This is a genomic window from Microbacterium sp. NPDC055357, assembly GCF_053644835.1.
In genome coordinates this window covers 639442-695530 of the sequence record NZ_JBSHLZ010000001.1, presented here as the reverse complement: position 1 = coordinate 695530, position 56089 = coordinate 639442, and the positions used below count along the sequence as shown (strand labels likewise).

The 56089-nt window shown below is 69.6% G+C and carries 56 protein-coding genes (1 of these 56 cut by a window edge); 10 read left to right on the top strand and 46 right to left on the bottom strand.

From position 1 onward, the window contains the following. The 14 genes from miaA to ACWICD_RS02860 form a co-directional block, all read right to left on the bottom strand. On the bottom strand, positions 1-855 hold the 5' portion of the coding sequence (miaA, locus tag ACWICD_RS02925) for a tRNA (adenosine(37)-N6)-dimethylallyltransferase MiaA (RefSeq protein ID WP_454139212.1). 66 nt of this gene lie to the left of the window's left edge; 855 of the gene's 921 nt are visible here — the first part of the coding sequence; its start codon is at positions 853-855; its stop codon lies beyond the left edge, outside the window. A 143-nt stretch (positions 856-998) separates the two neighbouring features. Further along, a complete protein-coding gene (miaB, locus tag ACWICD_RS02920; protein WP_376131374.1) occupies positions 999-2546 on the bottom strand; it encodes a tRNA (N6-isopentenyl adenosine(37)-C2)-methylthiotransferase MiaB in 1548 nt (515 codons plus the stop codon). Between the two features lie 55 nt (positions 2547-2601). Continuing rightward, the gene (locus ACWICD_RS02915; RefSeq protein WP_454139211.1) at positions 2602-3297 is read right to left on the bottom strand and encodes a regulatory protein RecX; all 696 of its coding nucleotides are present in this window, start codon (positions 3295-3297) and stop codon (positions 2602-2604) included. Between the two features lie 105 nt (positions 3298-3402). Then, the gene (gene recA / locus ACWICD_RS02910; RefSeq protein WP_376130570.1) at positions 3403-4455 is read right to left on the bottom strand and encodes a recombinase RecA; all 1053 of its coding nucleotides are present in this window, start codon (positions 4453-4455) and stop codon (positions 3403-3405) included. A 241-nt stretch (positions 4456-4696) separates the two neighbouring features. Beyond that, the gene (locus ACWICD_RS02905; protein WP_454137018.1) at positions 4697-4921 is read right to left on the bottom strand and encodes a DUF3046 domain-containing protein; all 225 of its coding nucleotides are present in this window, start codon (positions 4919-4921) and stop codon (positions 4697-4699) included. Between the two features lie 21 nt (positions 4922-4942). Beyond that, positions 4943-5251, bottom strand: a complete 309-nt coding sequence (locus tag ACWICD_RS02900; RefSeq protein ID WP_376130564.1) for a helix-turn-helix domain-containing protein — start codon at positions 5249-5251, stop codon at positions 4943-4945. Positions 5252-5387: 136 nt separating this feature from the next. After that, positions 5388-5855 carry a CinA family protein gene (locus ACWICD_RS02895; protein ID WP_376130561.1) on the bottom strand — a complete coding sequence of 156 codons (468 nt, stop codon included), beginning with the start codon at positions 5853-5855 and terminating at the stop codon, positions 5388-5390. Further along, positions 5852-6418: a CDP-diacylglycerol--glycerol-3-phosphate 3-phosphatidyltransferase gene (gene pgsA, locus ACWICD_RS02890; RefSeq protein ID WP_454139210.1), complete on the bottom strand. Its 567-nt coding sequence runs from the start codon at positions 6416-6418 to the stop codon at positions 5852-5854. The genes ACWICD_RS02895 and pgsA overlap by 4 nt, the downstream gene beginning before the upstream one ends. A gap of 29 nt (positions 6419-6447) precedes the next feature. Continuing rightward, complete coding sequence (locus tag ACWICD_RS02885; protein WP_454139209.1) at positions 6448-9120, bottom strand: DNA translocase FtsK 4TM domain-containing protein; 2673 nt, start codon at positions 9118-9120, stop codon at positions 6448-6450. A 106-nt stretch (positions 9121-9226) separates the two neighbouring features. After that, the gene (locus ACWICD_RS02880; protein ID WP_454139208.1) at positions 9227-10903 is read right to left on the bottom strand and encodes a ribonuclease J; all 1677 of its coding nucleotides are present in this window, start codon (positions 10901-10903) and stop codon (positions 9227-9229) included. Between the two features lie 94 nt (positions 10904-10997). Beyond that, entirely contained in the window at positions 10998-11975 is a 978-nt protein-coding gene (gene dapA / locus ACWICD_RS02875) for a 4-hydroxy-tetrahydrodipicolinate synthase (RefSeq protein ID WP_376130550.1), read from the bottom strand. Between the two features lie 48 nt (positions 11976-12023). Then, complete coding sequence (locus ACWICD_RS02870) at positions 12024-12785, bottom strand: SDR family NAD(P)-dependent oxidoreductase (RefSeq protein ID WP_454139207.1); 762 nt, start codon at positions 12783-12785, stop codon at positions 12024-12026. A 9-nt stretch (positions 12786-12794) separates the two neighbouring features. Continuing rightward, positions 12795-13295 (bottom strand): dihydrofolate reductase, encoded by a 501-nt coding sequence (locus tag ACWICD_RS02865; RefSeq protein ID WP_454139206.1) that lies wholly within the window; start codon positions 13293-13295, stop codon positions 12795-12797. Further along, positions 13292-14101, bottom strand: a complete 810-nt coding sequence (locus ACWICD_RS02860) for a thymidylate synthase (RefSeq protein WP_454139205.1) — start codon at positions 14099-14101, stop codon at positions 13292-13294. Before ACWICD_RS02860 ends, ACWICD_RS02865 begins: the two co-directional genes overlap by 4 nt. Positions 14102-14226: 125 nt before the next feature. Here ACWICD_RS02860 and ACWICD_RS02855 point away from each other — a divergent pair, with 125 nt between their 5' ends. Both ACWICD_RS02855 and ACWICD_RS02850 read left to right on the top strand, forming a co-directional pair. Next, positions 14227-14652, top strand: a complete 426-nt coding sequence (locus ACWICD_RS02855; RefSeq protein WP_376130539.1) for an OsmC family peroxiredoxin — start codon at positions 14227-14229, stop codon at positions 14650-14652. Next, positions 14645-15565, top strand: coding sequence for a TIGR01777 family oxidoreductase (locus ACWICD_RS02850; RefSeq protein ID WP_376130536.1), 921 nt, complete (start codon positions 14645-14647; stop codon positions 15563-15565). Before ACWICD_RS02855 ends, ACWICD_RS02850 begins: the two co-directional genes overlap by 8 nt. On the opposite strand, the gene ACWICD_RS02845 is transcribed toward ACWICD_RS02850, so the two are convergent. The 5 genes from ACWICD_RS02845 to ACWICD_RS02825 form a co-directional block, all read right to left on the bottom strand. Continuing rightward, entirely contained in the window at positions 15566-16006 is a 441-nt protein-coding gene (locus ACWICD_RS02845; RefSeq protein WP_454139204.1) for a hypothetical protein, read from the bottom strand. Continuing rightward, entirely contained in the window at positions 16003-16743 is a 741-nt protein-coding gene (gene dapB / locus ACWICD_RS02840; protein WP_376130530.1) for a 4-hydroxy-tetrahydrodipicolinate reductase, read from the bottom strand. The genes ACWICD_RS02845 and dapB overlap by 4 nt, the downstream gene beginning before the upstream one ends. A 93-nt stretch (positions 16744-16836) precedes the next feature. Continuing rightward, positions 16837-17439 carry a histidine phosphatase family protein gene (locus tag ACWICD_RS02835; RefSeq protein ID WP_376130527.1) on the bottom strand — a complete coding sequence of 201 codons (603 nt, stop codon included), beginning with the start codon at positions 17437-17439 and terminating at the stop codon, positions 16837-16839. Between the two features lie 85 nt (positions 17440-17524). Then, complete coding sequence (locus ACWICD_RS02830) at positions 17525-18565, bottom strand: aldo/keto reductase (protein WP_454139203.1); 1041 nt, start codon at positions 18563-18565, stop codon at positions 17525-17527. Between the two features lie 234 nt (positions 18566-18799). Then, positions 18800-21058 carry a polyribonucleotide nucleotidyltransferase gene (locus ACWICD_RS02825; RefSeq protein WP_454139202.1) on the bottom strand — a complete coding sequence of 753 codons (2259 nt, stop codon included), beginning with the start codon at positions 21056-21058 and terminating at the stop codon, positions 18800-18802. A gap of 322 nt (positions 21059-21380) precedes the next feature. Here ACWICD_RS02825 and ACWICD_RS02820 point away from each other — a divergent pair, with 322 nt between their 5' ends. After that, positions 21381-21557: a DUF5302 domain-containing protein gene (locus tag ACWICD_RS02820; RefSeq protein ID WP_376130519.1), complete on the top strand. Its 177-nt coding sequence runs from the start codon at positions 21381-21383 to the stop codon at positions 21555-21557. Between the two features lie 12 nt (positions 21558-21569). Next, on the top strand, positions 21570-21704 hold the full coding sequence (locus ACWICD_RS02815) for a hypothetical protein (RefSeq protein WP_454139201.1): 135 nt from the start codon (positions 21570-21572) through the stop codon (positions 21702-21704). A 98-nt stretch (positions 21705-21802) separates the two neighbouring features. Here ACWICD_RS02815 and ACWICD_RS02810 read toward each other — a convergent pair whose 3' ends face one another. After that, complete coding sequence (locus ACWICD_RS02810; RefSeq protein WP_376130513.1) at positions 21803-22462, bottom strand: CE1759 family FMN reductase; 660 nt, start codon at positions 22460-22462, stop codon at positions 21803-21805. Position 22463: 1 nt separating this feature from the next. Beyond that, on the bottom strand, positions 22464-23696 hold the full coding sequence (locus ACWICD_RS02805) for an LLM class flavin-dependent oxidoreductase (protein ID WP_454139200.1): 1233 nt from the start codon (positions 23694-23696) through the stop codon (positions 22464-22466). Positions 23697-23851: 155 nt separating this feature from the next. Here ACWICD_RS02805 and ACWICD_RS02800 point away from each other — a divergent pair, with 155 nt between their 5' ends. Further along, positions 23852-25030, top strand: coding sequence for an acyltransferase family protein (locus tag ACWICD_RS02800; protein ID WP_376130507.1), 1179 nt, complete (start codon positions 23852-23854; stop codon positions 25028-25030). Here ACWICD_RS02800 and ACWICD_RS02795 read toward each other — a convergent pair. Then, complete coding sequence (locus ACWICD_RS02795) at positions 25018-25482, bottom strand: hypothetical protein (RefSeq protein WP_376130504.1); 465 nt, start codon at positions 25480-25482, stop codon at positions 25018-25020. The genes ACWICD_RS02800 and ACWICD_RS02795 overlap by 13 nt on opposite strands. A 74-nt stretch (positions 25483-25556) precedes the next feature. On the opposite strand from ACWICD_RS02795, the gene ACWICD_RS02790 reads away from it, so the two are divergent. Further along, on the top strand, positions 25557-26573 hold the full coding sequence (locus ACWICD_RS02790) for an isopenicillin N synthase family dioxygenase (protein WP_454139199.1): 1017 nt from the start codon (positions 25557-25559) through the stop codon (positions 26571-26573). 185 nt (positions 26574-26758) lie between these two features. Here ACWICD_RS02790 and rpsO read toward each other — a convergent pair whose 3' ends face one another. After that, positions 26759-27028, bottom strand: a complete 270-nt coding sequence (gene rpsO, locus ACWICD_RS02785; protein ID WP_376130499.1) for a 30S ribosomal protein S15 — start codon at positions 27026-27028, stop codon at positions 26759-26761. A gap of 221 nt (positions 27029-27249) precedes the next feature. Between rpsO and ACWICD_RS02780 the strand changes: the two genes are divergently transcribed. Further along, positions 27250-28191 carry a DMT family transporter gene (locus ACWICD_RS02780; RefSeq protein ID WP_454139198.1) on the top strand — a complete coding sequence of 314 codons (942 nt, stop codon included), beginning with the start codon at positions 27250-27252 and terminating at the stop codon, positions 28189-28191. Positions 28192-28254: 63 nt separating this feature from the next. Here ACWICD_RS02780 and ACWICD_RS02775 read toward each other — a convergent pair whose 3' ends face one another. From ACWICD_RS02775 to ACWICD_RS02765, 3 genes are all read right to left on the bottom strand, one after another. Continuing rightward, a complete protein-coding gene (locus tag ACWICD_RS02775) occupies positions 28255-28815 on the bottom strand; it encodes a YceI family protein (protein WP_376130493.1) in 561 nt (186 codons plus the stop codon). A 151-nt stretch (positions 28816-28966) separates the two neighbouring features. Continuing rightward, positions 28967-29335 (bottom strand): FKBP-type peptidyl-prolyl cis-trans isomerase, encoded by a 369-nt coding sequence (locus tag ACWICD_RS02770; protein WP_376130490.1) that lies wholly within the window; start codon positions 29333-29335, stop codon positions 28967-28969. A gap of 186 nt (positions 29336-29521) precedes the next feature. Further along, positions 29522-30733 (bottom strand): PrsW family intramembrane metalloprotease, encoded by a 1212-nt coding sequence (locus ACWICD_RS02765; protein WP_454139197.1) that lies wholly within the window; start codon positions 30731-30733, stop codon positions 29522-29524. 64 nt (positions 30734-30797) lie between these two features. On the opposite strand from ACWICD_RS02765, the gene ACWICD_RS02760 reads away from it, so the two are divergent. Then, positions 30798-31664, top strand: a complete 867-nt coding sequence (locus tag ACWICD_RS02760) for a fumarylacetoacetate hydrolase family protein (protein WP_376130484.1) — start codon at positions 30798-30800, stop codon at positions 31662-31664. A 47-nt stretch (positions 31665-31711) separates the two neighbouring features. On the opposite strand, the gene ACWICD_RS02755 is transcribed toward ACWICD_RS02760, so the two are convergent. From ACWICD_RS02755 to ACWICD_RS02735, 5 genes are all read right to left on the bottom strand, one after another. Continuing rightward, entirely contained in the window at positions 31712-32101 is a 390-nt protein-coding gene (locus ACWICD_RS02755; protein WP_454139196.1) for a DUF4190 domain-containing protein, read from the bottom strand. A 74-nt stretch (positions 32102-32175) separates the two neighbouring features. Beyond that, on the bottom strand, positions 32176-33648 hold the full coding sequence (locus tag ACWICD_RS02750) for an aspartate ammonia-lyase (RefSeq protein ID WP_376130730.1): 1473 nt from the start codon (positions 33646-33648) through the stop codon (positions 32176-32178). A 117-nt stretch (positions 33649-33765) separates the two neighbouring features. After that, on the bottom strand, positions 33766-34734 hold the full coding sequence (locus ACWICD_RS02745) for a phosphodiesterase (RefSeq protein WP_454139195.1): 969 nt from the start codon (positions 34732-34734) through the stop codon (positions 33766-33768). Positions 34735-34763: 29 nt separating this feature from the next. Then, positions 34764-35096 (bottom strand): peptidase, encoded by a 333-nt coding sequence (locus ACWICD_RS02740; protein ID WP_376130736.1) that lies wholly within the window; start codon positions 35094-35096, stop codon positions 34764-34766. Continuing rightward, positions 35093-36370 (bottom strand): inorganic phosphate transporter, encoded by a 1278-nt coding sequence (locus ACWICD_RS02735; protein ID WP_376130739.1) that lies wholly within the window; start codon positions 36368-36370, stop codon positions 35093-35095. The genes ACWICD_RS02740 and ACWICD_RS02735 overlap by 4 nt, the downstream gene beginning before the upstream one ends. A 157-nt stretch (positions 36371-36527) precedes the next feature. Here ACWICD_RS02735 and ACWICD_RS02730 point away from each other — a divergent pair, with 157 nt between their 5' ends. Then, the gene (locus tag ACWICD_RS02730; protein ID WP_454139194.1) at positions 36528-38642 is read left to right on the top strand and encodes a S9 family peptidase; all 2115 of its coding nucleotides are present in this window, start codon (positions 36528-36530) and stop codon (positions 38640-38642) included. A 222-nt stretch (positions 38643-38864) separates the two neighbouring features. Here the strand turns inward: ACWICD_RS02730 and ACWICD_RS02725 are convergent, their stop codons facing one another. The 7 genes from ACWICD_RS02725 to coaBC all read right to left on the bottom strand — a co-directional run bounded on the left by ACWICD_RS02725 (position 38865) and on the right by coaBC (position 47691). Next, the gene (locus tag ACWICD_RS02725) at positions 38865-39839 is read right to left on the bottom strand and encodes a hypothetical protein (RefSeq protein WP_376130745.1); all 975 of its coding nucleotides are present in this window, start codon (positions 39837-39839) and stop codon (positions 38865-38867) included. 412 nt (positions 39840-40251) lie between these two features. Then, a complete protein-coding gene (locus ACWICD_RS02720) occupies positions 40252-41280 on the bottom strand; it encodes an ATP-dependent 6-phosphofructokinase (RefSeq protein WP_376130748.1) in 1029 nt (342 codons plus the stop codon). Positions 41281-41378: 98 nt separating this feature from the next. After that, positions 41379-42437 (bottom strand): hypothetical protein, encoded by a 1059-nt coding sequence (locus ACWICD_RS02715; RefSeq protein ID WP_454139193.1) that lies wholly within the window; start codon positions 42435-42437, stop codon positions 41379-41381. A 24-nt stretch (positions 42438-42461) separates the two neighbouring features. Further along, complete coding sequence (locus tag ACWICD_RS02710; RefSeq protein ID WP_376130754.1) at positions 42462-44624, bottom strand: DEAD/DEAH box helicase; 2163 nt, start codon at positions 44622-44624, stop codon at positions 42462-42464. Between the two features lie 195 nt (positions 44625-44819). Next, entirely contained in the window at positions 44820-45461 is a 642-nt protein-coding gene (locus tag ACWICD_RS02705) for a hypothetical protein (RefSeq protein ID WP_454139192.1), read from the bottom strand. 34 nt (positions 45462-45495) lie between these two features. Then, complete coding sequence (locus ACWICD_RS02700) at positions 45496-46395, bottom strand: glycerophosphodiester phosphodiesterase (protein WP_376130760.1); 900 nt, start codon at positions 46393-46395, stop codon at positions 45496-45498. A 75-nt stretch (positions 46396-46470) separates the two neighbouring features. After that, positions 46471-47691 (bottom strand): bifunctional phosphopantothenoylcysteine decarboxylase/phosphopantothenate--cysteine ligase CoaBC, encoded by a 1221-nt coding sequence (coaBC, locus tag ACWICD_RS02695; protein WP_454139191.1) that lies wholly within the window; start codon positions 47689-47691, stop codon positions 46471-46473. Between the two features lie 44 nt (positions 47692-47735). Here coaBC and ACWICD_RS02690 point away from each other — a divergent pair, with 44 nt between their 5' ends. Beyond that, the gene (locus ACWICD_RS02690; protein ID WP_454139190.1) at positions 47736-48452 is read left to right on the top strand and encodes an NRDE family protein; all 717 of its coding nucleotides are present in this window, start codon (positions 47736-47738) and stop codon (positions 48450-48452) included. Between the two features lie 438 nt (positions 48453-48890). Here the strand turns inward: ACWICD_RS02690 and ACWICD_RS02685 are convergent, their stop codons facing one another. The 8 genes from ACWICD_RS02685 to truB form a co-directional block, all read right to left on the bottom strand. Further along, a complete protein-coding gene (locus ACWICD_RS02685) occupies positions 48891-49754 on the bottom strand; it encodes an aldehyde dehydrogenase family protein (protein WP_454139189.1) in 864 nt (287 codons plus the stop codon). Continuing rightward, the gene (locus tag ACWICD_RS02680) at positions 49751-51193 is read right to left on the bottom strand and encodes an aldehyde dehydrogenase family protein (RefSeq protein ID WP_376130772.1); all 1443 of its coding nucleotides are present in this window, start codon (positions 51191-51193) and stop codon (positions 49751-49753) included. The genes ACWICD_RS02685 and ACWICD_RS02680 overlap by 4 nt, the downstream gene beginning before the upstream one ends. Before the next feature lie 55 nt (positions 51194-51248). Continuing rightward, a complete protein-coding gene (deoC, locus tag ACWICD_RS02675) occupies positions 51249-52256 on the bottom strand; it encodes a deoxyribose-phosphate aldolase (RefSeq protein WP_376130775.1) in 1008 nt (335 codons plus the stop codon). 119 nt (positions 52257-52375) lie between these two features. Beyond that, on the bottom strand, positions 52376-53098 hold the full coding sequence (locus ACWICD_RS02670; RefSeq protein ID WP_454139188.1) for a hypothetical protein: 723 nt from the start codon (positions 53096-53098) through the stop codon (positions 52376-52378). After that, on the bottom strand, positions 53095-54054 hold the full coding sequence (locus tag ACWICD_RS02665) for a bifunctional riboflavin kinase/FAD synthetase (RefSeq protein WP_376130780.1): 960 nt from the start codon (positions 54052-54054) through the stop codon (positions 53095-53097). Before ACWICD_RS02665 ends, ACWICD_RS02670 begins: the two co-directional genes overlap by 4 nt. Beyond that, positions 54051-54488: a hypothetical protein gene (locus tag ACWICD_RS02660; RefSeq protein ID WP_376130783.1), complete on the bottom strand. Its 438-nt coding sequence runs from the start codon at positions 54486-54488 to the stop codon at positions 54051-54053. Before ACWICD_RS02660 ends, ACWICD_RS02665 begins: the two co-directional genes overlap by 4 nt. A 49-nt stretch (positions 54489-54537) precedes the next feature. Beyond that, on the bottom strand, positions 54538-54906 hold the full coding sequence (locus ACWICD_RS02655; RefSeq protein WP_376130786.1) for a hypothetical protein: 369 nt from the start codon (positions 54904-54906) through the stop codon (positions 54538-54540). After that, complete coding sequence (gene truB / locus ACWICD_RS02650) at positions 54903-55931, bottom strand: tRNA pseudouridine(55) synthase TruB (protein ID WP_454139187.1); 1029 nt, start codon at positions 55929-55931, stop codon at positions 54903-54905. Before truB ends, ACWICD_RS02655 begins: the two co-directional genes overlap by 4 nt. Positions 55932-56089 lie beyond the last annotated feature (158 nt).

Sequence of the window (56089 nt, the reverse complement as noted above, 5' to 3'; positions counted from 1 at the left end):
CCGGAACCACGAGACCTGGCGGCGGGCGTAGCGCCGCGTGAGCGCCTGCGTCTGCGCGATCGCCTCTTCGCGCGTCAGATCCCCGGCCAGCTCGGACAGCGCCTGCGCGTAACCGATCGCCCGACGGGCCGTGACGCCCTGCTCGAGGCCCTGGTCGCGCAGCATCCGCACCTCGTCGAGGAGTCCGTCGCGCCACATGCCCTCGACGCGGGCATCCAGACGTGCGACGAGCAGCTCACGCGGCACCCCGACGCCGATCACCCGCGTGTGCGGATGCCACAGCACGGGCGCGTCGGGAAGCGCGGCGCCGTGCGTGCGCTCCCCCTGCTCGAGCACCTCGAGGGCGCGCACGACGCGTCGGCCGTTGCGCGGGTCGACCTTCGCAGCGGTCGCGGGGTCGGCCTCGCGCAGCCGTGCGAACAGCACTCCCGGTCCGTGATCGTCGAGCTCGGCCTCGAGTCGGGCCCGCACGGCGGCATCGCGCGGCGGAAACCGGAAGTCGTACAGCACGCTGGAGACATACAGCCCCGAGCCGCCCACGAGGATCGCATCGGCCCCGCGTGCGTGGATCGCCGTGATCGCTGCGCGCGCGGCTTCCTGATACCAGGCCACCGCCGCTTCGTCGGTGACCTCGAGCACGTCGAGCAGATGATGCGGGATGCCGCGCCGCTCTGCCGCGGGCAGCTTGGCGGTTCCGACGTCCATCCCGCGGTAGAGCTGCATCGCGTCGGCGTTGACGATCTCGGCGGAACGGCCTTGCTCGGCGCGCTCCTCTGCCAGCGAGAGCGAGAGCGCCGTCTTTCCGGTTCCGGTCGCCCCGACGACAGCCCACAGCCGCGCGGTCGTTTCAGGCATTCGGGGTCGCTTCCGTCCCGCGCGCGCTCAGCGAACGTGCCCGCGCGCGGGGTACGGCCTGGCCGGGCGCCCGGCCACCGGCGGGGTGCGGGTGCCGGGCGCGAGAGCGAGCGTGCCGGGCCTGGGCGGGCGAACGCACGGTCCTACGCGGGTCGCAGGGTGGGCAGCCCGAGCGCGACGGGGCGCGGAGCTCCACCGGCACCCGCGGGGGCGGGCACGCCGCACGAGTCGGCCTGGGCGCGGTCCCACGCATCGCCCGAGCGGGTGCGCCGGATACGCAGGGGCGCGCCGTCGGGCGAGTCCGCGAGCAGGTGAAACGGGGCGGCGTGCGTCACGACGACCGAGACGACGTCGCCCGGACGCGGCGTCTCCGACCCGTCCGGAACCTCGAAGTGCACGAGCCGGTTGTCTTCGGCGCGGCCCGTGAGCCGGTGCGTCGCGGCGTCCTTCTTGCCCTCGCCCGTCGAGACGAGCACCTGGAGCTCACGACCCAGCTGCTTCTCGTTCTCTTCGTGCGAGATACGGTCCTGCAGCGCGGCGAGCCGCTCGTAACGCTCTTGGACGACGGCCTTGGGCACTTGGTCGGGCATGGTCGCTGCGGGCGTGCCCTCACGGATCGAGTACTGGAAGGTGAACGCGCTCGCGAAGCGCGCCTGCTCGACGACGCGCATCGTCTCTTCGAAGTCCTCGTCGGTCTCGCCGGGAAAGCCCACGATGATGTCGGTCGAGATCGCGGCGTCCGGAATCTTGGCGCGCACGCGGTCGAGGATGCCGAGGAACCGGGCACTGCGGTACGACCGACGCATCGCTTTGAGGATGCGGTCGCTGCCGGACTGCAGCGGCATGTGCAGCTGCGGCATGACGGCGGGCGTCTCGGCCATGGCGTCGATGACGTCGTCGGTGAAGGCGGCCGGGTGCGGGCTGGTGAACCGGATGCGCTCGAGGCCGGGGATCTCCCCCGCCGCGCGCAGCAGTTTGCCGAAGGCCTGACGGTCGCCGAACTCGACGCCGTACGAATTGACGTTCTGTCCCAGGAGGGTCACCTCCATCGCTCCGTCGTCGACGAGCAGTCGGATCTCACCCAGGATGTCGCCCGGGCGGCGGTCCTTCTCTTTGCCGCGCAGGCTCGGCACGATGCAGAACGTGCAGGTGTTGTTGCAGCCGACCGAGATCGACACCCAGCCGCTGTAGACGCTGTCGCGCTTGGTGGGCAGCGTCGACGGGAACACCTCGAGGGCCTCGAGGATCTCCAGCTCGGCCTCACCGTTGTGGCGTGCGCGCTCGAGCATGCCCGGCAGCGAACCCATGTTGTGCGTGCCGAAGACGACGTCGACCCACGGCGCCTTCTGCAGCACGGCGTCCTTGTCCATCTGCGCGAGACACCCGCCGACGGCGATCTGCATGCCCTCGTGCTTGTCCTTGCGGGACTTCAGGTGTCCCAGCGTGCCGTAGAGCTTGCCCGCGGCGTTGTCGCGCACGGCGCACGTGTTGATGACGATGACGTCGGCCTCGGCACCCGACTCGGCACGGACGTAGCCGGCGCTCTCGAGCGACCCCGAGAGCCGCTCGGAGTCGTGCACGTTCATCTGGCAGCCGAAGGTGCGCACTTCGTAGGTGCGGGCGCCGCCGTCGGCCGCGCGCGCGGCGTCGGACGGCGCGATGAGCGTCGGGGTGGTGGAGGGGGTCGTCATGATCCGCCCATTCTACGATCCGGCGCGGCGCGTGGCGCCGCCGGGACGCTCAGCGTCAGCGGAACCGCACGCCCGATGCCGAGCCGGTCTCATCGAGGGCCTGCTTCGCCGCGCTCAGCGCGGTGCTGCCGGAGTATCCCCTGCGCGCCAACTGCCCCATGAGCCGCCGCACGGCGGTGTCGCGATCGAGTGAGGCGAGGCTCCTGGCCTTGCCGCGGGCGAACTCGAGTGCGCGCTCGGCGTCGTCGTCGGGAAGCGAGGCGATCGCGACGTCGGCGATGTCGCGGGGAATGCCGCGCTTGGCAAGGGTCTGGGCGATGACGTGTCGTCCCTGCCCCTTGCGCTCGACAGCCGTGTACACGAGCTGATCAGCCAGCGCGGCATCGTCGAGGTAGCCGCGGCGAAGGAAAAGCTCCAGCAGGCGATCGACGGCGGCCGCATCGAGATCCTGCGCCACGACGACAGCGCGTGCTTCGCGCACCGACAGCGAGCGGGTGCGCAGCTTCTTGAGCAGCACCTTCTCTGCGGCGTCGGCCGCGGCCGACGCGTCGTCGCCCTCGTCATCGCCGCTGTCGTGCGGGTTCGGCTCGACCCACGTGGCATGCCACGCCGGCTCATCTGTCACCGTCTCGACCGAAGGCGGCGGCGCCGGCTGTTCCGGCGCCGCCCGCACCGTGTTCGGCCGTGCCGTGTCACGACCGAACAGCGGGATGACGGGGGCGAGCGCATCCCGCTCGCCCCCGTCACTCATCGCTCAGCCTGGTTGTCGACCGACGTCGAGGCATGGTTGCCGAGCTACGCCGAGGCATGGTTGCCGAGCTGCGCCGAGGCACGGTTGCCGAGCTTCGTCGAGGCATCAGGCCGGTCGCCGCGCGGCCAGTTCGTCAGCGGCCGCCGCATCGACGGATTTGGGCTGGCCGATGCCGAGCTTCGCCTTGATCTTCGATTCGATGTCGGCTGCCATGTCGGGGTTCTTGAGAAGGAAGTTGCGGGCGTTCTCTTTGCCCTGCCCCAGCTGCTCGCCGTCGTAGGTGTACCAGGCGCCGGACTTCTTGACGATGGCGTGCTCGACACCGAAGTCGATGAGGCTTCCTTCGCGCGAGATTCCGACGCCATAGAGGATGTCGAACTCCGCCTGCTTGAACGGCGGGGCCATCTTGTTCTTGACGACCTTGACGCGCGTGCGGTTTCCGACCGCATCGGTGCCGTCTTTCAGGGTCTCGATCCGGCGGATGTCGAGACGCACCGACGCGTAGAACTTGAGCGCCTTGCCGCCCGCGGTCGTCTCGGGCGAACCGAAGAAGACACCGATCTTCTCGCGCAGCTGGTTGATGAAGATCATCGTCGTGTTGGTCTGGTTGAGACCACCCGTCAGCTTGCGCAGGGCCTGCGACATGAGGCGCGCCTGCAGACCGACGTGCGAGTCGCCCATGTCGCCCTCGATCTCGGCCTTCGGCACGAGGGCGGCCACCGAGTCGATCACGACGAGGTCGATCGCACCGGATCGCACGAGCATGTCGGCGATCTCGAGCGCCTGCTCGCCCGTGTCGGGCTGCGACACGAGGAGGGCATCGATGTCGACGCCGAGCTTCTGCGCGTAATCGGGGTCGAGCGCATGCTCGGCATCGATGAACGCGGCGATTCCGCCCGCGCGCTGCGCGTTGGCGATCGCGTGCAGGGTGAGCGTCGTCTTTCCCGACGACTCCGGGCCGTAGATTTCGATGATGCGCCCACGGGGCAGACCGCCGATACCGAGCGCGACATCGAGCGCGATGGAGCCGGTCGAGACGACCTCGACGGGCGCGCGCTCGTCGCTGCCCAGGCGCATGACCGAGCCCTTCCCGAACTGTCGGTCGATCTGGGCGAGGGCCGATTCGAGGGCCTTCTCGCGGTCAGCGGGTGATGGCATGGCGTGCTCCTTGTGCTCTGTCCGTCTCCGGAGGTCCGTCGCCTGTAGGCTGCCGCGCCCCGAACCGGGAGGCTCGAGAACTGCGGCAAGGCGTGTGGTGTCGTTCGACGTGTTCCACGGTAGGCAGGGGCTCCGACATCGGCCGGGGCTCTCGGCGTTCCGTGGAAGACACGCCCTCGACACCCGCTGTGGAGGAGCCTACGTCGACATCGAACGAATCTTCGACGACACGCCGGTGCGCTCAGTGGCGCTTCGGCTCCAGCCGCCCCACGCCATGGCGCCGTTCGAGGGGAACGTCCATCTCGGCGCACAAGGCGAGCCAGATGTCCTTCGGCGGCACGCCGGCCGCGAGCGCATCAGTGCCGGTGCGCCCGCCCACTCCGCCGAGCGACAGGTCGGAGAGCAGCGACTCACCGCGCGCGCCGAACTCGTCGGCGACGGCGCGCAAGAACTCACTGCGTCGCACGAGCGCGGTCGATCCCGCGCGTCAGCGCAGCGAGAGCTCGGGGCCGACCTCGGCGACGAGATCGTCGGGAACGACGTCGGGGAAGCCGTGCAGTCCCTCGAGGACTGAGATGCGATCGCCGACCTCGCGCATGATGGTCGAGATGGGCACGTCCAGTGCCTCGGCGACCGAGGCGAGGATCTCGCTCGATGCTTCCTTCTGGCCTCGCTCGACCTCGCTGAGGTAGCCGAGCGCAACGCTCGCGCGACCGGCAACCTGACGGAGGGTGCGGCCCTTCTGCTGGCGGAAGTCACGCAGGACTTCGCCGATCTCTTGGCGAACCAGGATCATTTTCAGGCCCCCTCCCTTTCGCATTCCGTCCGATGTCCGGGTGGACAACGGTACAACATCGGCTGTTTCCAATCTAATCCCGCGGGCTGTGGAATGGGTGGGAATCGCCGTACAACGAAGAGCCTCGACGAGGCGGTCACAGCTCCTGCAGACAGGTCGCGAGCGCCTTGCGGACGGCTGCGGCGCGGATCTCCGCGCGGTCACCGGGCACGTGCGTCCGCACCGCCGTGCTGCCGGCCGGCGTGACGACCGAGATGCACACCGTGCCGACCGGCTGGCCGTCCTGCGGCTCGGGGCCGGCGACACCCGTGGTCGCGACGCCGACATCCGCGTCCAGCAGACGACGCGCCCCCTCGGCCATCTGCTGGGCGACGGCCGGATCCACGGCGCCGCGCGATGCCAGGAGGTCGCCGTCGACACCGAGCACATCCCGCTTGACGTCGGTCGCGTACGCGACGACGCCGCCGCGCATCGACGCCGACGCTCCCGGAACGTCGATCAGCGCCGACGCGACCAGCCCGCCCGTCAGCGACTCCGCCACGGCGATCGTCCAGCCGCGGGCGGCGAGCCGTCGCAGGATCGCAGGCGCAGCGGCATCCGTCATCGCCGTCGCGCGCGTGCGCCGCGCACTTCGGACACGATGTAGTCGATCCCGCTCGCGATCGTCAGCGCGACCGCGATCGCCATCGTGACGCCGTTGACCCAGAAGATCCACTCCCCCACGAGCGTCCACAGCGGCAGCAGCGCGAGCGAGAGCGCCACGGCTTGAGCGACCGTCTTCAGCTTGCCCATCCAGGCGGCCGCGAGCACGTGGTCGCTGACGACGGCGAAGCGATAGACCGTGATCCCGACCTCGCGCACGAGCACGACGATCGTGATCCACCACGGAAGCTCACCGAGGATCGACAGCCCGACGAACGCCAGTCCCGTGAGCACCTTGTCGGCGATGGGGTCGAGCAGCTTGCCGAGATCCGAGACGATGTCGTGCTTGCGTGCGAGATACCCGTCGATCCCGTCGGTCGCGATCGCGACGATGAACAGCGCGGCAGCCCACCACCGGAGTGCGCCGTCGGCGCCCCCGTCGGCCAGCAGCATCCACAGGAAGACCGGAGCGCACAGGATCCGCACGATCGTGATCGCGTTGGGCAGTTGCCTCGGGATCGCCATGCGCCGAGCCTACCGGCCGCGCCGCGAGGTCAATCGCGCCCCGTGAGTCCCCACGCGTCTTCGGAGCCCTCGTCACTCTCGACGACCTCGTAGCCGTCGAACTGGGTCTCTGCCGCGTCGGGCCCGTAAGGATCGGATGCCGCCGGTTCGGGCACGTCGTCACCGCGAAGCCGTGCGAGCACGCCCGGCAGCTGCTCGTTCGTGACGAGCACGTCGCGGGCCTTGGACCCCTCGGAGGGGCCGACGATCTCGCGCGATTCGAGCAGATCCATGAGTCGCCCGGCCTTCGCGAAGCCGACCCGCAGCTTGCGCTGCAGCATCGAGGTCGAGCCGAACTGCGTCGAGACGATGAGCTCGGCCGCCGCCAGGAGCAGCTCGAGGTCGTCGCCGATGTCGGCATCGATCTCTTTCTTCTCGACGACGGCCGCGACATCGGAGCGGTACTCGGGTCGCGCCTGGTTCGTGACGTGCTTGACGACCTTCTCGATCTCGGCTTCGCTCACCCACGCGCCCTGCACACGCAGAGCCTTCGACGTGCCCATCGGCAGGAAGAGCCCGTCGCCCTGCCCGATGAGCCGATCGGCACCGGGCTGGTCGAGGATGACGCGCGAATCCGTGACGCTCGTGACGGCGAAGGCGAGACGGGAGGGGACGTTCGCCTTGATGAGCCCCGTCACGACGTCGACCGAAGGCCGTTGCGTCGCGAGGACCAGGTGGATGCCGCTCGCTCGGGCGAGCTGCGTGATGCGGACGATCGAGTCCTCGACGTCGCGGGGAGCCACCATCATGAGGTCTGCGAGCTCGTCGACGACGACGAGCAGGTACGGGTACGGCTTGAGCACGCGCTCGCTGCCCGCGGGCAGCTGGATCTCGTCGGCGACGACCGCCTTGTTGAAGTCGTCGATGTGGCGGAAGCCGAACGACGCGAGGTCGTCGTAGCGCATGTCCATCTCTTTCACGACCCACTGCAGCGCCTCTGCGGCCTTCTTGGGGTTCGTGATGATCGGGGTGATGAGATGCGGTACACCGGCGTACGAGGTCAGCTCGACCCGCTTCGGGTCGATCAGCACCATGCGCACGTCGGTCGGCTTGGCGCACATGAGCAGACTCGTGATCATCGAGTTCACGAAGCTCGACTTGCCCGACCCGGTCGAGCCCGCGACCAGCAGGTGGGGCATCTTCGCGAGGTTCGCCACGACGTAACCGCCGCCGACGTCCTTTCCGACGCCGATCGTCATGGGGTGCGTCGATCGCACGGCGTTCTGCGAGCGCAGGACGTCGCCGAGCGTCACGATCTCGCGGTCGGCGTTGGGGATCTCGACGCCGATCGCGCTCTTGCCGGGGATCGGCGCGAGGATGCGCACCTCGTTCGAGGCGACCGCGTAGGCGATGTTGTTGGTGAGCGCCGTGATGCGCTCGACCTTGACGCCGGGACCGACCTCGATCTCGTACTGCGTGACCGTCGGCCCGCGGGAGAAACCCGTGACCTTGGCGTCGACGGAGAACTGCTCGAAGACGTTCGTGATGGCACGCACGACGGTGTCGTTGGCCTCGGACCGCGCCTTGTGCGGCGTTCCCGCCGCCAGCGCATCGACCGAGGGCAGCCGGTAGTCGGCCGAGGACTGCGGGCCGTCCGTGCCCACGCCGTCGAGTCCCGGCAGCATGCCGTCGTCGGCCTGGTCGTGCGTGTCGTCGTCGCGCAGGCCCGTGCCCGAGCGCTTCGCAGCCTTCGCCGCCGACAGCACGGCAGGGTCGATGACCTCGGTGAGGGCGTCGGTCGTCGGCACCGGCGGCGGCGGCGAGGGCGGTGCGATGGCCTGCTCGAACCCGCCCTGGGGCGATCCGACCGGCAGCAGCTCGGTGAGATCCTGCGACCCGAGCCCGTCTTCGGGGTCCTTCTCGCGACCGGTCTTGTTGCGACGCCACCACGGCAGTGCCGAATCTTCCCCGTCGCCCTCGGGGGTCTCGGTGAACTCGACGGCGGACTTGGGGGCACGCGGTTCGGCGCCGAACATCCAGGCGTAGAGCTCGCCCAGGCGGTGGCCGATCCGGTTCGGCGGCGTCTTGGTGATGATCAGGATGCTCAGCACGGCCAGCAGCGACAGCACGATGTACGCGCCGACGTCGGTCAGCAGCATCGCGACGGGCTCGCCGATCATCCAGCCGAACAGGCCTCCCGCTTCGCTGAGAGCGGGCAGTCCGGAGTTCGGCTGCGGGCGGCCTCCCGCGACGTGGCAGAAGCCCGCGACGGTCCATACGAGCAGGCCGAAGCCGATCCCGATGCGGCCGTTGTCATGGACGGAAGACGGGTGCCGGAAGAGCCAGCCGGCGAGCACGAGAAGCAGGACGGGCAGCACGAACGCCTCGCGGCCGAGCAGTCCGCCCACGCTGTAGGCGCTGATCGTCGCGGCGACGTCGCTGCCGATGAAGAACCACTCGTTGACGGCACCGGCGACGGCGAGCAGCACGAGCAGGAACGGGAAGCCGTCGCGGCGCTGGTCCTTCTCGAGCGTCTCGGGTCCGAACGTGCGGAACAGCCCGCCCGTCGCGTGAGCGACGGCGAGCCAGGCGCGGACGAATCCGGACGGTCGTTCGTCGTCGCCGACGTATCGCTTGGGCGCCGGCTCGGGTTTGCGGGCGCGCGACGACGATCCGCGTGCGGGCGCACGACCATTCTTGGTCGGGCTTGAGCTCCTGGCCATTCCCCCACGGTACGCGCCGCCTCGGACAATTCCGGGAGCGACGCGACCCTTCGGGACGGTCGGGGAGCCGCGAATCAGCCGACGACGCGCCGGGCGCGCGGCATCCTCACGCCTCGATGACGAGCGGAACGATCATCGGTCGGCGGCGCAGCGACTGGTTCACCCAGCGCCCGATCGTGCGGCGCACGACCTGCGCGAGCGCGTGCTGATCGCGCACGCCCGACTGCGCCGCCTCGGCGAGCGCTGCCGCGATCTTGGGCTTGACGCTGTCGAACACGGCGTCGTCCTCGGCGAAGCCGCGGGCGTGGATGTCGGGTCCCGAGATGACCTTGCCCGTCGTGGCGTCGACGACGACGATGACCGAGATGAAGCCCTCTTCACCCAGGATGCGGCGGTCCTTGAGGTCGGCGTCGGTGATCTCGCCGACGCTCGAGCCGTCGACGTAGACGAAGCCGAGATCGAGCTGGCCGACGACCTCGACGTCACCGTCGCGCAGATCCATCACGGTGCCGTTCTCGGCGATGATCGTGCGCTCGGGGGCGATCCCCGTCTCCTGCGCCAGGCGGGCGTTGGCCATGAGGTGGCGGTACTCGCCGTGCACGGGCAGGACGTTGCGGGGCTTGAGGATGTTGTAGCAGTACAGCAGCTCGCCGGCGGCGGCGTGACCGGACACGTGCACTTTGGCATTGCCCTTGTGCACGACGTTGGCGCCGAGCTTGGTCAGCCCGTCGATGACGCGGTAGATCGCGTTCTCGTTTCCCGGAATGAGGCTCGAGGCGAGGATGACGGTGTCGCCCTCGCCCGGCTCGATCTCGTGATCGAGGTTCGCCATGCGGCTGAGCACGGCCATCGGCTCGCCCTGCGACCCCGTCGACATGTACACGATCTCGTTGTCGGGCAGGTGGCGCGCCTTCTTGTAGTCGATCAGCACGCCCTCGGGCACCTTGAGGTAGCCGAGGTCTTCGGCGATCGTCATGTTGCGCACCATGCTGCGACCCAGAAGTGCCACGCGGCGACCGTGCGCCGCCGCGGCATCCAGAACCTGCTGCACACGGTGGATGTGGCTGGAGAAGCTCGCGACGACGACGCGTCGCGGGGCACGGCCGATGACCTGATCGAGGACCGGTCCGATCTCACGCTCGAGCGGAGTGAAGCCCGGCACATCGGCGTTCGTCGAGTCGACGAGGAACAGGTCGATGCCCTCTTCGCCGAGCCGCGAGAAGGCCCGCAGGTCGGTCAGCCGGCCATCGAGCGGCAGCTGGTCCATCTTGAAGTCGCCGGTCGCCAGCGCCATCCCCGCGGGGGTGCGGATCGCGACGGCGAGAGCGTCGGGGATCGAGTGGTTCACCGCGACGAACTCGAGGTCGAACGGTCCGAGCTGCTCGCGCTCGCCCTCTTTCACCGTGAGGGTGAAGGGCTTGATCCGGTGCTCTTTGAGCTTCGCCTCGGTGAGGGCGAGCGTGAGCCCCGATCCGATCAGGGGGATGTCGCGCTTGAGGCGCAGCAGGTACGGCACGGCGCCGATGTGGTCCTCGTGACCGTGCGTGAGCACGACCCCCACGACGTCGTCGAGTCGATCCTTGATCGGCTCGAAGTCGGGCAGGATCAGGTCGACGCCCGGCTGGTGCTCTTCGGGGAACAGCACTCCGCAGTCGACGATGAGGAGCTTGCCCTCGTATTCGAAGACCGTCATGTTGCGGCCCACCTCGCCGAGGCCGCCGATCGGCGTGATCCGCAGGGTCCCCTTCTCGAGAGTGGGCGGGTCGAACGGACTGTTGGGCATGGTGTGCCTCCTCGGTTGTCGACGACCTCTTCAGGCCGACGAGCCGGATGCCGCGGCATCCGGGAATGTGTCTGTCACCGCCGTCGCGGCGGAATCATCTGGTCGTTCCGGACACCTTCGGCAGCGCGCCGCCGGCGGCGGCGTTGCGGTCGGGACGGAAGTTCGAGAAGTCGGTGCCGGGCACATCGGACACGAGCGCGAGCTCGTCTTCGATCTTGGCGGCCTCCCACTCCTCGGGCCCCACGAGCGGGAGCCGGACGCGCGGACTCGAGATGCGACCGAGCCCGTGCAGGATGTACTTCGCCGCGACGGTGCCCGGCACGTGCGTCATGACGGCGCGCACGAGCGGCTCGAGCTGCTTGTGCGCCGCCGTCGCCTTGTGCAGGTCCCCCGCGTTGACGGCGTCGATGATGACGCGGTACGGCGCTGCCGCGACGTTGGCCGTCACACCGATGAGGCCCGCCGCACCGATCGCCAGGTGCGGCAGCACGTTGGCGTCATCGCCCGAGAAGTACATCAGGTCGGTCTGGTTGAGCACGCGGCTCACCTCGCTGAAGTCGCCCTTGGCGTCTTTGATCGCGAGGATGTTGGGGTGCTTGGCCAGGCGCAGGATGGTCTCGTACTTGATCGGAACCCCCGTGCGCCCGGGGATGTCGTAGAGGATGACCGGCAGATCGGTCGCGTCGGCGACGAGGCGGAAGTGCGTCAGGATGCCCGCCTGGGTGGGCTTGTTGTAGTACGGCGTGACGATCATGATGCCGTCGGCGCCCGCGCGCTCGCTCGCCTTGTACAGCTCGATCGCATGGGCCGTCTCGTTCGAGCCGCCGCCCGTGATGATCTTGGCGCGGCCGGCGGAGACGTCCTTGCCGACCTCGACGAGGCGGATCTTCTCGACGTCGGTGAGGGTCGAGGTCTCGCCCGTCGTGCCGGTGACGACGATCCCGTCGGCGCCGGCGGTGATGACGTCGTCGATGTGCTTCTCGACGGCGGGCCAGTCGACTTCGCCGTCGGCCGTCATGGGAGTGACGAGCGCGACGAGCACCTGACCGAAGGGATTGCCGGAGTGCGTCATGCATTCAGGCTAGCGGGAGCACGAGCCGCCCGGCGACGCACTGCCTTGTCAGCGCCCCGTGCTGCCGGCCCTGGCGGCGAGCGGTGCCGGCACGAACCGCGTCAGCGCGACGAGCAGCTTGTACTTCAGTGAAGGCACCGACACGGCCTTGCCGCGCGCCGCGTCGCGCAGCGAGGCCGCGACGACCTGCCGCGCATCGAGCCACATCCAGCCCGGCACGCCCTCCTGCCCCGGCGGCAGGCCCGCGCGCTCGTGGAAGTTCGTGTGGGTGAACCCGGGGCAGACCGCCGTCACGGTCACACCGCGAGGCGCGTAGACGCCGTTCGCCCAGCGGCTGAAGCTCACGACCCAGCCCTTCACCGCACCGTACGTCGAACGCGGGATGAACGCCGCGACCGACGCGATGTTGATGATGCGCCCGCTCCCCCGCGCCAGCATCGGCCCCAGTGCCGCGTGCATCAGCCGCATCGGCACCTCGACGTGCAACTCGAGGTGTCGGGCCTCGTCGTCGATGTCGTTGCGCTCGAAGGCGAGCGGCAGGCCGTATCCCGCGTTGTTGACGAGCAGATGGACGGGCCTGGTCGCATCGAGCAGCCGCGCCTCGACCTTCTCACGCTGGCGAGGCTCGAGCAGGTCTGCGACGAGCACTTCCACCCCGACGCCGTTGACGCGCCGCTGTTCGGCCGCGAGCGCCTCGAGCGCGTCGCGGTCCCGTGCGACGAGCACGAGGTCCGCACCGCGGGCGGCCAGCTGACGCGCGTATTCGGCGCCGAGACCCGAGCTCGCTCCGGTGATGAGGGCGATCGTCATGCCGACAGCCTACGAGCGCGGCTCCAGCTTCAGGAAGCGGAACCGGATACCGGTGCGCGAGGTGCGCCATCCCTCGGCCGGCTCGACGTCGACGACCCGCCACCCCTCGCGGTCCGGCGCGAACGTGTCGCCGTCGACCTCGAGGTCGAGCTCGGTGACCTCGAGCAGATCCGCCCGCGCGATGGCTTCGCGAAAGAGCGCTCCCCCGCCGATCACCCACGCGCGTTCCGGCCCCGCGAGCGCGAGGGCCTCGTCGAGGGATGCCGCCCGCTCGGCGCCGTCGGCCCGCCACTGCCCGTTGCCGGTCACGACGATGTTGCGACGACCCGGCAGCGGCCGGAACCGGTCAGGAAACGACTCCCACGTGCGCCGGCCCATGACGACGGGCGATCCCATCGTGACCGCCTTGAAATGCGCGAGGTCCTCGGGCACGTGCCACGGCATGCCGCCGTCGGCGCCGATCACGCGGTCGGCCGCCTCGGCCCAGACGAGTCCGACGCGCGCGGTCATACCGCCACCGCGGCGCGGATGGCCGGGTGGTGCCGGTAGTCCTCGACGGCGAAGTCCTCGTACGTGTAGTCGAAGATCGACTCCGGTGTGCGCGTGAGGCGCAGTGCCGGAAGCGGGTACGGGTCGCGGCTGAGCTGTTCGCGCACCTGCTCGAGGTGGTTGTCGTAGATGTGGCAGTCACCGCCCGTCCACACGAAATCCCCGGGTTCGAGCCCCGTCTGCTGGGCGATCATGATCGTCAGCAGCGCGTACGACGCGATGTTGAACGGCACCCCCAGGAACATGTCGGCGCTGCGCTGGTAGAGCTGGCACGACAGCTTGCCGTCGGCGACGTAGAACTGGAAGAGCGCGTGGCACGGTGCGAGCGCCATGTCCGGGATGTCGGCCGGATTCCACGCCGACACGATGAGGCGCCGCGAGTCCGGGTCAGCGCGGATCTGCTCGATGACCTCCGAGATCTGGTCGATCTGACCGCCGTCGGGAGTGGGCCACGACCGCCACTGCACACCGTAGACGGGGCCGAGTTCGCCCGCGGCATCCGCCCATTCGTCCCAGATGGTGACGCCGTTGCTCTGCAACCACCCGACGTTCGACTCGCCGCGCAGGAACCACAGCAGCTCATAGGCGATCGACTTGAAGTGCACGCGCTTGGTCGTGATGAGCGGGAAGCCCTGCGAGAGGTCGTAGCGCAGCTGACGCCCGAAGACGCTCGTCGTGCCCGTGCCCGTCCGGTCGTCCTTGTGGGTCCCGTGGTCGAGCACGTCGCGGAGCAGGTCTTCGTAGGGGGTGGGGATCGCCGTCGTCACGGCTGCCACGATACCCGCGCCACGGTGCCCGCGGGCTGTCGCCCACCGTCGCGCCGCCGCGCGGGGGTCGTTAGGCTGGCGACGTGGCGTCCGGAGCGCGGAGGCCCCGACCATGGGAGGTTCTGATGACTGTCACGAGCGAAGCCACCACCGCATGGAGGGGCGGTCTGACCGACGGATCCGGCGAAGTCACCTTCGTCTCGTCGGGCCTGGGCACCTTCGACATCAACTGGAAGGCCCGCAGCGAAGGCTCGACGTCGGTCACGACGCCCGAAGAGCTCATCGCGGCGGCGCACGCGTCGTGCTTCAGCATGGCGCTCTCGCACGCTCTGGCGGGCAACGGCACTCCTCCCGACTCGGTCGACACGACGGCATCCGTCACGTTCAAGCCGGGCACGGGCATCACGGGAAGCCACCTCAACGTCAACGCCGTGGTCCCCGGCCTTTCGAGCGAGGACTTCGAGCGCCTCGCCGAAGAGGCGAAGACGGGATGCCCCGTCTCGCAGGCCCTCGCCGGGATCGACATCACCCTCGAGGCGACGCTTGCCTGATTCTCCGACGAACCCGCGGCGCATCGTCGTCGCGGGTTCTTCCGGGCTCATCGGCACCGCCCTCGTCGACAGCCTGCGCGCCGACGGCGTGGAGGTCACCCGCCTCGTGCGGCGGGCGCCTCGCGCGGCCGACGAGATCGAATGGCTGACGGATGCCACGCCCCTCGATCCGGCCGTGCTCGAGGGCGCCGACGCCGTCGTCGGACTCAACGGGGCGAGCATCGGCCGCTTCCCGTGGACGAAGCGGTATAAGAACACACTGCTGTGGTCGCGGATCACGCCGACCCGCGCGCTGGCCCGCGCCCTTCGCGACCTCGGCGCCGACGCGCCCGCGTTCGTGTCCGCCTCGGCCGTCGGCTGGTACGGCTCCGCCCCCGGCGTCGCGCTCACCGAAGATGCGCCGCGCGGTGAGTCGTTCCTGGCCGACCTGTGCGGCGAGTGGGAGTCCGCCGCGCGTGCGGCCGGAGCGCAGGCGCGCGTCACGACGCTGCGGACCGCGCCCATCGTGCACGCGCGCGGCGTGCTGGCGCCTCTCCTGCTGCTCACGAAGCTCGGGATCAGCGGACCGATCGGCCGCGGCACGCAGGCCTGGCCGTGGATCTCGCTCGATGACGAGGTGCGCGCGATCCGGCACGTGATCGATTCGGGCACGACGGGACCGGTGAACCTGACCGGGCCGACGCGAGCCACGGCGAACGACCTCGGCTTCGCCCTCGCGATGCGCATGAATCGGCCGTACCTGCTGCGCGCGCCTGTTCCGGCCATCAAGCTCGTCCTGGGCGCGGATGCCACGGACGCTTTGCTCACGGCGGACATGCACGTCGTCCCCGATGTGCTCGAGCGCAGCGGATTCCGTTTCCGGCATACGACGGTCGAAGAGGCGGTCGCGGCAGCGGTGCCGGCCGCGATGTGATCAGGCTCGGCGTTCGAGCCGCACCGCGCTGCGCACGGCCTCGCGCGCCCGCTTGCGGTCGCCGGACGCGTCGTACGCGAGGCCGAGGCGGTACCACGCTCGCCAGTCGTCGGGGTGCGCCTCGACGTCGGCGCGGTAGGCCGGGAAGACGGCATCCGCTTCGTCGCGCAGCACCCGCCCGCTCGGACGCACGGCGACCTGCTCGGCGGGCAGCGCGTCTTCTTTCTCGAGGCGAGTGCCGAGCTGCTGCGCGCGCACACCGAACCACAGCTCGCGCCCGAGCGCCCACATCGCCACGAGCGGAACGACGACGAGCGCAGCGCCCATCGCGACCCCCAGGGGGTGACCGCTGAACATCAGCTGCACGCCGCGGTATCCGGCGATGACGATGTACAGCACGAGCAGCACCGCCATGACGGCGACACCCAGACGCGCGCTCATGCGCCGACCTTCATGTTCAAGAACGCATCCAGCCCCACGACGACACCCGTCGCGTCGCGGGCAGCGGTTAGGGCGATCCGGATGCCGGGGCCATAGGCCTGCGCCGGCTCGACGGTGTCGTGCACGATCGTGAGCGACTCACCGGGTCCGGACAGGACCGACTCTTGCCGGGCGATGACGCCCGGCCGCCGCAAGGAGTGGACGGGAACGCTCGCGACCTGCTGGCCGCGCGCCCGCTGGTCCACGTGCGGTGCTTCGACGGGGCCGACCTCGGAGCGCGCAGCGGCGATCAGCTCGGCCGTACGCACAGCCGTGCCGCTGGGCGAGTCGATCTTGGTGTCACGGTGCGCCTCGATGATCTCGGCCGAGGGGAAGAACGGCGCGGCGGCGGCGGCGAGGGCCGACCCGAGCACGGAGCCGATCGAGAAGTTCGGGATGAAGACGGCGCCCGTGCCGGCGGCCTCGACGAGCGGCCGCACGAGCGCGATGCGCTCCGACGACCAGCCCGACGTGCCCACGAGCACGTTGACGCCGCGCTCGATCGCGGCGCGCACGACCTCGATTGAGACGGCCGGGGTGGACGCGTCGACGACGAGGTCGGTGTCGTCGATCTCGTCGAGGGACGATGCCGAGGACAGCACGGCGGTGACCTCGAACCCCTCTTCGGACTCGACCACCTCGCGGATGATGGCACCGAGCTTGCCGGTTCCCCCCACGATGGCCACACGCGTCGTCATATCTTCCATCCTAGGCTTCGGCCGGCGCCGCGGATTCCTCCACGACGCCCCCGACGCCACCCGCGGGGACGGCGGCGTGCTCGATGCCGCAGGCTAGATCGGCGGCGGCTCGGGCAGACCGGTGCGCAGTTCGAAGGGCAGGTGCTCGAGGTCGTTGTGCGAGAGCAGCGTCCAGGGTCGGCCCTGCTTCTGCGAGAGCACCGTGAGCCCGCAGTTCGCCTGATTGAGTGTCATCCAGCGCCACTCCGGCGCTTGCAGCACTTCGCGGACGAACCAGGCGATGACGAAGTTGTGCGTGATGAGCAGTTCGTGCACCTCGCCGCTCTTGCGCACGAGGTACTCGGCGACCGCGTCGCCCATCTGCGCACGGCCCGCCTCGACCTCGGCCTCGGTGACGGCCCCGAAGAAGGGTTCGTAACCGGCAGGGGTGTCCTCGGTCATGCCGGTCGGGAAACAGTCGAACAGCAGTGCCGACGGCTGCGGCGAGAGCGCGGGCATCCGCTCTGCCACGACACTCGCCGTCTCGGCCGCGCGCATCAGCGGCGAATGCCAGACGGCGTCGAAGGGGACGCCCGATAGCCGGTCGGCGAGCAGAGCCGCCTGACGGCGACCGCGCGGCGACAGCGGGCCATCGGTGAGGCCGTGTTCCGCATCCTGATGCTCGCCATGCCGCACAAGATAGATGTAGTGCGTCACGCTCATCACTCCGTCGAGGGTTTGGGGCCCTGCAGGGCGCTCTTCCACCCTATGTCACGGTTCGCGGCGCACGGCCGCTCATGACTTACTCCGACGCGCGGGCGATGTCGGCCAGCTGCGCACGATTGAGGTTCACGCCGACGCCCTGCACGAGTTCTTCGACGTGGCTCGGGGCGTAGGCGTTGATGATCGGCGCCGTGACGAGCTTCTGCGCGAGCAGCCACGCCACCGCGACGGCGGCGTCGGGCACGCCGAGCTCGGCGCCGACGAAATCGAGTGCCCGCAGAGTTCGGTTGCCCCGGCGGTTGAGGTTCGCGGCGATCTGCGCACCCCGCACCGACTGACTCCCGCGCGTGCGCGTGCGATGGCGCCCCGCGAGGAAACCGTGCTCGAGCGCGTGCGACGGGGTCACGGCGATGTTCTGCGCTCCCGCGACGAGGCGCAGGTCGTGGTCGAACTCGTGGCGACGCACGATGTTGAACGGAACGTCGAGCACCGTGACGCGCGGGAACCCGGCCGAGGCGAAGATGCGGGCCTCGACGAGTTGTGCGGCCGTGTATCCGACGGCGCCGATGGCGCGGACCTTGCCCGCCCCGATCAGCCACTCCGCCGTCGCGAGGGTGTCGTCGAGCGGCGCCGTCGCATCCGTCGTCGCGTCGAGGTAGAGCACGTCGATGCGATCCGTGCGCAGTCTCGCGAGCGAGGCTTCGACGGAGCGGACGAGGCTCACCGCGCCGAGGCCGGGATTGTCGGGGTGACCGCCGACCCGCACGGCCAGCACGACGTCGTCTCGCAGGCCGCGGGAGTGCGTCCACTGGCCGATGATGTGCTCGCTGCGCCCGCCCGAGAACCGATCGGAGGTGTGCACGATGTTGCCGCCGCGCTCGACGTAGGCATCGAGGATCTCGTGGCTCGACTCGAGATCGACGTTCCAGCCGAACTCGGCCCCGCCGAGGATCAGCGGGAAGACATCGAGTCCCGACTCGCCCAGCGGCACCCGCACGCCCTGCCCGATGGGCGGGCCCTGCACGGGGATCGGAGCGGAGGGATGCACGAACGGTGAACCCGGGGCCGTGGTCCGGGCCCTCGGCGCGGAGACCTCAGGGCCGCCGCCGAACGCATTCATCTTCCACCCCCGTACACCGGTGTACCGTCGAGGAACCCGCGTGACGTTCGCCCGCTGCACCCCCCGGCGCGTACTTAGAGGGTAAGCCAGAGCACGGACACGACCGCGAGGACGGGCATCCGGTCGGTAAACATTTCATAACGTTCTCGTTGCCGACGTCGGCGCACACCACGAAGACGACGGATGCCCGCCCCCGATGTGGGGAGCGGGCATCCGGTCGGACAGCGGAAGGACTCAGTCCTCGGCGGGCGCCTCGGCTGCGGCCTCGCCGGCCTCCTCTTCGACGACGGGCTCGAGCGAGAGCTTGCCGCGGTCATCGATCTTGGTGATGCGGACAAGCAGCTTCTGACCGACCGACAGCACGTCATCGACGTTCTCGACCCGCTTGCCGCCGGCGAGCTTGCGAACCTCGCTGACGTGCAGCAGGCCGTCCTTGCCGGGCAGGAGCGAGATGAACGCGCCGAACGTCGCGATCTTGACGACGGTTCCGAGGAACTGCTCGCCGATCTCGGGGTTCGTCGGGTTCGCGATCGCGTTGACCTGTGCACGCGCGGCCTCGGCCGCGGGGCCGTCGGTCGCACCGATGTAGACGGTGCCGTCCTCTTCGATCGAGATCTGCGCGCCGGTCTCGTCCTGGATCGCGTTGATCGTCTTTCCCTTGGGCCCGATGAGCTCACCGATCTTGTCGACCGGGATCTGCACGCTGATGACGCGCGGAGCCGTCGGCGCCATCTCGTCGGGGCCGTCGATGGCCGCGTTGAGCACGCCGAGGATCGTCAGACGCGCTTCCTTGGCCTGCGTGAGCGCCGCCGAGAGCACCGACGACGGGATGCCGTCGAGCTTCGTGTCGAGCTGGATCGCCGTGACGAACTCGCTCGTGCCGGCGACCTTGAAGTCCATGTCACCGAGGGCGTCTTCGGCGCCGAGGATGTCGGTCAGCGCGGCGTAGCGCGTCTGCCCGTCGACCTCGTCCGAGACGAGTCCCATCGCGATGCCCGCGACGGCCGCGCGCAGCGGCACGCCCGCGTTGAGCAGCGACAGGGTCGAGGCGCAGACGGCGCCCATCGAGGTCGAGCCGTTCGAGCTCAATGCCTCGGACACCTGACGGATCGCGTACGGGAACTCCTCGCGCGTGGGCAGCACGGGCATGAGCGCGCGCTCGGCCAGGAAGCCGTGCCCGATCTCGCGCCGCTTCGGGCTGCCGACCCGGCCGGTCTCACCGGTCGAGTAGGGCGGGAAGTTGTAGTGGTGCATGTAGCGCTTGCTCGTCGTGGGCGACAGCGAGTCGATCTGCTGCTCCATCTTGAGCATGTTGAGCGTCGTGACGCCGAGGATCTGCGTCTCGCCGCGCTGGAAGATCGCCGAGCCGTGCACGCGCGGGATGACCTGGACCTCGGCATCGAGCGCGCGGATGTCCGCGAGACCACGACCGTCGATGCGGGCGCCTTCGGTGAGGATGCGGCCGCGCACGATCTTCTTCGTGACGGACTTGTACGCCGCCGAGAACTCCAGCGGAGCCGCGGCGGGAAGCTCGTTCGCTTCGGTCGCCGCGATCAGCTCAGCCTTGACGCGGTCCTTGAGGGCGTCGTCAGCGGAGTTGCGCTCGGTCTTGTCGGCGATCTGGTAGATGCCCGCCAGCTCGTCGTGCGCGCGGGTCGCGACGAAGTCGTAGACCTCGGAGCTGTACGGCGGGAAGACGGGGTAGGGCTGGATCTCCTTCGCCGCCGAGTTCGCGAGCACGTTCTGCGCCGCGACCAGCTCGGTGATGAACGGCTTGGCCGCTTCCAGACCCTCGGCCACGACCTCTTCGCTCGGCTTGGTGGCGCCGGCCTTGATGAGGTTCCAGCTGTTCTCGGTCGCCTCGGCCTCGACCATCATGATCGCGACCTCGCCGTCGGGGCGAACACGGCCCGCGACCATGAGGTCGAAGACGGCCTGCTCGACCTGCTCGGCGTTGGGGAACGCGACCCACTGGTCGGCGTGCTCGCCCTGGCCCGGGATGAGCGCGAGACGCACGCCGGCGATCGGGCCGGAGAACGGCAGGCCCGAGATCTGAGTGGACATCGACGCGGCGTTGATCGCGAGGGCGTCGTAGTACTCGCCCGGTGCGATCGAGAGCACCGTGATGACGATCTGGACTTCGTTGCGCAGCCCCTCGACGAACGACGGGCGCAGCGGCCGGTCGATCAGGCGGCAGACCAGGATCGCCTCGGTCGAGGGACGACCCTCGCGCCGGAAGAACGAGCCGGGGATCTTCCCGGCGGCGTACGAGCGCTCCTCGACGTCGACCGTCAGCGGGAAGAAGTCGAAGCCTTCGCGCGGGTGCTTTCCGGCACTCGTGGCCGAGAGGAGCATCGTCTCCTCGTCGAGATAGGCGGCGACTGCGCCCTGTGCCTGCTGTGCGAGGCGTCCGGCCTCGAACCGGATCGTGCGGGTGCCGAAGCGTCCATTGTCGAGGACGGCTTCGGAAGCGGTGATTTCAGGACCTTCCAAGAGGTCTCTCCTTCTTTGTTTAGGCTCGCGGGTCCGTGTGACGCGCGAGCTTCGCGAAGGAGCAGGAACAGGCAGATTATCGGCGCACGCGAAGATTCCGCGAGACCGCCTGCGCTGGCCACCAGGAGAAAGTCACCCGGCGCACGATGCGACGAGGAACCCACTACAGGGGACCAGCTTGCTGCCGGCCTGCTCCATGAGCTCATGTTGAATTGAGCGGATGCCGCATGGGCAACCTCATCGAGCCTACCAGTGCGGCGGGGCGGTATCCTCTGCGCGTCCCGTGTGGCGTCGTGCTGTCGGCCGTGGGAAGGTGGGGAGCATGAGCACCGACGACGCAACCACCCCCTCCGAGGAGATGAAGCGCAAGTTCAAGGAGGCGCTCGAGAAGAAGAACGCGCATCATCGCGAAGGCGAGGCGCACCTGGACGGTGATTCGGCCGTCCACGGCACGCACTCCGCGAAGACCAAGCGCGAGTTCCGGCGCAAGAGCGGCTGAGGAGGCACGACCGTGGTTTTCGATCCCACCTTCAACGAGATCTCGAAAGAGGCAGACGAGCTGCCCGACCTGAACGGTTCGGACGGCGAGCCGCCGTTCGAGGGCGAAGAGCCCGCCGACGATCTTCCGCCCTTCGGCAAGGAGTGACGGCGCCTCTGTCGCCGACCGCCCGTGAGTCCAGCCTCCCACGGCTCGAGAGCGCGTGGGAGAGCTGAACAGCGGGTGGCGGTGAACCTCGCCGCGGACTACTCCCCCGCGAGACCACCCAGCAGGTGTCCGAAGGAGCGGCCTTCTCCGAGGTAGTTCGCGGGGTCGAACGGATCGCTCGATGTCGCCGGCGCCTTGCGTGCGATGGCCTCGGCCAGCTCGCGCGCACCGCGCTCGATGCGTGCGGCCAGCGGCGCGACGTCGTCTGCCGCCGCGCCCCAGTCGCTCGACGCGGCGAAGACCCCCGTCGACACGGGCTCGGTGTGCAGGTAGGCGAACAGCGGCCGGATCGCATAGTCGATCGCGAGCGAATGACGGGCCGTTCCGCCGTTGGCCCCGATGAGCACGGGCTTTCCGGCCAGGGCGTCGGGATCGAGCACGTCGATGAACGACTTGAACAGGCCCGAATAGCTCGTCGAGAAGATGGGCGTCACGGCGATGACCGCGTCGGCTGAGACGACGGTGTTGATCATCGACTCGAGCGGAGCCGGCGCGAAGCCGGTGAGCAGGTTGTTCGTGACGTCGTGCGCGTAGTCGCGCAGCTCGAACGTGTCGAACGTCGCCTCGATCTGCTGCCCATCGCGCAGCGCCGTCGCGGTCGCGGCGACGAGCCGGTCGGCGAGCATGCGCGTCGACGAGGGATTCGACAGTCCTGCCGAGACGACGGCGATCCGTCGAGGTGCGGTGCTGCTGGTCATGTCAGGCCTCCTGCCGTGTCGCGGCCGCGCCGAATGCCGAACCGACCGGCGCCGGGGCGTCCTGGTACGGCGAACCGCCCGTGAGGTTGTCGCCGCGGTTGGCTGCGGGTCGCGCTTCGCGCGCCGGCCCGTCGCCGTAGATCGCCGTGACGCGCGCCGCGTGGGTCGGTGCATCCGGAACGTCGGCGGGGCGGTTCTGCTGGAGTTCCCGGCGCAGCACGGGCACGACCTCGCCGCCGAGCAGGTCGAGCTGCTCGAGCACCGTCTTGAGCGGGAGCCCCGCGTGGTCCATGAGGAACAGCTGACGCTGGAAGTCGCCGTACAGGTCGCGCATGCCGGCGTACCGGTCGATGACCTGCTGCGGCGACCCGACCGTGAGCGGGGTCATCTCGCTGAAGTCCTCGAGGCTCGGTCCGTGGCCGTAGACGGGGGCGTTGTCGAAGTAGGGGCGGAACGCGCGCACGGCGTCCTGCGAGTTCTTCGCCATGAACGCCTGCCCCCCGATGCCCACGATCGCCTGTTCGGGCGTGCCATGGCCGTAGTGCGCGTAGCGCTGTCGATACAGCGCGATGAGGCGCTGGTAGTGCTCGGCCGGCCAGAAGATGTTGTTCGCGAAGAAGCCGTCGCCGTAATAGGCCGCCTGCTCGGCGATCTCAGGCGTGCGGATCGAGCCGTGCCAGACGAACGGCGCGACGCCGTCGAGCGGGCGCGGCGTCGACGTGAAGCCCTGCAGGGGCGTGCGGAACTTGCCTTCCCAGTCCACGACGTCCTCGTGCCACAGGCGGTGCAGCAGGTTGTAGCTCTCGATCGCGAGCGGCAGGCCCTGCCGGATGTCCTTGCCGAACCACGGATAGACGGGGCCGGTGTTGCCGCGCCCGAGCATGAGGTCCATGCGGCCGCCCGAGAGGTGCTGCAGCATCGCATAGTCCTCGGCGATCTTCACGGGGTCGTTCGTCGTGATGAGCGTCGTCGCCGTCGACAGCACGAGCCGCTCGGTCTGCGCCGCGATGTAGGCCAGCGTCGTCGTGGGGCTCGACGACCAGAACGGCGGGTTGTGGTGCTCGCCCAGCGCATAGACGTCGAGTCCGACGGCTTCGGCGTGGCGGGCGATCGTGACGGCGTCGCGGATCTTCTCCGCTTCGCTCGGGGTCTGTCCCGTCGTCGGGTCCTGCGTGATGTCGCTGACCGAGAAGATGCCGAACTGGATGCCCGACCCGGTGGTGTTGTCGCTCACGATCCCTCTTCCGTCTCCGAGTGTCTTCGACACCCATTATGTATGCACGTGAATGTAATCGGTCCAACGCGGTGGCGCACGGGATATTCCCGACGGATGCCGCGACCCCCGGCATCCGCGAGATGTCGGGCCCCAGGATAAGCTGACGACGCGTCATGACGGATCCCTCGAATGCGGCCGCCGCCGCCCAATCGCGCTCCCCCGCGACGGGGACGATCGATTCCCCGCGCCCGAAGCCGCGCACCCCGTTCTGGGACAACGCCCGCTTCGCGTGCATCGTGCTCGTCGTGCTCGGCCACGCGATCCAGCGGCTGACGTACGACTCCGACATCGCGCTCGGCCTGTATCTCGTCGTGTATGCGTTCCACATGCCGGCGTTCGCCATCATCTCGGGCTACTTCTCGAAGTCGGATTCGCCGGGCGCCCGGCAGATGGCGCGCGTCATCACCGACATCCTGGTGCCGTACGTCATCTTCGAGACGCTGTGGACCCTGACGAAGTGGCTCGTCGAGGGGCAGGCCAATCCCAACCCGACGCAGCCCTCGTGGACGCTGTGGTTCCTGCTCGCGCTCGGGATCTTCCGGCTCGTTCTGCCGTACCTCGCGCTGCTGCGCTGGCCGCTGGCGTGGACCGTCGCGATCTCGATCGGCGCGGGGTATCTGCCCAACGTCGATTCGACCTTCTCACTGTCGCGCACGCTCGGACTGCTGCCGTTCTTCGCGCTGGGCTGGTGGCTGCGCGAACGCGGCATCGTCGAACGGCTCGGACTGCTGCGGCGGCGCCCGTGGTGGACGATCGCCGCTTCGATCGCCGTGTTCGTCGTCGCGGGGCTGACCGCGTGGCTGCTGATCGACACGTGGCGCGACATGAACCTGCGCGAGTGGCTGTTCTACAACGACAACTACGCCACGCTCGGCGGCACCGAGTGGTGGGCCGGCGGCGTGCGCCTCGCCCTGATCGCCGTCGCCCTCGTGCTGTGCACGGCGTTCTTCGCGCTGCTCCCCCGCGAGGCGCGCTTCTGGACGCACTTCGGCCAGTACACGATGTACGTGTACCTGCTGCACTCCTTCGTGCTCTACCCCTTCCGCGAGTCGGGCGTGCTGCGCAACCTCGAGCCGACATGGCTGTGGTTGCCGATCGTCGTCGTCGCATCGGTGCTCATCGCGCTGGGCTTGGCGACCAAGCCGGTGCGATTCGTGTTCCGGCCGCTCATCGAGCCGCGGCCCGCGTGGCTGTTCGCGGACAGGTCGCTCGCCCGCCGCGAGAAGCGTGGGACCGACCCGACCGGATCTCGCCGCTCACGCAAGCGGCGGCATCCGCTTCACGAGCGCTGAATCGCCTCGGGCGCGAGTCGGATGCCGCGGGCCACACGCACGATCCACACGACGAGCAGCAGCACGATCGCGACATCGGCGGCGATGTAGCCGTAATGAAGCCACGACGGTCCCGGGTCGCCGCCCGCCATCACGATGTCGCTGCGCGCGTTGAGGGCCGGCCGGATGAGCAGTGTCTGCACCGCGAGCACGACCCACAGGGCGCCCAGCTGCGCCCAGCCGGCGCGGTCGATGCGCGGCACGGGGATCGCCACGAGCGTGAGGGCCACCAGCAGCACCCAGCCCGCGATGGCGAGCGCCGTGAAGACGAGGCGTCCGACCCCGAGCCCCAGCGGAAGAGTGATCCCGGGCGCGAGGAACTTCAGCGGCGTCTCGATGAACGACAGCCCCACGATGAGGCCGAGCCACAGCGTGGGGACGATGAGACGCAGGACGAGCAGCAGACGGGGCATGACTTCCACGGTACTGCGCCATCCGGAGGTGAAACATTGGCCCGCGGGGTGGCGAATCCATTTACGCTCGACATATGAGCGACCTGAACCTGCCCGTACTCGACCTCTCCGAGCTCGACAAGGGGCCCGAAGCGGCGGCGTGCTTCCGCGACGACCTGCGGGCCGCGACGCACGAGGTCGGCTTCTTCTATCTGGTCGGCACCGGGATCCCGGCCGATCTCGAGGCACGCCTGCATCAGGCGGCGATCGACTTCTTCGCTCTTCCCGAAGAGGACAAGCTCGCGATCGAGAACCTCAAGAGCCCGCACTTCCGCGGCTACACCCGCATCGGCGGCGAGCTGACGCAGGGGCGGATCGACTGGCGCGAGCAGATCGACATCGGGCCCGAGCGCGAGGCCGTGACCGACCCCGACGCGCCCGACTTCGCCCGCCTCATCGGACCGAACCTGTGGCCCGCGGCTCAGCCGGAACTGCGCACGGTCGTCGAGGAGTGGCAGGAGCACCTCAGCGGCGTCGCCCGCAAGCTGCTGCGCGCGTGGTCGCTCGCCCTCGGCGCCGACGAGACCCACTTCGACCAGCATTTCGGTGAGCCGGCGACGCTCATGAAGATCGTCCGCTACCCCGGCAAGGACGACCCGACGCCGCAGCAGGGAGTCGGCGCGCACAAGGATGCCGGCGTGCTGACGCTCCTGTGGGTCGAGCCCGGCAAGGGCGGCCTGCAGGTCGAGCGCGACGGCGAATGGGTCGACGCGCCGCCCGTGCCCGGCGCCTTCGTCGTCAACATCGGCGAGATGCTCGAGTACGCCACGCAGGGATACCTGACCGCGACCAACCATCGCGTCGTGTCGCCGCAGGCGCCCGACCACCGCATCTCGGTGCCGTTCTTCTTCAACCCCGCCCTCGACGCGCAGCTGCCCGTCATCCAGCTGCCGCCCGAGCTCGCTGCCGAGGCCCGCGGCGTGGCCCAGGACCCGGACAATCCGATCCACGACCTGTACGGCGAGAACGCGATCAAGTGGCGCCTGCGCGCTCACCCCGATGTCGCGGCCATCCACCACGCCGACCTCGTCGCCGCCCGCTCCTCCTCCTGACGCCGCCCCGCGGCATCCCTCACCTGACCGCGGGTGGAACGAACGAAGGCCTCCCCACACCGTGGGGAGGCCTTCCAAGAATGTTCTGCGCGATTGAACGCTGGTCGAATGCCTTATCGACGCAGACCGTGTCTCGATACGCGCCTCAGAGAGGCACTACTCGACAAACAGTCTCGGTCTTCGCCTTAGCGGCGCAGACCGAGACGCTCGATGAGCGAGCGGTAACGGTTGATGTCGATGTCCTGGAGGTAACCCAGGAGACGGCGGCGCTGACCGACGAGCAGGAACAGCCCACGACGCGAGTGGTGGTCGTGCTTGTGCTGCTTCAGGTGCTCGGTGAGGTCCTTGATGCGCTGCGTCAGCATCGCGACCTGCACCTCGGGGGATCCGGTGTCACCGGGGTGCGTCGCGTACTCTTCGATGATCGCCTTCTTGACGTCTGCTTCCAGTGCCATAGATTCGATCCCCTCTCTGCTTGTTGCGCGGTGCCCGTCACCTGATGTGCGAGCTCTCTTCATCCGCGGCCGATCCAACGGCAACCTCCAGAGTCTACCAGCGTTGGCGGACGAGCGGATGCCGCGCCCCGGCCGCAGCCGGACGGACACGCGACAGCGGATTTCGGACGACGCATCCGGGGCCGGACCGGTACCGCCCCGGCGGGCCCTAGAGTCGCTCCGTGACCACGACGCTGTCCTCCCCTCCTGATGCGCCGACGACGAGCTCGAACGCCTCGATCGCGGTGCAGTTCGTGCTGTGCGGCCTGGTGTGGGGATCGAGCTTCCTGTTCATGAAGGTCGCCCTGGAGGGGATCTCGCCCGCGCAGGTCGTGTGGTCCCGGCTCATCCTGGGCGGCCTCACGCTCGGACTGTTCGTGCTCCTGCGTCGCGACCGGCTCCCCCGCCGGATCGGCGTGTGGCTGCACATGACGGTACTCGCCGTGTCGTTCTGCGTCGTGCCGTTCATGCTCTTCTCGTGGGCGCAGCAGCACGTGACGAGCGGTCTCGCGAGCATCTACAACGCCACGACGCCGCTCATGACGGCGGTCATGGCCTGGCTCGTCTTCCGTGTCGAGAAGCTGCGCCCGGGCCAGATCGCGGGCATCGTGCTCGGCATCCTGGGCGTCATGCTGATCATCGCGCCGTGGCAGGGGCTCGACTTCTCGCAGAGCGTGATCGCCCAGCTCGCGATCCTCGGCGCGACGGCCTGCTACGGCTTCAGCCTCGCCTACATGCGACGGTTCGTCTCGAACACGGGCATGAGCCCGCTCGTGTTCTCGTTCCTCAACATCGGGATCGCGGCCGCGATCATGGCACTGCTCACACCCGCTCTCGTACTGACCCCCGTCGCCCTCGATCCATGGGTCGTCGCGAGCGTCCTGCTCCTCGGCTGCGTCGGCACGGGCGTCGCATACGTGTGGAATCAGAACACGCTGCGCGCGTGGGGGCCGACGCGCGCGTCGACCGTCACCTACATGTCACCCGTCGTCGGGGTCGTGCTGGGCATCATCGTGCTCGGCGAATCGCTCGGCTGGAACGAGCCGATCGGAGCGCTCGTCGTGTTCGCCGGCATCCTGCTGGTGCAGGACCGCCTGAAGCCCATCCGACGCGCCCAGACATGACGAACGGGCGGATGCCGCTCCTCGGCGCCGTCGGCGCGCTGCGGCATCCACCCGTTCGAAGGCTCACTCGCCCTGGAGTGCACCCTGCAGGTCGAGCGTGATCGTGACGTCCTTGCCGACGAGCACGCCACCGGTCTCGAGCGCGGCGTTCCAGGTGAGGCCGAAGTCCTCGCGGTTGATGACGGTCTTCGCCGTCGCACCAGCTTTGTAGTTCCCCCACGGGTCCGACCCGAAGCCGCCGAAATCGAACTCGAACGTGACGGGCTTGGTCGTGCCGCGGATCGTGAGGTCGCCGTCGACCAGGAAGTCATCGCCCTCGAGGCGGACACCCGTCGAGACGAAGTCGATCGTGGGGTAGGTCTCGACGTCGAAGAAGTCGGCGGAGCGCAGGTGCTGATCGCGGCCGTCGTCCTTCGTCGACAGCGACGCGGCATCGACCTGGGCCGTGACGGTCGTCTCGAGAGGGTTCTCAGGGGCGACGATCGTGGCGCTCTTGACGCCGAAGGCGCCCCGGACCTTGGAGATCATCATGTGGCGGACGCTGAATGCGACCTCGCTGTGGGACGGGTCGAGGACCCAGGTCCCGACCTTGTAGCCGGGGATCTCGGTGGTGGTGACGGACATTCTTCTCCTCCATGTGCTCGGCCGACGATTGCGGCATGTGAAGGTCAACGCCCCGGCGCGGCAGATCTATTCCTCTGCATGGACATTTCTTTCCCGCGGAACGACGAAGGCGGATGCCGCGTGGGCACCCGCCTTCGTCGAGGTCAGGTCGTCAGGCGACGTCGATGAGGTCGATGACGAAGATGAGCGTCTTGCCGCCCAGGAAGTGGCCTCCCGCGGGACCGTACGCCAGGTGCGGCGGGACGACGAGCTCGCGACGACCGCCGACCTTCATGCCCGGGATGCCGTCCTGCCATCCCTGGATCAGCCCGCGCAGCGGGAACTGGATGCTCTCGCCGCGGCCCCATGACGAGTCGAACTCCTCGCCGGACTCGTACTCGACCCCCGCGTAGTGGACGGTCACGGTGTCGCCGGGCTGGGCCTCGGCGCCGTCGCCGGTGATGATGTCACGGATGACGAGGTCGGTCGGAGCCGGACCCTCGGGTGCGTCGATCTCGGGCTTGGTGCGGTCGTCAGTCATGCATCCATCCAACCGTGCGAGCACGCGGTGGTCAATGTGAGCAGCGGGACGAACTCAGCGCCCGGTGCCGCGGCGATGCCTGCGTGTCCAACCGGGCGCTGAGTTGATCTGCCCTCAGCTTGCCCAGCGCTCCAAACTCTGTCAATACCCCCTCGGCGGCCGTCGCCTGCCGTCGCGTGATGCGGATCAGGGTGCGAACAGCGCGGCGCGCGCGGCGGCCGTGCGGGCGAGCAGGACGTGCTCGTCTTCGCGGGCGTGCGGATCCCGGCCCGTGATCGCCCGCTGCCGCGCAGCCGCAAGGGCCGTGGCATCCGAGATGAAGTCGCGCATGAGGGGTCGCCGATCGCCGCGCAGCGTCGCCGCCCATGCGAGAGCGGCTCTGCGCCCGGCCGATGTCGCCAGCATGTCGGCCTCTTGCGGCGTGAACCACCCGGCCGTGGCGTAGTCGCCGAGGCGCGCACGCGTCAGCCGCGCTTCTTCTCGTCGCAGGGCGACCACCCCGAGGATGAACACGACGAAGAGGGGCACCTGCAGCGTCCAGTACAGCGCGAAGAAGTCGCCGAGCAGCGCCGAGCCGTTCCACAGGGCGTGCAACACGATCGCGCCCGCGAGACCGAGCAGCAGCGGGCCGAGGGCGGCACGCGCCGGCACTCCGCGGCGGGCGGCGAGGCCCAGCGCGAAGCCCGTCACCGCGGTGAACATGACGTGGGCGAACGGCGAGAGGATGCCGCGCACGAAGAACGTGACCGACGTGTCGGCTGCGCCTCCCTCGATCAGACTGACCGCGAAGTACTGGATGTTCTCGGTGAAGGCGAAGCCGGCGCCGACCAGCGCGCCGTAGACGACACCGTCGACCGGTCCGTCGAACGCCCGGCGCGCCGAGGCGAAGATGAGGAACAGGCCGAGGCCCTTCGCGACCTCCTCGACGATCGGCGCCTGGATGACCGCCGACGCGACATCGGAGTCGAACACGCTTCCCGCCCCGAAACCGACCACGAGCAGCAGGTCGACCCCGAGCGCGATGCCGACCGCGGCGATCGCACCCCACGCGACGGCGAAGACCACCAAGCTCATCGGCTCGGGCTCCCAGCGGTCGACGATGCGGATCGCCACGAGCACCCCGGCGAGCGGGATGAGCGCGAGCACCATGCCGACGATCGACGCACCCGGGCCGAGGGCATTCAGAAAGTACGCGACGAGGGCGACGAACACGACGATCAGCAGCCCGATCGCCCAGACGGGCGCCGAACGGCCCTTGCGAGGCCGCACCGGAAGAACGGCCGGGATCGCCTCGATGGGAGGGATCGCCGCCGGTGCCGCGTGGGGCGGTTGAGCCAGTGACGACGCGAACTCGGGCGGCGTCAGCGAAGGGCGCGGACGGGTGGGGTCCATCGTCATGCGCACCAGCCTATGTGCCCGCCACACGCGGCCGATGTCGCTGCCGGCGCGGTAGTTTAGAAGGATGCGTTTTGCCCACGTGGTCGCTTCTGGCGCCACTCGACCCCAGCTCGCCATCGTGGAAGACGCGGAAGCCGTCATCGTCGAGGACCTCTTCCCCGGAGCCCCCCGGGTGCTCGAGGACCTCATCGCGGGCGGAGACGACCTGCTCGACCGGGTGCGCGAGGCGAATCGCACGTCAGCCACGCGGCATCCGCTCGTCGATGTCGGTTTCGCGTCGGCGCTGCTCACCCCGCCCGTCGTGCTCGCGGTCGGGCTCAACTACGCGGCGCACTCGAGCGAGCTGGGGCTGAAGACGGACTCGACGCCGACCGTCTTCGTGCTCTGGCCGAATTCCCTCGCGGCGCATGACGCGACCGCCGTGTGGCCGCGCTCGCTGAGCGAGTCCGTCGACTATGAGGCCGAGCTCGGCGTCATCATCGGCCGCGCGGCGAAAGACGTCTCTCCCGAGGACGCCCTCGACCACGTGTGGGGCTACACCGTCGTCAACGACATCACGGCGCGCGACATCCAGTACTCCGAGGCGCAGTGGTCACGCTGCAAGTCGTTCGACGGCTTCACGCCGACGGGCCCGTTCGTCGTGACCGCCGACGAGATCCCCGATCCGCAGGATTTGCGCATCTGGACGGTGCTGGACGGCCACACGATGCAGGATGCCACGACCGGCCAGATGGTCCGGCCCGTGTCCGCCCTGGTCTCGCACCTGTCGAAGTCGGCGACGCTTCTGCCGGGCACCCTCATCTCGACGGGGAGCCCCGGCGGTGCGGGCTACAGCCGCGACCCGCAGGTGTTCTTGCGCGACCGCTCCACCGTCACGGTCGGCATCGACGGGATCGGCGAGCTGACGACCCACTGCCGCATCCTGGACTGACGTGAAAGGGCGACCCGCTCACGCGGGTCGCCCTTCTCGTCGGCGAATCAGTCGCAGGTGATCGTGCCACCCGTGCTGAGCTCGTACACGCCGGGTTCCATGCCGTTGCACAGATCTGCGACGGCGTTCAGCGAGAACATGATCACGGCGATCACGATGACGGCCGAGACGACGAGCAGCACGGCGCCGACGATGATCGCGGCGATCGCCCAGCCGTTCTTGTGGCCGGCCTTCTTGCTCTGCACGAGCGCGATGATGCCGAGGATGATCCCGACGATCTGCACGAAGAAGGCCACGGCGAACGCGACGATGCCGAGGGTCTTTCCCGGCACGGTCGGCTGTGCGGGCGGAGCTGCTCCGGGCGGAGGAGCGGGCGCGTACTGCGGTGCGCCTGCCGCCGGCGGCGGCGTGGTTCCGGGCGTGTTCGGATCGGTCATGCGATTCCCCCTGGTTGGATCTGACGTCGTCCAGCGTATCGAGGGCGACACCCCCGGTGTGGGATGCGGGGCGGTCAGGCTTCTTCGGACGCGACGATGTCCTCGGCGCTCTGCACGATCGGGATCGCCGCCGTGACCGCCTCGAGCCCCGACAGACGCGCGGGCGAGAGCTGCTTGGCCACCTCTTCGGCCGACATCAGTTCGGCCTCGACGACGAGGTCGGCGACGCTGCGGCCGGTGAGGAGGGCGGTCTTGGCCAGCGCTGCGGCCGCGGAGTAGCCGATGAACGGCGTGAGGGCCGTGATGACGCCCACCGACGACCCCACCATGGCGCCCAGCCGGGCGCGGTTGGCCGTGATGCCGTCGACGCAGTTGACGCGCAGGGTCCACATCGCGCGGCGCATCCAGGTGATCGACTGGAAGATCGAGTGCGCCATGACCGGCTCGAAGGCGTTCAGCTGCAGCTGCCCGCCCTCGGCCGCCATCGTGACGGTGAGGTCGGCGCCGGCGACCGCGAAGGCGACCTGGTTGACGACCTCGGGGATGACCGGGTTCACCTTGCCGGGCATGATGCTCGAGCCGGCCTGCTGCGCGGGCAGGTTGATCTCGCCGAGGCCGGCCTGCGGCCCTGACGACAGCAGACGCAGATCGTTGCAGATCTTCGAGAGCTTGATCGCGTTGCGCTTGAGCGAGGACGAGAACGACATGAAGGCGCCCGTGTCGCTCGTCGATTCGACGAGGTCGGTCGCGAGCTCGATGTCGAGTCCGCTGATCTCGCGCAGGTGCCGCAGGACCGTGTTGCTGTACTCGGGGTGAGTCGTGATCCCCGTGCCGATCGCGGTGGCGCCGAGATTGATCTCGTGGAGCAGCTTCGCGTTCTCCGTGAGGCGACTGTGGTCTTCGGTGAGCGTCGTGGCGAACCCGTTGAACTCCTGCCCGAGCGTCATCGGAACGGCGTCCTGCAGCTGCGTGCGCCCGACCTTGAGGATGTCGTGGAACTCGTCGGCCTTGTTCAGGAACGCGTTGCGCAGCAGGTCGAGCTCGTCGAGCAGCGTCTTGAGGTCGAGGCTCAAGCCGATCTTGATCGCCGTCGGGTACACGTCGTTGGTCGATTGACTGCGGTTGGTGTGGTCGATCGGCGACAGGAAGGCGTAGTCGCCCTTCTCGCGCCCGGCGAGTTCGAGCGCGATGTTGGTGATGACCTCGTTCGCGTTCATGTTCGTCGACGTGCCCGCGCCACCCTGGATGACGCCCACGACGAACTGATCGTGGTGCTGGCCGTCGATGACGAGCTGCGCCGCGCGGTCGATGAGGTCGGCTCGCTCGTGATCGAGCACGCCGATCTCGCGGTTCGCGCGCGCTGAGGCCTGCTTGACCATCGCGAGCGCGACGACGAGGTCGCGATACACCGAGATGGGACGCTTCGAGATCGGGAAGTTCGCCAACGCACGGGCGGTATGCACGCCCCAGTACGCATCGGCGGGGATCTCGAGCGATCCCAGCGAATCGGTTTCGGTACGGGTGAGCGGCGTCGCGTCGGCAGTCATTCGGGCGTCCTTGTAGGTCACGACTCTGTGGGAGGGGATGCCCCCGAGCCTACCCGCGCGCCGGTGTCCGCGAACCGTCCCGGGCGGCGGGTCGCTCGCCTCGACTGTACGAGGCGGCTACGGCGCGCGCTTGCGGGAGAACGCTTCGAGCCGTTCGGCCGGCGACAGCGCCGCCATGCGGTCGAGCCACTCCTGCGAGAAGCCGTCGGACGTCGGGGAGTCCAGCACGGGGACGACCGAATGCGTGATCGTCTCGTCGTACACGTGCACGAGGTGGAAGGACTGCCCCGCATCGGTGCCGTTGACCTCGGCGGCGGGCCGGGTGAGGTTCATCGTGTAGCACGTCGCGGCCGCGACGCTCACGGGAATGCCGGCGAACGTGCCGCTCGTCGAGTAGTGGAGGTGGCCGCCGAGGACGGCCCGCACGTCGGTGCCCGCGATGACCTCGGCGAAGCGGTGCTGTTCACGCAGTTCGAGGATGTCGAACAGCCGCACGTGCGATGGCAGCGGCGGATGATGCAGAGCCAGGATGGTGCCCAAGGGTGCCGGTTCGGCGAGCACATCGCGCAGCCAGGCGAGCTGCGCATCGTCGAGCTCGCCGTGATGCCAGCCGGGCACGGTCGTGTCGAGGGCGACGAGGCGCAGTCCCCCGAGGTCCCACACCCCCGTCACGGCGTCTTCGGTCGGGGCGAGGCCGAGCAGCGCTTCGCGCAGCGCGGGGCGCTCGTCGTGGTTGCCGGCGACCCACACGATCGGGGCGCCCAGACGTTCGGCGACGGGCTCGACCGCAGTGCGCAGCGCGCGGTAGGCCTCGGGCTCGCCGAGGTCGGTCAGGTCGCCCGTGAAGACGATCGCGTCGGGCCGCAGCCGCATCCGCTCGACCGCTTCGAGCGTGCGCACGAGGTTCGCCTCGGTGTCGATCCGGCCCGCGAGCGGCGCGTTGCCGGCGAGCAGGTGCGTGTCGCTCAGGTGCAGGAGCGTCCGCCGCGCGGGCGGGTACTGGCCGAACTGCACGGGCGCCGAGTCCCCGGTGGCAGCGTCCTCGGACGACGCGAGCGGGGCGCCTGGAGGTGGGGTCGTGACCATGAGGTCAGCCTACGGCGACCCTGCGACGCTCAGTGGTTGAAGACGATGAGCAGGATGCCGCCGAGCACGGCCAGCGAGCAGAGTCCGAAGCATCCGTAGGCGCCCACGAGCGCGAGGCGCTTCTGCCCCTCGGTCAGTGGGCTCTTTCGGGCGGCCTTCGCGGCGGCCTTCTCGGCCCGGCGTGCCTCCTTCTCGGTGATCACCGTGATCGCGTCGGTGAACTCGGCCGGCGCGACGACCGGCGCCCTGCCGGCGCGCACGAGCAGGCGCAGCCCGACGGCGTACGAGGTGACGACGAGCACTCCGGCGATGAGGCTCGCGGCGAAGACCTCGAGGAAGGCGATCCAGTCGATCGTGATCACCGGTTCTGCTCCTTCTTCGCCGCCGCGCGCTTGGCCTTGCGTTCTGCGTGCTCGACGGCGGCGACGCGGCGGGCCTCTTCGCGCGCGACCGCCCGCTGCCGGCGGGTGGGGGGCGGGTTGCGCTTGACCTTGACGGCCCGGCCGGACTCGGCCACATCGCTCATCGCGTTGGCGGAGTCGACGACGTTCCGTCGCGAGCGCCAGAACAGTCCGAGGATGATGACGAGCGCGATCACGGCGTCGATCAGGACGCCCCACGTGCCCAGCCACACCACGACGAGAGCCGCCAGCGCGCCGACCGCTCCCGAGGCGGGGAGGGTCAGCAGCCAGCCGATCATGATGCGGCCGACCGTGCGCCAGCGCACCTTGGATCCGCGCCTGCCGAGCCCCGAGCCGATGACCGAGCCCGAGGCGACCTGCGTCGTCGACAGCGCGAAGCCGAGGGCGCTCGAGGCGAGGATCGTCGCCGCCGTCGACGTCTCGGCCGCGAAGCCCTGCGCGGGCTTGACGTCGGTGAGGCCCTTGCCCAGCGTGCGGATGATGCGCCAGCCGCCCATGTAAGTACCGAGCGCGATCGTGACGGCGCACGCGACGATGACCCACAGCTGCGGGTCGGGGTTCGCGGTGGACTGCCAGCCGACCGTGATGAGCGCCAGGGTGATGACGCCCATCGTCTTCTGGGCGTCATTGGTGCCGTGGGCGAGCGCCACGAGCGAGGACGTGAAGATCTGCCCCCACCGGAAGCCGTCGCGTCCGTCGGGCTTGGTGTCGTAACGGCGCGTGATGGCATACGCGAGCTTCGTCACGGTGTAGGCGATGATGCCGGCCGTCAGCGGTGCGATGAGGGCGGGCAGGATCACCTTGCTCATGACGACGCCGAAGTCGATCGCCATGGCGCTCGCGCCGACGAGCGTGGCTCCGATGAGTCCGCCGAACAGGGCATGCGATGACGACGAGGGAAGCCCGAGCAGCCACGTCAGCATGTTCCAGGTGATGGCGCCGATCAGTCCCGCGAAGATGATCGAGGGAAACACGGTCGCCGAGATCTCGTCTTCGCGGATCATTCCGCCCGAGATGGTCCGCGCGACCTCGGTCGACAGGAACGCGCCGACGAGGTTCAGGATGGCGGCGAGCAGCACGGCGGTGCGGGGCTTGAGCGCGCCCGTCGCGATGGGCGTGGCCATCGCGTTCGCGGTGTCGTGGAACCCGTTGGTGAAGTCGAAGAAGAGTGCCAGTGCGATGACCAGCACGATGATGAGGGCTGCGGCTTCCACGTTCGCTTTCGTATGAGGATGTGATGCCGAAGATATCGACGTGACGAACGAACAGTTCACCCAGAATTCAGGAACCGGCAACCGGCCAGAAAGAATCCTGACACCGGGTCCGCCCGCGGTCAACTCGACTCGTCGCGGCGGCGGCTAACGTTGTGCCGTGACCGCTCACGAATCCGCCCTGCCTGCCCCCGTCGCGTCGCCGCGTGTCTCGGTGCGCTCGCACCACGCAGACGCTGTGGAAGACCGCTACGAATGGCTCCGCGACAAGGACGATGCCGATGTCATCGCGCATCTCGAAGCCGAGAACGCCTACACCGATGCACGCACGGCGCATCTCGCCGATCTGCGTGAGCGGATCTTCGACGAGATCAAGGGCCGCACGCTCGAGACCGATCTGTCGGTGCCGGTGCGGCGCGGGCAGTGGTGGTACTACGGACGCACCGTGGAGGGCGAGCAGTACGGCATCCAATGCCGCGCTCCCCTCGCCTCGCCCGACGACTGGACGCCGCCGTCGCTCTCTCCCGACACCGATGTGCCCGGCGAGCAGGTGGTGCTCGATGGGAACGCCGAGGCCGAGGGCCACGAGTTCTTCTCGCTCGGCAGCTTCGAGGTCACGTCCGACGGCACGCGCCTGCTGTACGGCATCGATCACGCCGGAGACGAGCGCTACACGATCCGCGTCCGCGACCTCGTGACGGGCGAGCAGCTGCCCGATGAGATCCCCGACACGTTCGCCGGCGCGACGTTCTCACCCGACGGCCGCTTCATCGTCTACACGACGGTCGACGACGCCTGGCGGCCCGACACCGTGTGGCTGCACGAGCTCGGCACGCCCGTCTCCTCCGACCAGAAGCTGTTCCACGAGCCCGACGAGCGGTATTGGGTCGGAGCGGGCTTCACCCGCAGCGACCGCTACCTCGTGATCGGGCTCGGGTCCTCGATCACGTCCGAGGAGTGGCTCCTCGACGCCGACGACCTCCGCGGCGAGCCCCGCGTCGTGTGGCCGCGCACCGAGGGCATCGAGTACGACTCCGACCACGCGGTGATCGACGGCGAGGATGTGCTGTTCATCCTGCACAACGACGAAGCCCTCGATTTCGAACTCGTCCGCGTCGCGGCATCCGACCCGGGCGGCGAGCGCACGGTCATCGTGCCGCATCGCGCGGGTGAGCGCCTGCTCGGCCTGTCGACCTTCCGCGACTGGGGCGTGCTCGGGTACCGCCGCGGCGGACTCGCGCGGCTCGGCCTGCTCGACTACGCCACGGGCGACGTCGACGAGATCGCGTTCGACGAGCCGCTGTACGCCGCGGGAGCGTCGGGCAACCCGGAATGGGCGCCCCCGATGCTGCGCATCGCCTTCGCGTCGTTCGTGACGCCCGGCACTGTCTACGACTACGACCTCGCCTCGAAGCGGATGCACCTGCGCAAGCGGCAGCCGGTCCTGGGCGGCTACGACCCCGCCGACTACGCGCAGGCGCGCGTGTGGGCGACGGCGCAGGACGGTGCCCGGATCCCCGTCTCGCTCGTGTGGAAGCGCTCGTTCGGCGAAGCCGGTGCCGCGCCGCGCCCCGTGCACCTCTACGGGTACGGCTCGTACGAGCACTCGATCGAGCCGGGGTTCTCGGTCGCACGTCTGTCCGAGCTCGACCGCGGTGTCATGTTCGCCGTCGCGCACGTGCGCGGCGGCGGCGAGATGGGACGCCAGTGGTACGAAGACGGCAAGCTGCTGAACAAGCGCAACACGTTCACCGACTTCGTCGCCTGCGCCCGCCACCTGATCGACGAGGGGTACACGACACCGGCGCAGCTGATCGGTGAAGGCGGCTCGGCGGGCGGGCTGCTGATGGGCGCCGTCGCCAACCTCGCCCCCGAGCTGTTCGCCGGCATCCTCGCCGACGTGCCTTTCGTCGACGCGCTCACGACGATCCTCGACCCGTCGCTGCCCCTCACCGTCATCGAGTGGGACGAGTGGGGCGACCCGCTGCACGACCCCGGCGTGTACGCGTACATGAAGACGTACTCGCCGTACGAGAACGTGCGGGAGGGTGTCGCCTACCCCCGCATCCTCGCCGTCACGTCGCTCAACGACACGCGTGTGATGTACGTCGAGCCGGCGAAGTGGGTCGCCCGCCTGCGCGAGGTGGGAGCCGACGCGCTCCTGAAGTGCGAGATGGTCGCCGGTCACGGCGGCGTGAGCGGTCGCTACAACGCCTGGCGCGAGCGCGCGTTCGAGCTCGCGTGGATGCTCGACGTGGTCGGCGTGGCCGACTGACCGGCCCCGGGTGGCGGCCCGCGCGGGCGGGCGGGCGGGCGGCACGCGGGCGTCGGCGCCGGGCGGGCGATCCGGCCCCGCGCGGGCGCGGCGTCGCGCGGGCGGATCCGGCCCCGCGCGGGAGCCCGTGAGGGCGTCGGGACCGCGCGGGCGGGCTCGGCGTCGCGCGGGCGCGCAATCCGGCCCCGGATCGCCGAACCGTACCGTTTCCGTCGAACCCGACTACGACGACGTCCCGTTCGACGAAACAGGTCGGGTTCGTTTCGGCGGCAGCGAGCGCGGGTTGGCGGCGAGCGTCGCGAGCATCGAAGAGTGCCGCGGACGAACGGGCGCGAGGCCTGCAGCGCGCAGCTTGGCGTCCAGCGGTTCGACTCGGAGCGTATCCGCCCAATCCCAGCGGCCGAAGCCGTTGACCCGGGGTCGCAGGCGGTCCTCACGCTTCTTCTCGCGGACGAAGTGCGCCCTCATCGCCGCGCGATTCGAGGCGTCGTACTTGCCATACCCGTCCGACTCGCCGATGACCCGCGCCGTTCGGAAGAAGAAGTCCACGCGGTCTGTACCGTCGTCGTGTTCGAACTCGACCTGCAGTTCGGGCCGTTCGTACCCGAGCCACTCGATCACCGCACGGCTGACGGACTCACCCGACGATTCCGCTTCAGCTGTCGCGCGCTCTTGGACCCAGTCGAGTTGACGGATGCCGCGGCGATTCGCCTGCGCTCGACCGGCGGCGCTGAAGTCGATCGCCGCATCCGTGCCGCCGTGTCGCAGCGCGGCATCGGCGACGGCGAGCGCAAACGCGGGCGGAAGCACCCGCACCAGGTCGACGGCGGTGTCCGTGAGCGCGGTCGCGCACACGCCTTCGACGACGTCGATTCGGCGGCCGTCGCGAGCTCCGTGGACGATGACATCACCACGGCGACGGGTGGTGGCATCCGGACTCAGCAGGTGGATGTGACGGGCTTCTCCGAAGGTCGGAAGCCCATGAAGGGCCGCGGCAGACTCGAGGCAGAACACCGGCTCGTTCCACGTGATGGCGACAGCGTGTACGCGCAGCAGGTACCGATCCCACGGTTGCAGCGCTCGCCACACCGCTGCGTCCACGTAGACACCCGGGCGCACGCGGTGGTGATCCCTTCGACGCACGAGAGCCGGGTGCTCGCGCGCGAGCACAAGTGTGGCGGGCGGAGTAAGCAGCATCCCTCCACTATCGCCGCGCGGGATCGCGATCTGCTTCCCCGTCCGCCATCTGTGGCCGCTCTGCTCTCGCGCACACCTGTGGAGGAACACACGCGGTGACATCGAACCGCACCGACCCCGTCGAACCGTACGTCGACGAAGTCCGGTTCGACGGAATGGGTCGGGTTCGTGGCATACCCGGAAACGGGCGACGGATGCCGCGGCTCGCGCGACGCGCAGGGCCGCGCAGGCGAGGCCCCGAGCCATGGTGCTAGATACCCGAACCGTACCGATCTCGTCGAACCGCACGTCGACGAAGTCCGGTTCGACGGAATGGGTCGGGTTCGGCGCCAGATGCCCGACGCCCGACGCCCGACGCCCGACGCCCACCCGGCGCCCAAGCCCGACGCCCGCCCGTCCCGCCCCCGCAAGGTCAGCCGAAGAGGGCGGCGGCCTCTTCGTAGCGGTACAGCGGCACGGTGTTGAGCTCGCCGAGGGCCTCGGCGAAGGGTACGCGCACGATGTCGGTGCCGCGCAGCGCCACCATCTGCCCCCACGCCTCGTCGACGAGGGCGTCGGCGGTGTGCAACCCGAGCCGCGTCGCGAGCACGCGGTCGAAGCCCGACGGCGACCCGCCGCGCTGGATGTGGCCGAGCACCGTCGAGCGCGTCTCGATGCCGGTCAGGCGCTCGATCTCGGGCGCCAGGACCTCGCCGATCCCGCCGAGCCGGGGGCGGTTGAAGGCGTCGAGACCCTTGTCGCTGTAGGCCTCGTCCATGCCCTTGAGAGTGAAGCCCTCGGACACGACGACCAACGGCGCGCGACCGCGGTCATGCGCGCGCATGACCTGGGCCGTGATCTCGTCGATCGACAGCGGCACCTCGGGGATGCAGATGACGTGGGCACCGGCCGCGACGCCGGCGTGCAGCGCGATCCAGCCGACGTGGCGGCCCATGACCTCGGCGATCATGCAGCGCTGGTGCGAGTCCCCCGTCGTGCGCAGTCGGTCCATCGCGTCGGTCGCGATGTTGACGGCGGTGTCGAACCCGAAGGAGTAGTCCGTCGCGCGCAGGTCGTTGTCGATCGTCTTGGGCACGCCCATGACATTGATGCCGTCCTTCGCGAGCCGGTCGGCGGCGGCGAGCGTGCCCTCGCCTCCGATCGCGACGATGCCGTCGATGCGGTGGCCGTACAGTGTCTTGGCGATGTTCTCGGCGCCGCCGCGCGGCCCCTCGTACGGGTTCGTCCGCGACGTGCCGAGGATCGTGCCGCCGACCTTCGACAGACCCTTGACCTCGTGCCGCGTGAGCGGGAAGAAATCGGCGTCGACGACGCCGCGCCACCCGTCGCGGATGCCGACGAACTCGAGATCGTAGGTCGTCGTTCCCTTGAGCACGATGCCGCGGATGACGGCGTTGAGCCCGGGGCAGTCGCCGCCGCTGGTCAGAATGCCGATCTTCATGCTGTGGTCCTTGCTGTCGGTACGTGGGTACGGCGACGGTGCCGGTTCGACACTATCGCCGCTCGAGCAGAGGATGCCAGACGTCCGGCGGCGCGCGATCAGGCTCGGTGCCAGTCATCCGCGTCGCGCATCCATTCGACGGACGGACCCGCCACCAGCGTCCGGGCGAACCAGTACGTCGCGTCGGGCGCCCACCCCGCGATGACGCTCCCCCACCCGTCATCGACGTCGAGCAGCCGCGTCGCCGCCTCGAGATACCCGGCCACCGTGAGGTGCACACCGTCTGCCACGGCGGCGACCGACTCCCAGTCCGGCTGCACCCACCCGCCGTCGCGCCCCGTGACCCGGTACCAGTCGTGTCGCCGCGACGCGGTCACGATGAGCGGATGCCGCCGGCACAGGTCGATCCACGCGTCCGCGCCGTCGATCTCGAGGACACGAGCGGATGCCGGCAGCACGGGCGACGCGATCGCGGTATCCCAGCCGCCGAAGTCCTCGACGGACCACAACTCCGACGGGCCGATGCGCCCGAGGCTTCGCGTCGAGTGCAGGACAGCTGAGGGCGTGGACCACCACGTGCCGCTGAAGCGCGCGGTCGCGTCGGACGGCCGCTCGCGCGCAGCATCCACCTCTTCGGCGCGAACAGCGGAGCCCCACGCGGCGAGCGCCGCTGCGGGATCGTCTTTCGTCGCCGACCCGCCACCCCAGTGCACCGCCCACTGGTCGCTCAGCGCAACGCCCGAGCGCCACCACTGCGCGTGCGGCGAGGCGGCGATCATCTCGGCGACGCGCGTGAGCACCGGACGCAGCTCATCCGTCGCGGCGAGCGCGTCTGCGCCGTTCGGTGCCTGCCAGTACATCGCATGGTCGACGGATGCCCTCAGTGCCACACGCAGTGAGCGCTCGGTCGGCTCTGGAGCATCGAGTGTCGCAAGGGCGGATGCCGCCTCCTCCGGCGAGACCACGATCTCGGTGGGCGTGGCGTCACCGCCGATCGTGAACAGCGTGCCGGGATCCGGGTCGAGCGCACGCGTCGCCCAGAAGTAGGCCGTCGTCACCGCGTCGTCACCGCCGGACCACGCGCCTTCGAGCAGGTACTCCAGGCACAGCCGCCGCCCACGCGGACCCGCGAGCAGGGCCGAAGGGTCGAGAGCCATGCCCTCGACCCTAGCGACGCGAGGTCACTCCCCGCCGAGCGCCTGACGCAGCAGGTGCATGAGCGCCGACAGCTGCACGGAGTCGCTCGACTGCGGGTCGAGCGCTTCGCCGTCGAGGGCTCGCGCGGCGAGACCCTGCTTCGAGTCGATGAGCTCGGCGATCTTCGTGTCGATCGTGTGCGCCGCGATGATCCGCCACGCCGTGACGGGCTCGTCCTGACCGATGCGGTGCACGCGGTCGATCGCCTGCGTCTGCTCGGCAGCCGTCCACGACAGCTCCGCGAGCACGACGTTCGACGACGCCTGCATGTTGACGCCGACGCCGGCGGCCGTGAGCGAGCAGACCGCGATGCCGACCGAGGGGTCGTTGTTGAAGTCGTCGATCGCCTGCTGGCGCGCCGTCGTCGTCTGATCGCCGCGCAGCGACACCGTCTTGAGTCCCGCTGCGGCGAAGTGCGCCTCGGCGGCATCCATCACATCGATGTGCTTCGCGAAGAAGACGACCTTGCCGACCGAGCGCTGCAGCTGCGCGGCGTAGTCCGCCGCGAGCACGGCCTTGGCCTGGCCGATCCGCCGCACCATCGTGAAGACGTTCTCCGACCCCGTGCCGGCGGCTTTGGACTCTTCGAGCTCGTTGTGGGCGACCAGACGCACGATGTCGTCGTCGACCTCGCCGGGTGCGAGGCCCCGGTCGCCGCGAGCCTCGATGATGCGGCGGTACTTCGCCGCGAGACGCTCGCCGAGCTCGCGCTCGGCTTCGCGGATCGACCGGCCGAAGTCGTCGTCGAGCTCGACCGGAAGGTCGGCGACGAGCTTGTCGGGAAGGTCGGCTGCGACGTCCTTCTTGCGGCGGCGCACGATCCCCATCGAGATGACGGCCTCGCGCGCTTCGGGATAGAACGCCTTGTCGGCCGGGGTGAGTCCCGTGTCGTCGAGCTTCTCCATCAGCAGAGGGCCCGGCTTCTCACCGTTGGTCCACCCCAGGAAACGCCAGATCGCGTCGAAGTCCTCGACGTCGTTGATGAGCGGCGTTCCGGTGAGGGCCATGAGCAGCGGGTCGCGCACCTGCTCGCGGATGCGCGTCGCGAGGGCGAGCACGTTCTGCGAGCGCTGCGACGACAGGTTCTTGATGAAGTGCGCCTCGTCGACGACCATGCCCTGCAGCCCGATCGACGAGAGCCACGACAGGTGCCGGTCGAGGATCTCGTAGTTGACGATGAAGACGTCGGCGAACGCGTCGATGTCCTCGCCGTCGCCCGAGATGACGGTCGCCCGGCGCTGCGGCGTCCACCGCTCGACCTCGCGGGCCCAGTTCATCTTGACGACGTTCGGCACGACGACCAGCAGCGGGTAGGCGCCGGCGACGGATGCTGCGAGCACCGACTCCGCCGTCTTGCCCAGGCCCGGCTCGTCGGCGAGCAAAAAGGTGCGGTGCCCGTCGCGCACGGATTCGAGGAAGCGCGACTGGTGCACCATGACCTCGAGCCCCTTGGGCGAGATCCGGTCGAACTCGGGCACGGGCGGGAGGGGCATCGTGGCCGATCCGCCACCGGCACCGGTCTCGAAGGCCTTGTACAGGGGGCCCATGAGCTCCCATCCGTCGAGTCGGCGGCGCGGCGTCTCTTTGGGCGCGCGCAGCGTGAGGTCGGGCTCGAGGAAGGGGCTGGCTTCGCGGCGGGCCTCGACGCGCGGCGGGATCACCTGCCGCTCGGCGAGAGCGGCCGGGACCACGGGGGCCGCGACGGGTGCGGCATCCGTGATGATGAGCTCGTCGGGTGCGAGCTCGGCACCCGACTCGAGCAACCAGTCGCGGCGCATGCGCTTGGCGACCGGCGACGTCGCCTGGTCGACCTCGAGCAGCTGGATGAGCGATGTGTCGCGCGCCGCCGTCTTGGCGAGGATCGTCGCGACGCCGTCGAGCCGCTTGAGCAGTTCGGAGCGCGGGCTGTCGCCGAGCGACGTGTCGGCCTTCACTCGCGCGCGCTCTTCGCGCACGAGGAACGCGATGACCTGGAACTTCACACGGTTGGTCGGGCCGAGCTTGCCGCGCTGCGACTTCGCCTCGACCTCGCGCACCTTGCGGGCGAGGATCGGGATGATGGGGGCTTCGTCATCGCGCCGGGATGACGAGGCGGGCTTGCGTCGCCGCTGCGACGACTTACCGGTGGTCGATGCCGTGGTCGGCATGCTCCTCCTGAGGATCTGCGCCGGATACTCCGGCGGAACCGGTCGAGACCGGCGAGGCTTGTGCTTCCGCGGGCGGCTGGGCTGCCGTCACTGACACGGACGGGATCTCGCCACCTCCGGCCGCGGGCACTCGCTTCTGCGAGCTGCGACATCGGGGGCGGGCTCCCCGGCGACCATCCTAGCGCGTCGAGACGCTCAGTCCCACAGCGACCGGACGATGTCTTCCGTGTATCCCTCGGGCGAGACATTGATCCAGCGCGTCGAGATCCACCCGTCGCCGCCGATGTAGTGGGTCTCGCCGAGCCTGACGATCTCGTCGTCCTGCGTGATCATCTCCTGCTCGATCCGGTGGATCGTGCCCTCGCCGAGATCCTCGGCCGCGAACCCCTCCCGCTCGAACGCCTGGAAGAGGGCATCGCGCTGCTCGGCGGTCACGATCGTCACGTTCGTCGCGATGCCGCGCTCGGACGGCGGGCCCCACGTGCAGCGCAGCGTCTCGGCGGCGGCGGACAGGATCTCGATCGCCTCGACGTTCTGGGTCGACAGCATCGTGATGCCGGGGTCGTTGAGCGGTGGGACCTCGGCCTCGAGGGTCGCGAGCATCTCGGGCGAGTAGATCGCCTCGCATGCCGACGGCAGCACGAGGTCGCCGATGGGATCGCCCGTGACGGACGGCGTGGCCGAGGGAGTCGTCGTCGCGGTGGGCGAGGTCGACGGCGACGACGACCCGGACGAGGTCGGACCGGGCTCGGGCTGGCACCCGGTCGTCAGGATCGCGAGGGCGATCGCCGAGACGACGGCCGAGACGCGCACGAGGGGACGGCGACGCGATGACATGGGAACCTCCCGAGGCGGATGCGACGCCCCGACCCTACCGCTCGCCGGCGACCGCCTGCTGCCACTCGGACAGCGTGCCGGGATCGTCGGTCACGATCCCGTCGACGCCCAGGGCCGTGACGGCGTCCCAGTGCGTGTCGGAGTTGAGCGTGTAGACCACGACCCGCAAGCCCTCGGCGTGCGCTTCGTCGACGATGCCGGGCTGTTCGAGCACGGCGCTGCGGCTCACGACGATGCCGCGCGCTCCCGCTTCGGCCGCCGCGCGCACGACGTCGGGGGGAAGCTGGCGCAGGATGAGCAGCCGCGGAGCCAGATCGGAGGCGTCCGCCGCGAGCGCAAGGGTGCGGGCGTCGAAGCTGGACAGCGCGACCCGGCGCTCGATGTCGCGCGCTTCGAGTTCGTCGACGAGACGGGCGAGGGATGCCGCATCCCACTCCCCCTTCAGCTCGAGCAGCGCCCGTTGCGGTGTCTCGGCGAGCACATCGAGGAACTCCGCGACGGTCGGCACACGGGTACCGGCGTAGTCCGGGTGGAACCAGGCCCCCGCGTCGAGCTCGCGGATCTGCGCGAGCGTCAGCGCCTCGACCCGCCCCTGCCCGTCGGTCGTGCGATCCACCGTCGCGTCGTGCATCAGCACGGCGTGGCCGTCGAGCGTCAGTGCGACATCGACCTCGACGTAGTCGAACCCGGCGGCGAGCGCCGCCGAGATCGCCGGCAGCGTGTTCTCGGGCGCCGTCGCACCACCACCGCGGTGGCTCGCGATGAACGCCGCATCCCCCGGCGCGCGCGGATCTCCGAGCAGCTCGGTCGTGCCGACCCGCGCGGGAGTCGCCCCCACGAGCGCGATGAGCACGCTCACGATCGACAGCACGCAGACGACGACGAGCGCTCGCATCCGATCGCCCTGACGGGCGGATGCGGATCGGTCGGGCATCGGGCGGGTCCTCCTGCTTCGCGGCATCGTCTTCGACGCCGTGCGACCACCCTAGCCCCAGTCGTTACCTTTTCGTTATGTCTTTTGTCGCGAACTGCGGATCGTGTCCCAGAGCGCGTCGGCGACGGCGCGCTTGGACCCTTTCGCGCTCGCGGCGATCCGGCCCGCGGCATCCAGGATCACGACATCGTTTCCCTCGGCCTCGAAGCCCTTCTTCCAGCCGACCTCGTTGACGACGAGCAGGTCGGTGCCCTTGCGCGCGGCCTTGCGGCGCCCGCGGTCGAGCAGCGAGTCCCCGTCACCGGGCGTCTCCGCCGCGAACCCGACGATCGTCTGCCGCTCGCGGCGACCACGCGCGAGCGCCGCGAGGATGTCGTCGTTCTCGACGAGATGCAGGGTCATGCCGCCGTCGGCGTCCTCCTTCGCGAGCTTGCGGTCCGCCACGTCGGCGACCCGGTAGTCGGACACCGCCGCTGCCATGACGACGACGTCGGCACTCGCGGCCGCCGGCCCCATGGCGTCCTGCAACTCGGCCGCCGTGCCGACGCGCACGATCCGCACGCGGGGATGAGCGGATGCTGCCGCCAGCACGCCGTCATCGACGTGAGCCGCGACGAGCTCCACCTCGGCACCGCGGTCGGCGGCGGCGAGGGCGACGGCGACCCCCTGTCGACCGCTCGACCGATTGCCGATGAAGCGCACGGGGTCGATCGGCTCGCGTGTGCCCCCCGTGCTCACGGCGACCCGCAGCCCCGCGAGATCGCGCGCATCGGAACCGACCGCGGCGAGCGCCGCCGCGACGATGGCCTCGGGATCCGACATCCGGCCGGGACCGGTGTCGCCGCCCGTGAGCGCCCCGTCATCCGGCCCGACGATCGTGACCCCGCGCGCCTGGAGGGTCTGGATATTGGCGACGGTCGCGGGGTGCCGCCACATCTCGGTGTGCATGGCGGGCGCCACGACGACCGGTGCCACCGTGGCGAGTAGGGTCGTTCCGAGGAGATCGTCCGCGAGTCCCGTGGCCATCTTCGCGAGGCTGTTCGCCGTCGCAGGCGCCACGATGACGAGGTCGGCCGACTGGCCGAGCGAGACGTGACGCACGCGGGCGACATCGTCGTGGACGGAGGTCGTCACGGGATTGCGGCTGATCGACTCCCAGGTCGGCAACCCGACGAACCGCACGGCATCGGCCGTCGGCACGACGTGCACGTCGTGCCCCTCCAGAACCAGGAGGCGCACGAGATGCACCGTCTTGTAGGCGGCGATCCCGCCGGTGACTCCGACCACGACGAACATCATCCGATCTTGGCACGACCGCGCCCGACGAGACAGGAGACCGCATGTGCACCGTCGTCATCCGTGTACCCGATGCACCGGGTGAGGCGATCCGTCTGCTCGCGATCCGCGACGAAGACCCCGCGCGTCCCTGGAATCCGCTCGGGCGCTGGTGGCCCGAGCAGCACGAGGGCGTCGTCGGCGTCCGTGACGTCCGGGCGGGCGGGGCATGGCTCGCAGCCGACGCCGACACGCGGCGGCTCGCCGTGCTGCTCAACCGCGCCGACGTCTCGGCGCGACCCGAGTCCGAGTTGGAGTCGCGCGGCGGCGTCGTGCTGGATTCGGTCGCGGGCCGCTCCCCCGCCGGATCCCCCGCGACGCACGGGTTCAACCTCGTCGAGGTCGGACCCGGGAGTGCGCGGGTGTCATCGTGGGACGGCGATCGCCTGCGCACGCAACGGCTCGCTCCCGGCACGCACATGATCGCGCACGGCGACGTCGACGATGCCACGACACCGCGCATCGCGCATTGGCTCGACCACTTCCGCGCGGCCGAACCGGGCGCGGACGCCGCGTGGTGGCATCCGTGGCTCTCGGTCCTGGAGCGCTCGACCGAGCTTCCGAGCACCGACGACCGCGCGATCATCCGTGACAACCGCCCGTACGGCTATCCGACGCTGTCGCTGCTCGCGTGCGTCGCGCAGGTCTCACCGGCAGGTCTTGACGTGCACTACGGCGAACTCGCCGTTCCCGGCGCCTGGGGCGGCCTCACCCTCTCGTAGCCGCTCCGTCTACCCCCCTTTGGCGCCGAACTAGCCCCCTTGGCCGCCGAACCGTACCGTTCCCGTCGAACCGTACGTCGAGGCGGTGCGGTTCGACGGGATCGATATGGTTCGACGGATGCTGCCGGTCCGTCTACCCCCGTGGTAGCCGAATTACCCCCCTTGTTGGCCGAACCGTACCGTTCCCGTCGAACCGTACGTCGAGGCGGTGCGGTTCGACGGGATCGATATGGTTCGACGGATGCCGCCGCTCCGTCTACCCCCGTGGTAGCCGAATTACCCCCCTTGTTGGCCGAACCGTACCGTTCCCGTCGAACCGTACGTCGAGGCGGTGCGGTTCGACGTGATCAGTACGGTTCGACGAATGCAGCCGCTCCGGACACCGACGCACGACGGGATCGGTACGGTTCGACGGATGCCGCCGCTCCGGCGGACGCGTCAGATGAGGGACTTGGTGTGCCAGACGGTCTTCGTCTCGGTGAAGGCGGCGATGCGCGCGAGCGCGGGAGCCGCGGCATCCGGACCGTTCTCGGGCGGGAGCACGCGCGTCAGCGTCTCGGCGGCGGCGATCTGCAGATCGATCCAGTCGATGTCGCCCGCACCCACGAGGTCGAGGGCGTTGACGTCGGGGTGCGACGCGAGCCACGGCGCGATCTCGGCGGGCGAGCCCGTGAGCACGTTGACGACTCCTCCTGGCACGTCCGACGTCGCGAGCACCTCGGCCAGCGAGATCGCCGAGAGCGGGAAACGCTCGGATGCCACGACGACGACCGCGTTGCCCGTCACGAGTGCCGGCGCAATGGCCGACACGAGTCCGACGAGCGCGGTGTCCTGCGGAGCGACGACGCCGACGACGCCCGTCGGCTCGGGCACCGAGATGTTGAAGTAGGGACCGGCGACGGGGTTGCCGCTGCCGGCGACCTGGGCGAACTTGTCGCACCAGCCCGCGTACCAGACCCAGCGGTCGATCGCCTCGTCGACCTCGGCGCCGGCGGCCGACGACGACACCCCGGTCTGCGCGATGATCTCGTCGATGAACTGCGCGCGGCGTCCCTCGAGGATCTCGGCGACACGGTAGAGCACCTGTCCGCGGTTGTAGGCGGTCGCCCCCGACCAGCCCTTCACGGCTCCGCGGGCGGCGACGACGGCGTCTCGCGCGTCCTTGCGGGATCCGAGCGCGGCATTCGCGAGGAAGTCGCCCTTCTTCGAGAGCACCTCATAGGTGCGCCCGGACTCGCTGCGCGGGAACTTTCCGCCGATGTAGAGCTTGTACGTCTTCGGCACAGTCAGCCGCTTGCTCACGCTGTGCCTCCCTTCAGGTAGGCGAGGAGGCCGTGCCGGCCGCCCTCACGGCCGTAGCCGGACTCCTTGTATCCGCCGAACGGCGACGACGGGTCGAAGCGGTTGAACGTGTTCGCCCACACGACGCCGGCGCGAAGGCGATCGGCGACCGCGAGGATGCGGGACCCCTTGTCGGTCCAGATGCCGGCGGACAGCCCGTACGGCGTGTTGTTGGCCTTGTCGATCGCCTCGGCGGGCGTGCGGAAGGTCAGCACCGACAGCACCGGTCCGAAGATCTCGTCGCGCGCGATGCGGTGCGACGCCTGCACGTTCGTGAAGATCGTCGGGGCGAACCAGAAGCCGTTGTCGGGGATGACGCACGGCGCGCTCCAGCGTTCGGCGCCCTCTTCTTCGCCGATGCTGCTGAGCTCGCGGATGCGCTCGAGCTGCTCGCGCGAGTTGATCGCGCCGATGTCGGTGTTCTTGTCGAGCGGATCGCCCAGACGCAGCGTCGACAGTCGCTCCTTGAGCCGATCGACGACCTCGTCGTGCACCGATTCCTGCACGAGCAGACGGCTGCCCGCGCAGCAGACGTGCCCCTGGTTGAAGAAGATGCCGTTGACGATGCCCTCGATCGCCTGATCGACGGGCGCGTCTTCGAAGACGATGTTCGCCGCCTTGCCGCCGAGCTCGAGCGTGAGCTTCTTGTCGGTTCCGGCGACCGCCTTGGCGATCTCACGGCCGACGGCGGTCGAGCCGGTGAAGGCGACCTTGTTCACGTCGGGATGCCGCACGAGTGCCGCGCCCGTCGCTCCCGCGCCCGTCACGATGTTGACGACACCGGGCGGCAGGTCGGCCTGCTGCAGGATCTCGGCGAAGATGAGCGCCGACAGCGGAGTGGTCTCGGCGGGCTTGATCACGACGGTGTTGCCGGCCGCGAGCGCCGGGGCGATCTTCCACGCGAGCATGAGCAGCGGGAAGTTCCACGGGATGACCTGCGCCGCGACGCCGAGCGGTCTCGGGTTCGCGCCCAGCCCCGCATGGTCGAGCTTGTCGGCCCAGCCCGCGTAGTAGAAGAACCATGCCGCCACCAGCGGCACGTCGACGTCGCGGCTCTCCTTGATGGGCTTGCCGTTGTCGAGGCTCTCGGCGACGGCGAGCTCCCGTGCGCGCTCCTGCACGAGCCGGGCGATGCGGAAGAGGTACTTGCCGCGGTCGCGGCCGCTCATGCGGGACCAGGTCTTGTCGTAGGCACGGCGTGCGGCTGCGACGGCGGTGTCGACATCGGCCTCGGTCGCCGCCGCGATCGTGGTGATGTGCGATTCGTCGGCGGGTGAGATCGTCGCGAACGACTCCCCCGATCCGTCGCGGAACTCGCCGTCGATGAAGAGCCCGTAGGCGTCTCGCAGGTTGAGCACCGCGCGCGACTCCGGCGCGGGTGCGTACTCGAGGAATGTCATTTCTCTCCCGGGTGCTGCTCGTCGGCAGGCTCGGGGACCGCCCGTGCGGTGCCCATCAGTCGATCGTCACGTAGTCGGCACCGGAGTAGTGTCCGGTCGTCAGCTTCTGGCGCTGCAGCAGCACATCGTTGAGCAGGCTCGATGCGCCGTAGCGGAAGAGGTGGGGCTGCAGCCACTCCTCGCCCACGGTCTCAGCGACCGTCACGAGGTACTTGATCGCGTCTTTCGACGTTCGGATGCCGCCTGCCGGCTTCACGCCGATCTTCTCGCCCGTCGCGCGATACCAGTCGCGCACGACCTCGAGCATGAGAAGAGTCGTCGGCAGGGTCGCGGCGGGCTGCACCTTGCCCGTCGACGTCTTGATGAAGTCACCGCCCGCGAGGATGGCAAGCCACGACGCGCGCTTGATGTTGTCGTAGGTGTTGAGCTCACCCGTCTCGAGGATGACCTTGAGCGACGCGAACGTGCCGTCTTCGCGACGGCACGCCTGCTTGACCTGCGCGATCTGGTCGAAGACGAGGCCGTAGCGCCCCGCGAGGAACGCACCGCGGTCGATGACCATGTCGATCTCGTCGGCGCCGTGCGCGACCGCCTCTGCGGTGTCGGCGAGCTTGATCGCCAGCGACGCGCGGCCGCTCGGGAACGCCGTGGCGACGGCCGCGACGCTCACTCCGCCGTCGTCGGGGTCGCCGTGCGCGGAGCCGAGAGCCGAGACGGCGTCCGGCACCATGTCGCCATAGACGCACACGGCCGCGACGCGCGGGCAGGTCGGGTCCGCGGCATCCGGGTTCAGGGCTTTCGCGACGAGGGAGCGCACCTTGCCGGGGGTGTCGGCGCCCTCGAGCGTCGTCAGATCGATGAGCGAGATGATCTTGTCGAGGGCCCACGCCTTCGACGACGTCTTGATGGACCGCGTGCCCAGCGCCGCCGCGCGCTGTTCGAGCCCCACGGCGTCGACACCCGGAAGCCCGTGCAGGTAGCGTCGCAGCGTCGTGTCGTCGGGCTCGCCGCCGAGCAGTTCGACGGCGCGCTCGGGGAGCGTCTGCAGGTCGGATCGGCTCATGGTTCTCCCTGTGGCGTGCGGTGCGACGGACCGGCCCGTTCGCAAGCGTCGAGCCTACCCGCCGTGGACGGACGAGAACGCTGTCTGGCCTCGATCGTAGAGCCGCCTCGAGCGCAGGTCTATGCGCGCGGAGCAGCCAGCAGCTCGTCGACGAGAGCGTCCGGGGAGATACCGCGTCGCGCGGCTTCCGCGTCGAGGCGCTCGACGGCCTGCCGCGACAGCGAGCCGGCGGTCGGCCGTTCCCGCAGCAGCAGCGAGATGACCGGCACGACGATCGCGCCCAGCGCCGCGAGGATCGCGAAGATCCCCAGCACTCGTGCGTACGCGTCGTCGTCGATCGTCTCGCCCCACCAGATGAGGTAGACGGTCAAACCGAGCACGACGGCGAAGAAGCCGAGGGTGATGATGAGACCCCATCGCACGGCCGGCTGCCGGCGATCTGCGAGCAGAAGGAGCAGCGAGGCCAATGCGAACGCCGCGGTCATGGCGATGCCCGTCCCGGCCACACGCCACAGGTTGTCGGACACGTCCCACGACGCCGGTTCGTACCAGAGCAGGAGCACCACGAGCGCGGCGGCGATGACCGACACCGCCGCACCGATCAGGCCGAAGGCCTGCAGGCGGCGCCCCGCGAGGGCGACGCAGCAGAGGACCGCGACGCTGAAGGCTCCGATGACCGCCGTCGTGCCGAGCACGCGTGCGCCCATCTCATCGAGCGAGCCGCCGAGGAGGACCGCGATGCCGCCGACGGCGGCCGCGCCGAACGAGACGACGATGATGCCGACGATGATCTTGCGCGCGAGGGAGACTGTGCCGCGGTTCGTGCGCTCGTCATCGGTCATGTCAGTGTTCGCCTCACCCGTTCGACGTCATCGGTCATCTGATCGATGAGGGCGTCGATGCCCTCGAACGCGACCATACCGCGCACGCGGTCGGTGAACTGCACCTCGACGCGGTGACCGTACAGATCGAGGTCGGTCTCGTCGAGCACGTGGGCTTCGACCTGCCGCACGGGCACATCGTCGAATGTCGGGTTCGTGCCGACGCTGATGGCCGCAGGATGGCGGACGCCCGGGCGCAGGCCGTCGGCGGAGGTCTCATCGACGAGCCACCCCGCATAGACGCCGTCGGCGGGCACGAAGCCCTCGAGGTCGGGGGCGAGGTTCGCCGTCGGAAAGCCCATCTCGCGACCGCGCTTGAGCCCGTGCACGACCTCTCCCCACACCGCGTGCGGCCGGCCGAGCAGCTTCGCCGCCGTCGCGACCTCGCCCTCGGCGAGGAGCTCGCGCACCCACGTCGACGACACGCGCCGGTCGCTCTCGACGGCGCGCACGTCGTCGACGACCTGCATCTCGAAGCCGAACTCGCGGCCCAGCTCGCACAGCACCTCGACCGTGCCGGCTCCGCCGCGGCCGAAGCGGAAGTCGCCGCCCACGAGAACCACCCGCGCGCCGAGCGCATCGACGAGCACCTGCTCGACGAAATCGCGCGGGGTGAGGTCGGCCAGAGCGCGGTCGAACGTCAGCATGAGGGTCGCGTCGACCCCGGTCCGCTCGATCAGCTGCAGCTTCTGGTTGACGCCGACGAGCGTCGGAGGGCAGATGTCCGGCCGCAGCAGAGCGAGGGGGTTGCGGTCGAACGTCACCGCGACGACGCGCGCGCCGCTGGCGGCAGCATCCACTCTGGCCCGATCGATGACGGCGCGATGACCCGCGTGCATGCCGTCGAACTTGCCGATCGCGACGATCGACGGGCCGAACCCGGCGGGCACCTCGGCTGGGGAGCGGAAGATCATCATGGCGCGGCCACGACCCGGTCGGCGGCCGTCTGACGTGTGCGGTGGGTGATGAGCCACCACAGTCCGAGGAAGGGCAGAACGAGCGGCACGAAGACGTAGCCGAGTCCGAACCACGACCACACGGTCGGGTGTCCGAAGATCTCGGGGACGACGAGCGACAGCGTGCCCACGACGAGCACGCCGAGCAACTCGAACACGATCGCAGCCCAGGCGATGCGATACCACGTGCGCGATCGTGAGAACACGAGCGCGAGCGTCGCGAGGATGTAGACGACGGCCGCCAGCGCGGACAGCGAATACGCGAGCGGTGCCTCGTCGAATTCGCGGACGATCTGGACGAAGGAGCGACCGGTGGCGGCGAGCGCCATGACCGCGTAGACGATCACGAGCACGCGGCCGATGCCGGTCATGCGGGGGCGAGCAGGCGACGACATGACCTGTCAATCCTAGGGCGGATGCCGCACCCTCGCGGCGCGCGCGGTTTCACGCGACCTGAACCGTCCAGATGACCTGCATGCGCCACACCATGACGGCGACCGACAGGGCCGCGACGCCCATGATGACGGTGCTCCAGCGGCTGCGCTCGAGGAGGGCCCAGAAAGCTGCGGCCGGCGGCAGGATGACGGCCGAGACGAGGTACACCCACAGTTCGAGAAGGCTCCCCGTCGGGGGGTTGCCCGCCAGCGGCGAGACGATCGCGCTGACGACCTGCGCGATGAGCAGCAGTTCGATCAGCGCCAGCGCGCCGACCGTCAGGTCGCTCGGACGCCGCCCGGCGAGCCCCAGAACGACGCACAGCAGCCCCGCCACGACGGCGACCGCCACCTGAGCGATCGAGAACCACAGGATCATCCGGCTGCCTCCTCGGGCATGTTCATGGTGCTCTTGACGTCGGCCCCGCGCTTTTCGACGATTCCGACGAGGCCGCCGTCGGGCGCGACGGCGGCCGTAGGCGATGCGGGCAGACGGGATGCGGCATCCGCGAGTCGCTTGCCGTGACGCAGGTCGCGCGCCTCGTCCTCGGTCACGTCGAGGCGACCCAGGACGGCGACCGCCGCGGCGGCGGGGGTCAGCGCGTCGGCTTCGGCGAGATCGTCGATGAGCGCCGCCTGCGCGAGGGGGAACGGCCCGATGCGGGTGCGCCGCAGCGCGGTGAGGTGCCCGCCGACGCCGAGAGCCGCACCGAGGTCACGCGCGAGGGCGCGGATGTACGTGCCGCTCGAGCAGTCCACGACGACATCGAGGTCGATCGTCCCCTGGGGCGACCCTGGCCCGGTCCCTGAGCCCGTCGCGTCCCCGGTCCCTGAGCCGGCGTCCCCGGTCCCTGAGCCGGCGTCCCCGGTCCCGGAGCCGGCAGCCCCGGTCCCTGAGCCGGCTTCCCCGGTCCCTGAGCTCGTCGAAGGGCGGCGCACCTCGTGCACGTCGAACCGGGACACGGTGACCTCGCGCGACTTCAGCTGCACCGCTTCACCGGAGCGAGCGAGGTCGTACGCCCGCCGGCCGTCGACCTTGATCGCCGAGTACGTGCTCGGCACCTGCGAGATCAGTCCCGTGAGGCCGGCGACGGCGCCCGCGATGGCGGTGTCGTCGAGGCCCGCGGCATCCGTCGTCGCCGTGATCTCGCCCTCGGCATCGTCGGTGTCCGTCGAGACCCCGAGCCGGATCGTCGCCTCGTAGGTCTTGTCGAGGCCGACGATGTAGGTGAGCAGGCGCGTGGCGCCCTCGACGCCGAGCACGAGGAGCCCCGTCGCCATCGGGTCGAGCGTGCCGGCGTGCCCGACCTTGCGCGTGTCGAAGGCGCGGCGGGCGCGCGCGACGACGTCGTGGCTCGTGATCCCCTGCGGCTTGTCGACGAGGACGATGCGGGGCGCGGGCATACCCTCCAGCTTACGACGCCCTCCGGGGCCGACAGACGTGACCGCGAGACCGCAACGGCGCGCCGAGACCGCTGGGGGGCGCCACAAGTCTTGGGCGTCGTTGTGGCTTTGTTGTTGGGGGGTGGGGGGGGGTATAGGCGTTTGTATCCTTTTCTCCC

Bases quoted from the DNA above. Each gene is read 5' to 3' on its own strand.
- ACWICD_RS02770 (WP_376130490.1), bottom strand. From the start codon at position 29,335: ATGACTGACGACCGCACCAAGCCCGAGATCGACGCACCCGAGGGTCCG.
- ACWICD_RS02710 (WP_376130754.1), bottom strand. From the start codon at position 44,624: ATGCCGACCACGGCATCGACCACCGGTAAGTCGTCGCAGCGGCGACGC.
- ACWICD_RS02915 (WP_454139211.1), bottom strand. From the start codon at position 3,297: ATGAGTGACGGGGGCGAGCGGGATGCGCTCGCCCCCGTCATCCCGCTG.
- truB (WP_454139187.1), bottom strand. From the start codon at position 55,931: ATGCCCGCGCCCCGCATCGTCCTCGTCGACAAGCCGCAGGGGATCACG.
- ACWICD_RS02665 (WP_376130780.1), bottom strand. From the start codon at position 54,054: ATGATGATCTTCCGCTCCCCAGCCGAGGTGCCCGCCGGGTTCGGCCCG.
- ACWICD_RS02790 (WP_454139199.1), top strand. From the start codon at position 25,557: ATGAGCGACCTGAACCTGCCCGTACTCGACCTCTCCGAGCTCGACAAG.
- ACWICD_RS02715 (WP_454139193.1), bottom strand. From the start codon at position 42,437: ATGGCTCTCGACCCTTCGGCCCTGCTCGCGGGTCCGCGTGGGCGGCGG.
- ACWICD_RS02830 (WP_454139203.1), bottom strand. From the start codon at position 18,565: ATGAATGCGTTCGGCGGCGGCCCTGAGGTCTCCGCGCCGAGGGCCCGG.
- ACWICD_RS02880 (WP_454139208.1), bottom strand. From the start codon at position 10,903: ATGCCCAACAGTCCGTTCGACCCGCCCACTCTCGAGAAGGGGACCCTG.
- ACWICD_RS02680 (WP_376130772.1), bottom strand. From the start codon at position 51,193: ATGACATTCCTCGAGTACGCACCCGCGCCGGAGTCGCGCGCGGTGCTC.
- ACWICD_RS02755 (WP_454139196.1), bottom strand. From the start codon at position 32,101: ATGACCGATCCGAACACGCCCGGAACCACGCCGCCGCCGGCGGCAGGC.
- ACWICD_RS02760 (WP_376130484.1), top strand. From the start codon at position 30,798: ATGCGTTTTGCCCACGTGGTCGCTTCTGGCGCCACTCGACCCCAGCTC.
- recA (WP_376130570.1), bottom strand. From the start codon at position 4,455: ATGCCATCACCCGCTGACCGCGAGAAGGCCCTCGAATCGGCCCTCGCC.
- ACWICD_RS02720 (WP_376130748.1), bottom strand. From the start codon at position 41,280: ATGAAGATCGGCATTCTGACCAGCGGCGGCGACTGCCCCGGGCTCAAC.
- coaBC (WP_454139191.1), bottom strand. From the start codon at position 47,691: ATGTTCGTCGTGGTCGGAGTCACCGGCGGGATCGCCGCCTACAAGACG.
- ACWICD_RS02800 (WP_376130507.1), top strand. From the start codon at position 23,852: ATGACGGATCCCTCGAATGCGGCCGCCGCCGCCCAATCGCGCTCCCCC.
- ACWICD_RS02775 (WP_376130493.1), bottom strand. From the start codon at position 28,815: ATGTCCGTCACCACCACCGAGATCCCCGGCTACAAGGTCGGGACCTGG.
- ACWICD_RS02690 (WP_454139190.1), top strand. From the start codon at position 47,736: ATGTGCACCGTCGTCATCCGTGTACCCGATGCACCGGGTGAGGCGATC.
- ACWICD_RS02670 (WP_454139188.1), bottom strand. From the start codon at position 53,098: ATGACCGATGACGAGCGCACGAACCGCGGCACAGTCTCCCTCGCGCGC.
- ACWICD_RS02700 (WP_376130760.1), bottom strand. From the start codon at position 46,395: ATGCCCGACCGATCCGCATCCGCCCGTCAGGGCGATCGGATGCGAGCG.
- ACWICD_RS02655 (WP_376130786.1), bottom strand. From the start codon at position 54,906: ATGATCCTGTGGTTCTCGATCGCTCAGGTGGCGGTCGCCGTCGTGGCG.
- dapA (WP_376130550.1), bottom strand. From the start codon at position 11,975: ATGACGCACTCCGGCAATCCCTTCGGTCAGGTGCTCGTCGCGCTCGTC.
- rpsO (WP_376130499.1), bottom strand. From the start codon at position 27,028: ATGGCACTGGAAGCAGACGTCAAGAAGGCGATCATCGAAGAGTACGCG.
- ACWICD_RS02820 (WP_376130519.1), top strand. From the start codon at position 21,381: ATGAGCACCGACGACGCAACCACCCCCTCCGAGGAGATGAAGCGCAAG.
- deoC (WP_376130775.1), bottom strand. From the start codon at position 52,256: ATGAGCCGATCCGACCTGCAGACGCTCCCCGAGCGCGCCGTCGAACTG.
- ACWICD_RS02745 (WP_454139195.1), bottom strand. From the start codon at position 34,734: ATGGTCACGACCCCACCTCCAGGCGCCCCGCTCGCGTCGTCCGAGGAC.
- ACWICD_RS02865 (WP_454139206.1), bottom strand. From the start codon at position 13,295: ATGACCGCGCGCGTCGGACTCGTCTGGGCCGAGGCGGCCGACCGCGTG.
- ACWICD_RS02765 (WP_454139197.1), bottom strand. From the start codon at position 30,733: ATGACGATGGACCCCACCCGTCCGCGCCCTTCGCTGACGCCGCCCGAG.
- ACWICD_RS02895 (WP_376130561.1), bottom strand. From the start codon at position 5,855: ATGACGGATGCCGCTGCGCCTGCGATCCTGCGACGGCTCGCCGCCCGC.
- ACWICD_RS02900 (WP_376130564.1), bottom strand. From the start codon at position 5,251: ATGATCCTGGTTCGCCAAGAGATCGGCGAAGTCCTGCGTGACTTCCGC.
- dapB (WP_376130530.1), bottom strand. From the start codon at position 16,743: ATGACGACGCGTGTGGCCATCGTGGGGGGAACCGGCAAGCTCGGTGCC.
- miaB (WP_376131374.1), bottom strand. From the start codon at position 2,546: ATGACGACCCCCTCCACCACCCCGACGCTCATCGCGCCGTCCGACGCC.
- ACWICD_RS02885 (WP_454139209.1), bottom strand. From the start codon at position 9,120: ATGGCCAGGAGCTCAAGCCCGACCAAGAATGGTCGTGCGCCCGCACGC.
- ACWICD_RS02660 (WP_376130783.1), bottom strand. From the start codon at position 54,488: ATGTCGTCGCCTGCTCGCCCCCGCATGACCGGCATCGGCCGCGTGCTC.
- ACWICD_RS02795 (WP_376130504.1), bottom strand. From the start codon at position 25,482: ATGCCCCGTCTGCTGCTCGTCCTGCGTCTCATCGTCCCCACGCTGTGG.
- ACWICD_RS02725 (WP_376130745.1), bottom strand. From the start codon at position 39,839: ATGCTGCTTACTCCGCCCGCCACACTTGTGCTCGCGCGCGAGCACCCG.
- ACWICD_RS02810 (WP_376130513.1), bottom strand. From the start codon at position 22,462: ATGACCAGCAGCACCGCACCTCGACGGATCGCCGTCGTCTCGGCAGGA.
- ACWICD_RS02750 (WP_376130730.1), bottom strand. From the start codon at position 33,648: ATGACTGCCGACGCGACGCCGCTCACCCGTACCGAAACCGATTCGCTG.
- pgsA (WP_454139210.1), bottom strand. From the start codon at position 6,418: ATGGCGATCCCGAGGCAACTGCCCAACGCGATCACGATCGTGCGGATC.
- ACWICD_RS02845 (WP_454139204.1), bottom strand. From the start codon at position 16,006: ATGAGCGCGCGTCTGGGTGTCGCCGTCATGGCGGTGCTGCTCGTGCTG.
- ACWICD_RS02855 (WP_376130539.1), top strand. From the start codon at position 14,227: ATGACTGTCACGAGCGAAGCCACCACCGCATGGAGGGGCGGTCTGACC.
- ACWICD_RS02870 (WP_454139207.1), bottom strand. From the start codon at position 12,785: ATGACGATCGCCCTCATCACCGGAGCGAGCTCGGGTCTCGGCGCCGAA.
- ACWICD_RS02705 (WP_454139192.1), bottom strand. From the start codon at position 45,461: ATGTCATCGCGTCGCCGTCCCCTCGTGCGCGTCTCGGCCGTCGTCTCG.